The following is a 56093-nucleotide window of genomic DNA, read 5'->3' as shown; positions in this document are numbered from 1 at the left end:
GGTCCGCCTCGTTCCGGGCGTAGGGGACGCGCGGCTGGCCCCCGGCGCGCTCCAGCAGGGCGATGAGGGCCTTGAAGCCCGCGGTGCGGTTGTTGGCCTTGACCCAAGGCTTGTCGCGCTCGCGCAGCGCGAGGCCGAGCGGGGTGCGGCCGAGCAGGTCGAGCGGATTCACCTCGGCGCCCCGCGCGAGCAGCAGCTCGGTGATGGGCGCAAATCCGCGTGAGGCCGCGCTGTGAAGCGGCGTCTGTCCGCCGTTGTCGCGCGCGTCCACCGGGGCGCCCGCGTCGAGCAGCTCTTTGTAGAGCGCCGCACCGCTGAGATAGAACGCTGCCGAGCGGGAGTCCTTCACGTCGGAGGGCACCGTCGCCCCCGCCGCGCGCAGCACGGCGATGAGCTCCAGGGCGTGCGGCTCGTAGGCGGTGTCCTCGTTGAGGGGGACGGCGCGGAGGAGCGGTGTCTTGGCTTGCTCGTCGCGAGCATTCGGGTCCGCGCCCGCCTCCAGCAGTGCGCGTACCACGTCGATATCGGGGCGCGGGTCCGACTTCGCGTAGGGCGCGTTCACGGCCAGGTGCAGCGGCGTCGAGCCATACTGGCCGCGCCCGTTCACGTCGGCACCCTGGGCCAGCAGCGCGCGGACGGCTTCCACGGTCAGCTCCGCCTTCCATCGGCGTTTGTCTTCGCACAGGGCGAGCAGGGCCTGGGTCGCGTTCTCGGACATGCCACGGGATTACACCACTGCCCCACCGGGTGTCCCGCCCCTGTCACACGCCGCTCACTCGGGCGCGGGGCCGACTGCATTCCGGGTGGCGCGGCGGTATGGTGCCCGCCGCATGTCTTCCCTAGACTTGGCCACCCGGCTCGCTCACACCACGCTCGAGCTGTGCCGCATTCCCAGCCCCATCACCCACGAAGGCCCCATCGCCGACCACGTCGAACGTTGGGCCCTCCAGCACTTCAAGCGCGACGAGGTGTTCCGCGTCGGGCACACGCTGCTCCTCGGACACCTGGAGGACGCGCGTCCCACGGTGGCGCTCATCGGCCACCTGGACACCGTGCCCGCGCACCCGAGCGACCAGGGCCGCGAGCCGCGCATCGAGGGCGAGCGCATCTTCGGGCTCGGCGCCTCCGACATGAAGGGCGGCCTGGCGGTGATGATGGCGCTGGCCGAGGACCTCCGCCGCGACACGCTGCCCGTCAACCTCGCCTTCCTCTTCTACGAGCGCGAGGAGGGCGCCTACGCGGAGAGCGGCCTCATTCCGCTGTTCGCCCAGCGTCCGGACCTGGCGCGGGTGAAGTTCGGCATCGCCATGGAGCCCACCGACAGCGTGGTGCAGGTGGGCTGTGTCGGCTCCATGCAGGTGACGGTGCGCTTCACCGGGCGCAGCGCGCACTCGGCGCGGCCGTGGCAGGGGGAGAACGCCATCCACAAGGCGGGGCCGTTCCTCACGGAATTGCTCGGCCGCCAGCGCGTGGAGGTGGATGTCGCCGGCTTCCCCTTCTACGAGGTCATCAACGCCACGCTGGCCAAGGGCGGCCGCGCGCGCAACGTCATCCCCGAGGCGTTCGAGCTGAACCTCAACTACCGCTTCGCGCCGGGCAAGAGCATCGAGCAGGCGAAGGAGGACGTGCGGGCGCTCGTCGCGGGCCGCGCGGAGGTGGAGTTCACCGACGCCTCGCCCAGCGGCCCGGTGGCGGCCGGCAATCCGCTGTTCAAGAAGCTGCTGGCGCTCACGGGCCTGCCCGCCGCGTCCAAGCAGGCGTGGACGGACGTGGCCCGCTTCGGCGAGTGGGGCGTGGACGCGGTGAACTACGGGCCCGGTGAGACGGCCCAGGCCCACCAGGCCAACGAGAGCGCGCCCATTCCGCCGCTGGCCGTGGCGTACGAGAAGCTCGCCGCCTTCCTCCAGGGGGCGGGCTGACGCCGTGAGGCACCGGGCCTGGCGCTCCGGCCCGGTGTGACGGCACCCCCGGGGGTGGGCCTACAATCCCTCCCCATCATGGCATCGAGCCCTTCCGTGTCCCGGCCCTCGTGGCTCTCGCGATTCGTGCCCGGGGGCGTCCCACGACGCTGGCTCGGGCCCGCGCTGGTGCTGGCCGGCTACACGGTGCTGGTGCTCGTATACACCGCGCAGCTGTCCGTCTACCGCGCGTCGCTGGGCGAGCCCTCCGGCTTCGGCGAGACGTTCGTCGTGGGCGCCGTCGAGTGGTACAGCTGGGCCCTCCTCACCCCGTTCATCCTCGCCGTCGCGCGGCGGGTGCGCGCCACCGGACGGCCCTGGCCCGTGCAGCTCGCGCTCCACCTGCCACCGGGCCTCCTCTTCGCCGTGGCGCACATGGCCCTGCACGCGGGGCTGCGCCACCTGCTGCTGACGCCCGTGGGCGGCTGGCCCGCCTCGTGGTCGTACTTCACGTACATGCTGTCGAAGACGACCGACTTCGACCTGCTCATCTACCTCTCCGTGGTGGGGCTGGACGCGGCCGTGCGCTACTCGCGGCAGGTGCGCGAGGAGGCCGTGCGCGCCTCGCAGCTGGAGGCCCAGCTCGCGCAGGCGCAGCTCCACCTGCTGCGCAGCCAGCTCCGCCCGCACTTCCTCTTCAACACCCTCCACGCCATCTCCGCCCTCATGCACCGCGACGTGGAGGCCGCGGACCGCATGGTGGGCCAGCTCAGTGAGCTGCTGCGCGCCAGCCTGGAGCGCGACGGCCGCCACGAGGTGCCCCTCTCGGAGGAGCTGGACCTGCTCGCGCCGTACCTCGACATCGAGCGCACCCGCTTCTCCGACCGGCTCCACGTGGAGGTGGACGTGGCCCCCGAGGCTCGCGACGCGCTGGTGCCGCCGCTCCTGCTCCAGCCGCTGGTCGAGAACGCCATCCGCCACGGCATCGCCCCTCGCCGGGGGCCCGGGCGGGTGTGGGTCCGGGCCTCTCGCTCCGGAGCGCGGCTGTCCGTGGAGGTCCGGGATGACGGCGTCGGGCCACCGTCCTCCGGACTGGAGGGGCTGCGCGAGGGCATCGGGCTGGGAAGCACGCGGGCCCGGCTGGAGCGGCTCCATGGGGCCGCGCACTCGATGACGCTGGAGGCCAATGCGCCGCGCGGGTTCTCCGTGTCCCTCTCGCTGCCCTACCGGAGCGCCCGGCCATGACGGTCCGCACCCTCATCGTCGATGACGAGCCCCTGGCCCGCGAGCGGCTGCGCACCCTGCTGGCTCCGGAGACGGACCTGCACCCGCTGGCCGAGTGCGGCGACGGGCAGGAGGCGCTCTCCGTCATCGCCCGCGAGCGTCCGGCGCTGGTGTTCCTCGACGTGGAGATGCCGGAGCGGGATGGCTTTGGCGTGCTCGCGGAAGCGGCGGGGACGCCTCCGCCCGTGGTCGTCTTCGTCACGGCGTGGCCGCAGCACGCGGTGCGCGCGTTCGAAGCCGCCGCCGTGGACTACCTCCTCAAGCCCTTCACGGTGGAGCGCTTCCGGCGCACCCTGGCCCGCGTCCGCGAGCGCCTGGCTTCGCCCCCGGTGGACTTGAAGCAGCAGCTCCAGCACCTGCTCCAGGAGCTGCGGCCCGTGGCTCCGGGCGCCGAGCGCCTGGTGGTGAAGTCCGGCGCGCAGACGTTGCTCGTGCCGGTGGAGGACATCGACTGGGTGGAGTCCGCCGGCAACTACGTCACCCTGCACGTGGGCCGTGAGGAACACCTGCTGCGCGAGACGATGGCGGAGCTGGAGGCCCGGCTCGCCTCGCGCAGGTTCGCGCGCGTCCACCGCTCGGTGCTCGTCAACGTGGACCGCATCCACTCGCTGTCACCCACGCTGTCCGGGGACCACCGGCTGCTGCTGCGCGACGGGCGGGAGCTGACGCTGAGCCGGACGTACCGTGCGCGGCTGGAGCAGGTGCTCGGTCATCCTCTTTAGGGAGGCTCGGCGCGCCGCGTCCCGTCACCCGGGGCATGCGGCTCGTCCCTTCCTGCCGCGCCTCGTCCCAGGAGCGCCCTTTCCGCCGGGCGCCTCCGTAGCTTTCCGGGCGATGGAGGCCAGAGCGCCTCCCGGGAGGAAGACATGCGGCGCATCATCTTCGTGGGACTGCTGGGACTCGTCACTGGCTGCGCGGCCGGGCGGGCGGGGCAGGGGGGCGCGGGGCGCACGGTGCAGGGGGCCTCGTTCGCCGCGTCCGCCGTCTCCGTCATGCAGGCGTATGACCTGGAGAGCCGCTTCCACGAGGCCACGGACCTGGGACGCTTCGCCATTGAACGGGCCCGGCTGCTGAAGGACGCCGCCGGTGAGGCCCGCCTCCAGGCGGAGCTGGGCCGGGTCCTCTCGCGCCAGCTCCGCCATGAGCCGGGGATGAAGGAGGCCGACGTGCTCGCCGTCCTCCAGCGCGCGCGGCAGCTCGCGGAGGACTCGGGGGACCGGAGCGCGCTGGCCGCCGCGCTCGATGCCCACGGCATGTTCCTCTACTGGAACAAGGTCGTCGCGGGACGAGGCGAGTGGGAGCCCATTGTCGCCCTCTTCGAGCGGGCCCATGTCCTGGCCTCGGAGGCAGGGGATGCCCGGGGTGCCACCGAGGCCCTCTTCCACCTGGGCCTCACCCGGCAGTTCCAGGGGGATGCGGCCGGAGCGCGCGGCTTCTTCGAGCGCTCGCTCGCGCTCGCACGGGAGTCCGGAGACGCGCTCATGCAGTCGTATGACCTGCGTCACCTGGCCGACCTCTTCGAGAAGGACGGGGACCTGGACACGGCGCTCGCGTGGCACCGGGAGTGCCTGCGCCTGCGCGAGCAGGTGGGCTTCCGCACCGGTCAGGTGTTCGCGCTGATTGCCGTGGCCCAGGTGCTCACCCTGCGCGAGCCCCGGAGTGACGAGGCGCTCGCCGCCGTGCAGCGGGCGCTGCGCATGGCGGAGGAGGTGAAGGACCCGGCGAGCCTGCGCGAGTCCCACGCCGCCCTGGGCCGCGTCCACCTGCGCCGCCAGGATGCCGCGTCCGCGCTCCCGCACCTGGAGCAGGCCATGGCCAACGCCGAGGCCCACCAGGACTGGCTCACGCTGGCCGATGTGCAGCTCGACGTGGCGCGGACACATGCCCTGCGGGGCGATACGGCGCGCGTCGAGGAGTGGGTCCGTCGCGCCTGGGACGTCGCGAGCTCGCGCGGGCTGAGCGTCGTGCTCGCGGACGTGGAGCAGCTCGGTCGCGAGCACGGCATCGCGCTTCGCTGAGCGGCGCCGCGCGTGTCATTCGTCCGCTGTCGTTCATCTTCATGGGTTCGCTGCACTGCGCGTGAAGGAATGGGCGTACCCTGCTCTGGCATCACACGCTGTCTTCTCTTCCGGAGCCGATTGAATGACGAATGAGACCCTCGTGAACTCGCAGATCACCGACGCCGTGGCGTCCACCCCCACCACCGGCACGGGAGGCACCACGTCCACGCGGCGTCGCGGCACCTCGGCGCGCCGGACCACCCGCAAGACCTCCACTCGCGCCGCCGGTGCCCGGAAGGGCGCGCGGAAGACCTCCGCGAAGCGCGCCACCACGCGGGGCAAGACGGCCGCCCGCGGCAAGACGGCCACCCGCAAGAGCGCTGCTCGCGGCAAGACGGCCACCCGCGCGACGGGCCGTGGCGCTCGCAAGGCCACCACGCGCAAGACGGCCGCCGCCGGGAGGACGGCTCGCAAGACCACCGCTCGGAAGACCTCCGCACGAGGGGGCGCGCGCAAGAGCGCCGCTCGCCGCACCACCAGCCGCAAGAGCTCGCGCCGCTAGCGTGCCGGCGGGGTGCGTGGGCTTCGCCCCGTCCACCCGCCACGAGAGCGCGCCGCTGGCATGCAGGCGCCAGGGCTGGGGGCGGGCTTCGCCCCGTCCCGCCCCGCGCCACCCGCAGCCGCTGGCATGCAGGCGCCAGGGCCGGGTGCGGGCTTCGCCCCGCTCCTCCCCGCGCCACTCGCAGCCGCCCGCTGGAAACACGAAGGGCCACGGGTCGCGGACATTCGCCGCGCACCGTGGCCCTCGAGCACGCACGGGCGCCCCAGGGGCGCGCCCGGCGCTCTTGCGCCGACTACCGCACGAGGACGCCCGCCGAGAAGCTGTCCGTCAGCATCTCGTTGGTGGCGCTCGCCGTCACCTTGCACGCCGTGCCACCCACGCCCGCATCCGGAGTCACCCAGATGTAGTTGCTGTAGCAGTTCGCGTTCTGGGTGCACGTGTCGTAGTTCTTCGTCACGGTGCCGCAGGAGACCGTCAGGTTCGAGCTGCGGTTGCCAGTGCGCGTGCCGTAGTCGATGGGGAACTCCAGGTAGTACTCCTGGTTCGGAGCCACGTTCGGCAGGTTCGCCGTGGAGTTGAAGCGGTAGATGATGGTGAACGGCATCGAGCCGCTGTTGTAGATGCCCATGGCGTAGATTTCCGGCCGCTGGATGTACTCGCCATTCACCTGCGCGCCGCCCGTGCCGCCATCCGCGCCACCCGAGAAGACCACCACGGACAGGGATTCGTACACCGTCTGGCCGCGCGCGATCACCTCCACGCTCAGGGTGCATGCGCCCGGAGCGGAGCTCGCCCAGGACGTCGTGGCCGAGGTGCGGTTGGAGAAGAAGCTGGAGGGGCAGTCGCTCGACCAGAAGTAGGACAGCGTGTCGCCGTCCAGGTCCGTCGCCACCACGGACAGGGTGATGGCCTGGTTGACCTGCGTGCTCGTGCTGGAGGCCGTCACCGAGCGGATGTACGGCGCGATGTCCGGCTGCGGGTCCGGCGGCGTCTGGTCATAGATGCGCATGGAGACGGCCGCCGTGGTGTTCGCCACGATGTTGACCGTCGCGGTGCCGGTGGCCACCAGCGTCAGGCTGCTGCTGCCCGCGTCCGTGCCCGCGTCCGGCGTGCCGCCGTCGTTGGTGCCCACGTAGGCATAGCCATTCGCCGTCAGCGTCTGCGTGCCCGTCGGCAGCACCAGCGTCCCGGTGAAGGTGCCCGCGTCGGACGAGTACGCCAGCGCCTTGGTGACGTTGGCCGGGTGCGCAGTCACCACCATGGACTGGATTTCCCAGGCCGACAGCCCCTTCACCGACACCTGCGCCTCGCCCTCGAGACCGGGCTGCTCCTCCGGCGGGTTCCCCTCGGTGTTGCCTCCGGACGAGCAGGCCGCCAGCAGTGCGCTCATGCTGACCAGCGCGCCGACGACCCACGTGAATCTCTTCGACATGACTTCTCCTCCGCTTGGGTATTCCCTCGTGCGCGCCTCCCCAAAACAGGCGCGTACGGGGCGGGTGCTTCTCGCGGAGAAGAACGTCGCATGAACCGGCTTGTCGCAAAAGACACGGAAGTGCCGGGTCGGAGGGTGGGCTCCGACCCGGCCGGGCTTCCGGACGCCGTCGCCGGACGTCAGCGCTTGAGGCGCAGGAGGAAGAGGTCCCCCCGGGCCGCGGAGCGACGGCCGGGGCCGAAGTCGCTGTCCCGGTCCGTGTGGCCGAAGAAGATGGCATCGCCTCCCGGCAGCACCGCCACGGTGGGCATGGCCTCCAGGCCAGCCAGCTCACCCCGGGGCTTGGGCGGGTCCGACAGGAAGAGGCGGGTGGCCACCACCGCGCCGGTGGCGTCGTAGCGCAGGGCCACCGGCTGGGAGGAGCCCATGCCGTCCGAGCTGGCGGCGCCGTCCTCGATGCGGTTGTAGGTGAAGCCTCCCACCACCACCTCGCCCGAGGCGTCCACCGCGAGCGCGCCCACCTGGAGCCCGTCACCCAGGTTGCGGCCCCAGCGCTCCTGGCCACCCGCCTGCGTGGAGATGAGGAAGGGGCTGTAGCGGTAGGGGTGGCCCTGGAGCTTCTTCCCCGCCCAGTCCACGGTGCCCAGGAAGGGCCCGGTGGCCACCACCTCGCCCGCGGTGTCCAGCCCCACCGCCGTCACGGCGCCGCGTGCGTGCCGCAGCGCCTTGGCCCACGTCAGCGCGCCGTCCGAGTAGAGCGCCAGGAAGGGGCTGCCGTCGCGGGTGGACTCCACGTGCTGGTTGCCGAAGCGCACCGCGCCCACGTAGCGGCCGCCCACCGCCATCCGCCCGCGGCCGTCCACCGCGAGGGTAATTACCTCCACGGTGTCCTCCTTCCCGTCGGGCCTGCCGATGGAGAGGGAGTGCTCCGCCTTCCCGTCCGCCGAGTACGTCACCACCACGGCGCTGGAGCCGTTGAGGGCCACCAGCGCGCGGCCCTGGGCGTCCACCGCGAGGTCCGCCACGGTGAGGCCGTTGCCCGCGGGCGTGCTCGCCCAGACGAGGTTGCCATTCGCATCCATCCGGGCCACGAAGGCGCCGTCGCCCAGCTCGCGCGTCTCGAAGTCCAGCAGGCCCGTCACGTTGCCCGCCAGGAAGAAGCCGCCCGCCGGGTCCACGGCCACGTGGGCGCGCACGTCGGCGTGCAGCTCCGCGGGCGTCTCGGGCGCGCGCACCTCGTAGGTCCGCTGCCAGCGGGTCTCACCGTCCGCCGAGCGCCGCGTCAGCACCAGGGAGACGCGGTCATCCGTCCGGGTGCGGGTCTCCAGGTCATCGATGCCGTGGACGGCCACCGTGAGGATGTCGCCGCTGGCGTCCACCGCCGCGTCCAGCGCCAGGTCGTCCTGCGGCGTGCCCTCGCGCGCCACCCACAGCGTGGCGCCCGGCCCCGGCGGGGGCGGCGGTGGCTCCGTCACGGGGTCCTGGCTGGTGTCCGGAGGAGGCTCCTCCTGGGGTTGCTCGACAGGCGGCGGGAGGTCGCCACCGTCGTCCGGAGTCGGCTCGGGCGCCGCGGAGCAGTCTCCTCCGAGCGTGTCCGTGCAGTCTCCCGTGTCAGCAGGCGCGTGCGCCTCACCGCTGCTGCAAGCCGTCACCATCCCCATCCAACCCAGCACCGTCATCCCGATGACGGTCCGGGCCCAACGCCACCCCAGCCCCAGACGCATGATGAAACCCCCTCCGCCGAGGAGGAGGGTCCGCATGCCACACGGTGCGAGCAACAAGGGGCTCGACGTCTGCCCGCCTGCCCGCTTCGCCGCGCGGGGCCGCCGCATCCGAGTGGAACGAACGTTCCTTAGGATTCAACAGAACGCGAGACGGGTTGCGCATAGATGCTCTTGCGCAAGAAGCCTGCTGCGGCCAGTGTGCCTGCCTGTTCTTCAGCCCGGCTGCCTCCGCTTCCAGAGGAGTATGAGTCAGCGCAGTTGGGGGACACCCGTCGCACCCAGAGGTTGGTGGCCATTGCCGAGCGGCTCGCGCCTGCGCCCGGCACTAGCTTTCCGGAAGCCTGCCGAGGCGCGGCGGAGCTGGAGGGGTGCTACCGCTTGCTGAGCAATAAGAAGGTGGAGTGGGCGGACGTGCTGGCGCCCCATATCGCGCAGAGTCTTGCGCGCTGCCAGGCCGCGGCAGCGCAGGGCCGCCCCGTGGTCGTCGCTCACGACACCACCAACGTGCGGTTTGTGGGCAGTGAGGCGGGCGTGCGCGAGGGGGTGGGGACGCTCAACCGAGGCGAATCCGGCTTCGAGGCCCACCTGGCGCTCGCCTGCAGTCTACCGTCGCCTGAGCACGTGCTGGCGCACCCGTTGGGCGTTGTCGGACTGCACCCCCACGTGCGTCCTGTGCGCCCCAAGCGCACCACTGCGCAGCAGAAGAAGGAGAGCCAGGCACGCCCGCAGGCAGAGCGTGAGTCGCAGATGTGGCAGACGCTGGCGCACACCGTGCAGCAGCGGTGCACCCAGGCCAGCGTGCCCCAGGTGGTGCACGTCATGGACCAGGAGGCCGACAGCTTCCGTCTCTTCTACGAGCTGACCCAGCATGACTGCGCCTTCGTCATCCGCACTCGCTTCAACCGGCTGGTGGACGCACTGGGCTCTGAGACGGACCCGGCCCGCCACCTACACGCCGCACTCGAAACCGCACCGACACTGCTCACCCGAGAGGTGTCGCTCGGGGCGGTCAAGGCCCGGTGGAAGGGCCGCAATGGGGGCGCGCCCGCCAAAAAGCAGCCCGCACGGCAGGCGCGCACCGCGCACCTTGAGGTGCGTGCCCGAAGCGGGTTGGTCCTGCACGCCAGCGAGTACTCCCAACGCGATGCGGACGTGCCCTCCACCCTGACTCTCAATGCGGTGGAGGTGGTGGAGCCGCGGCCTGCCGAGGGCCAGCAACCGGTGCGCTGGGTGCTGCTGACGACGCTGCCGGTGGACACCCCGGAGGCTGTCGCGCACGTGGTGGATTGCTACCGGGCACGCTGGAGTGTGGAGGAACTCTTCAAGGCCCTCAAGACAGGCTGTGCCTTGGAGAAGCGTCAGTTGATGAGTTTGCACGCGCTGCTCAACGCCCTCGCACTCCTGCTTCCGCTGGCCTGGCGCCTGCTGGCCCTCAGAACCTTGGCGCACCAGTCCCCCACCACTCTCGCTACGGACCTCTTCAGCCCCGACGAGCTCGCGTTGCTGCGCCATCTCTCGGTGCGCGTGCACCTCGGCCCCAAACCCACCTGCGGTGAGGCACTCCTCGCCCTGGGCGGGCTGGGCGGCCACCTCAAACACAACGGACGCCCCGGGTGGCAGACGCTCGCGCGCGGCCAGGACAGGCTCACCACGGCTCTAGAGGGATGGCTGGCTGCTCGGGCCGCTCCAGAGTTCTGTTGAATCCTAAGGAACGTTCCTTCCACCGCACCCCGCCGCGCCACAGGTGGGGCGCGCGTTTTACCCACCGCGGCGCGCCCGGGCCCATGGTGCCCCCGGTGCACCTCAGTGACGGGTGGGCGGCGGCTCATCCCCGGTCGGGGCCGGAGGGGCGAGCTTCTGGGCGAGGAGGGCGAGCAATTCCTTCGTGGTGAGCCGGCCCGCCTGGTCCTTGCCTTCGAGGACGCCGGCCACCAGCGCGCGCTTGTGCTCGTGCAGCGCGAGCATCTGCTCCTCCAGGGTGCCGCGCGCCACCAGCCGGTAGACGGTGACGGGACGCTCCTGGCCGATGCGGTGGGCGCGGTCGGACGCCTGGTCCTCCACGGCCGGGTTCCACCACGGGTCCAGGTGGATGACGCTGGTGGCGGCGGTGAGGTTGAGGCCGAAGCCGCCGGCCTTGAGGGAGATGAGGAACAGCGGCGCGGTGCCCTCCTGGAAGGCCCGCACCCGCTCCGCCCGTGCGCCCTGCGGTGTCTGGCCGTCCAGGTACTCGTACCGGATGCCCTGCGCGTCCAGCACCTCGCGCACCAGCGCCAGGTGCGAGGTGAACTGGCTGAAGACGAGCGTCCGCTGCCCTTCCGCCCGCAGCTCCTCCACCAGCTCCATGAAGCGCTTCAGCTTGGAGGACTCCAGCGTGGAGGACGCGTCGTAGAGGCGCGGGTGCGAGGCGAGCAGGCGCAGCCGAGTGAGCGCGGCCAGGACTTCGATGCGGCGCTCCTGCTCGCGCAGCTTCGCCTTGCGCGTCTCCAGGTCCGAGAGCGCCGCGAGCCGGGCATCCTCGTAGAGCTGCCACTCGGCGGAGGAGAAGACCACGGGCACGCGCACGTCGGTGCGCGGGGGCAGCTGCGCCTCCACCTGGGCCTTGGTGCGCCGCAGGAGGAAGGGTTGCAGGACGCGGGCCAGCGCGGGCGCGGCGGTGGGGTCGATGCCCTTTTCAATCGGCGCCGCGAAGCGCTCGCGGAAGGCCTCCCAGCTTCCGAGCAGCTCCGGGAAGACGACGGCGAAGAGGGCCCACAGCTCGCCCAGGTGGTTCTCCAGCGGCGTGCCGGAGAGGGCGAAGCGGAAGTCCGCCTCCAGCAGCCTGGCCGCGCGGAAGCGGTGCGTCGCCGCGTTCTTCAGCGTCTGGGCCTCGTCGAAGACGACGGTGGAGAAGCGCAGGGCGGACAGCCGCTCGATGTCGCGCGTGAGCAGGCCGTAGCTGAGCACGAGGACGTCCTTCGGCCCCAGGCGCTCCAGCGTGCCGCCCCGGTCCTCCGCGTCCGCGTAGAGGTGCATCCGCAGGGAGGGGGCGAAGCGCTTCGCCTCATCCATCCAGTTGAAGGCCACGGAGGTGGGGGCCAGCACCAGCGCGGGGCCGAGCTTGCTCCTGTCGAGCAGCACGGCCAGGGCCTGCACCGTCTTGCCCAGGCCCATGTCGTCCGCGAGCACGCCGCCCGCGTTCCACGAGGCCAGCCGCGTGAGCCAGCGGAAGCCGTCGAGCTGGTAGTCGCGCAGCTCCGTCTTCAGCGTCGCGGGCACGCGGGGGCGCAGCTCCTTCGCGGCGAAGATGCGCTCCACGAGCTGCTGCCACGCGGCGTCCGACTCCACCTTCGCGCCCGCGGCGCCGAGCGCGCTCAGGGCCTCCGCGGCGGACGGGCCCACCTCCAGGCCGTGGCGCGAGAGGTACGCGTGGTCCGACAGCCGCTCCAGGTGTTGGCGCAGGGCGTCTTCAATCTCCACGTAGGACTGCGCGGTGACGTGGACGAAGCGCTCCTTGCGGCGGGCCGCGTCCAGCAGCCGGGCCAGCTCCACGCGCTCTCCGTCCACGGACAGCGCGCCGAGCACACCGAACCAGTGGCGCTTGCGCTCGACGGTGACCCTGAGGGCGGCGGGCCCGCGTCCGGCGAGCAGCCGCAGGGGCGCGCCGGTCCACTCCAGCTCGGGCTTCGGCTCCAGCGCGGCGCAGACCTTGAGCAGCGTCAGCGCGCCGTGGGCGCTGGTGTAGAGGAAGGTATAGGGGAAGACCTCGTCCGGACTGGCGGTGTCGAGCGGGAGCCGGGCCAGGAGCGCCTCGGCGGCCTCGCGCTCCTGGACGAAGTCGCGCACCGCGTGGAAGGGCGTGGTGCCGCGCCGCACGTGGACGTCGCGGGAGCCCTCACCGGGGATGAAGGCTCCGCTGTCAGGCAGCGGACGCGTGCGGAGCTCCAGGCGCACGCCGCCACCGTGCTGGGCCTCCAGCCGCAGCACCATGAGGTTGCGCGTGGGGAGGGCCTCGCCCATGACGCTGCGGGGCATGGCCACCGGCAGGCGCTGGGAGAACCTCGACAGGCGCTCCAGGAGCGCGCCGTGGCTCTCCGGAGGGAAGGCGTTGCCGTGGCGCTGGAGCACGGAGAGGACGGCGCGGGCCTCCGCGCTGACGTCGAGCACGGTGAGCCGGCGCGAGCCCTCGTCCCACAAGAAGAGGGCTTCCTCGGGCTTCGACTTGCGCACGCGCTCCAGCAGGGTGGGGGGAAGGGTGGCGCCGTCCACACCGGCGGCGACGATGACGGTGCCGTCGCGGTCCTCGGCGACGAGCCCCACCCGGGCGCGCTCGATTCGCACCAGCTCCGGGGTGTCCTCCAGGAAGATGCGCGGGTGGTTGGCGAGCTCGAAGAGCAGCTCTCGTGAAGCGGGGGCCGCGGTCTCCGGCAGCAGCGCGGCGAGGCGCGCGTCGGTGGGGGACAGCAGCGAGCCGTACTCCTGGAGGAGCCGTCGCCGGGTGAGCCGCGAGCCGGTGCTGAGCTGCCCCTTCTTGTTGCGGCGGTGGATGTAGGGGGCGAGCTCCACGCCGTAGCTGGGGATGACCTCCAGTCGCCAGGAGAGCTCCGAGCCCGCCGCCGCGCCCGGGCTCTCCTCGACGGCGCGCTCCAGGGCGCGCAGCGTGCGCTCCCACGCGGGGCGGACCAGCTCCTCGAGCAGGTCGCCGAGCTCGTCCGTCCAGGGCTGGCGCAGCCAGAGCAGGGCGGTGTCGATGGCGGCGAGCATGTGGACGCACGCGGTGGCGCCGCAGGAGCAGTCCGCCTTCACCTCCGTGGGCGAGAAGGTGAGGCGTGCCTCGGGGAGGATGAAGCCGGCCACGGCGCCGAGCGGCAACTCCGAGCAGCGCGTCTCCTTGAGCTTGAAGCCGGGGAGGACGGCGTCGTGCTGGAGGGCTTCCGGGGACAGCCAGCGCCGCGGCCGGGCGGCGACGGTGCCGGGGATTCGGGCCCGCAGCTCCATGAGGAGGCGGTGGACGGGGTGGGCGCGGGCTTCCTCGGGAGGACGCAGGCGCTCGGGGAGGGAGGCGCGGGCGTCCTCGGCGGCGGCGCGCTCGTCCTCCAGGAAGCGGCAGGCGAGGCGGGGGAGCAGGTCCCGCATCTTCGGGGACGGCTGGACGTCGGAGGTCCACCGCGCCACGGACTCCGCGCTGGCCAGCTCCACCAGCCTGCGCCCGGCGATGGCCATGCGGAACTGCGGCACCAGCGGGGCCTCCACGCGGGGGCCGAGCATGACGAGGCTCAGGCGGGTGACGTGCTCGATGCCGTGCGTGCGCAGCCACGTGAGCAGCGCGCCATCCGTGTCGAAGGGAGGGCCTCCCGGCTCCGGGGAGGAGGGGAGTGGGGACGGCGCGGGCTCGGCGGGCATGGCGAGACTTCTTCTTCAAGAAGCGAGGGGGAAAGGCAAGCCGATACCGGGGACCGTGAGCAGGCGGGCAGGCGTCCGGCGCGCCGAGGCGGTCAACCCCGTGCGGCGGATGCAACGGTGCTGAAGTTCCGCTCTGCCTGCGCCAGATGCTCCAGGAGCAGGGCGTTGACCTCCGTGACGCGTGTAATCGTCATGGCGTGGGCGGTGCCGCTCAGCTCGATGTAGCGCGCACCGGGAATCCCCTGGGCCAGCTCGCGGCCGGAGGCGGGTGTGGCGATGCGGTCATGCTCCGCGCTCGCGACGAGCGTGGGGAGGCCGGCCAGCTCGGAGAGGAATGGCCGTGCATCCGCGCGGGCCATGGTCTGCACCTGCTGCATCAGGATGGGCGGGGACGCCGAGAGGTCTCGGTCGAAGAGCGTGCCCAGCTTCTTCGCCATGGCATCAGCGTCCACGGCCACCAGTTCCTCGTGGGTGAGCACCATCTCCATGAAGGCGCGCTGGCGCATGCGCCGGGTGCCGATGCGGGTGCGCAGGCCAACGCGCACGAGCCACGGCGTCAGCCTGGAGGGCGCCTTGCCATTGGCGAACGTGCACAGGAGCGCGAGGCTTCGCACCCGTGCCTTCGCACGCCGGGCCACGTACTGCGCGATGAGCCCACCCATCGAGTGCCCGACGAGGTGCGCGCTCTGCCAGCCCTGGGCGTCCATCAGCGCGAGGACGTCCTCGGCCATGAGCTCGAGGGAGAGCGGCTCGGCGGAAGGAACGCTCCTTCCATAGGCGCGGTTGTCGAAGCACAGGCACTGGAAGCGCGGCGTCAGTGCGTCCAGCTGCGGCCTCCAGCCATTCGCGCCGACGCCCGAGCCCTGGATGAGCACGACGGGAGTCCCCTGTCCCTCCACGAACCAGCTCAGGTTGCAGCCCCGGTGCATCGTCGCGCGTCGTTCCACGAGCCCCTCCTTGGGGAGATGGGAGTGACGCTGCCATGGCCCGTTCGAGCAAGGCGAGTCGGCCGTCACAGGCGCGTCATGGAAGCCAGTGTTTGCGCTTCTCGGTGACGTGGCGGGGAGGGGCGCTACATCGTGGTGTCAGACCCGTGGGGTAGGAAGTAGTGGACACGCGGTAGAGGGTGGGGTTCCACTCCAGGGAGGCAGGGTCGATGATGGAAGGGTGGGGAGTGGGTGGCCTGGGGAGTTCCGAGATGAGCAAGGAGACCAAGCGCCCGGCGACGTATGCCGACCTGGAGGCGCTGCCCGATACGGTCGTCGGGCAGATCATCGACGGCGAGCTCATCGTCATGCCGCGGCCCGCGAGCCCGCATGGCATTGCGCACTCCGTGCTGCTCATGGCCCTGGGAGGTGCATTTCAGTTTGGGAGGGGTGGGCCCGGGGGTTGGTGGCTCATGACCGAACCGGAGCTGCACTTCAGCCAGGATGTCCTGGTGCCGGACATCGCGGGTTGGCGTCGCGAGCGCATGCCCCAGGTGCCCCGTGTCCCGTATTTCACCCAGGCGCCGGACTGGGTCTGCGAGGTGCTCTCTCCTTCCACCGCGGGCCTGGACCGCAAGCGGAAGCGGGAAATCTACGCACGCGAGGGAGTCTCGCATGTGTGGCTGGTGGACCCGGGCACGCGGACGCTGGAGGTGTTCCAGTTGCAAGACGGACAGTGGGTGGAGCGGGGCACCTGGGCGGATGATGCTCGCGTGCGCGCCGAGCCGTTCGAAGTGCTGGAGTTGGAGCTCGGGGCCTTGTGGGAGATGCAAGCGCCCTGACCTTCGTGACTCACTTCCTCACGCCCGCGCCACGGGTGCACGGGGCGCCGCCTTCGCGGAGAGCGCCAGCAGCACGCCCACCAGCAGCGCCGCTCCCGCCAGGACCAGGCGCTGAGTCACTGTCTCCCCGAGCAGCAGCACACCGCCCACCGCCGCCAGCACCGGCACGCAGAGCTGTACGATGGCGGCCCGGGTCGCCGTCAGGTGCGGCAGCGCCGCGTACCACAGGCTGTAGCCCACGCCCGACGCCAGCGCTCCCGAGCCCACCGCCAGCGCGACACCCTGCCCCGTCGCATGCGGCGTCCCCTGCACCAGCAGTCCCACACCCGACAGCGCCGCCGTCAGGGGTACGGAGCGCAGGAAGTTGTCCGCCGTCGCGGCCAGCGGATTGCGGTTGCCGCGCCCCCGCAGCGAGTACACGCCCCACGCCACCCCCGCGCCCGCCATCAGCGCCGCGCCCACCGGGTCCGGCGCGGACACGCCGGGCGCCGTCAGCCCCACCAGCCCGCCCAGCGCCAGCACCAGCCCCGCCACCTCGCGCCCCTTCGGACGCTCACCGCGCGCCAGCCCCGTGCCCAGCATCGTCGCCTGCACGCAGCCGAACAGCAGCAGCGCCCCCACACCCGCCGGGATGCGCACGTACGCCAGCGAGAAGCCCGCCGCGTACACGAAGAGCGCCAGCGCCGAGGGCCATGAGCCGCCCGTGTGCTTCCCGCCCCGCGCCCGCAGCAGCACCGCCAGCACCACCGCGCCGGACACCAGCCGCACCCCGGTGAAGGACGCCGCGTCGATGAGCCGGCCGCCTCCCGCCAGCGCCGCGCGGCACAGCAGCGAGTTGGCCGCGAAGCCCACCAGCGCCAGCACCGTGAGCAGTCCCGTCCGCATCACCGCCAGAATCCCACGGACAGGCCCACGTTGGTGTACCGGCGCGCCAGGTCGAAGGACGCGGTGAGCGCCCAGTCCTCCCAGTAGCGCAGGACGAACACCTCGAAGCCGCCCGTGAAGTGCGGCCGGGCCGGCCGGCCGTCGAAGGGCGAGGGCTCCGCATAGACGCCCGCGCGCAGGCGAATCATCCCCGGCACCGTGTCGTGCTCCACGCCGATGCGGGGCGCGAACTCGGAGGCGTGGCCCACCGGCTGCGCCTCCCCCGTGGAGGCGAACGAGCGCAACGGCACCGCGTTGTCCACGCCGGAGAAGAGGTCCACCTGCGCGCTGAGCAGCCACCGCCCCGCGGGCGCACCCTTCGGCTCCTCCGCCGGCACCGGCAGCGCGTCTCCCTCCACCACCAGTTGCCGCCGCGCCGCCGGAGACAGGCGGTTGTAGCGCTCGGCGCCCTCGCCGAAGCGCCAGCTCGCCCCCAGGGACAGCACCGCCGGCGACACCACCGCGCCGAAGAGCGTGCGGCCCGCCAGCACCGGCGCCTGCCCGTCTTCATCTCTCAGGTCCGCCACCACCTCCGGCCGCACCGTCACGCCCAGCCGCCACGCGCGCCCGTGCGGCCGGTACAGCATGTCCACCTCCACGCCCGTGTCGCCGTACCGGATTTCGTCACCGCCCGAGGAGAGCCGGAAGGTCGCCTGCGCCGCGAAGAGCCCCAGCGCGAGGATGAAGTCGTCCTGTCCGAAGGACACCGCCCCCGCCAGCACCGACTGCGTCAGGGAGACGCGGATGCGCTCGCTGTCCCCGTTGCATGCGGCCGTGGCGCAGTAGGACACCGAGCTGTTGCGCAGCGCGAAGCCGATGCCGAAGCGCTTGTATTGCAGCAGCAGCCCGCCCAGCAGCTGCCGGCTGTCCTCCGACTCGTCCGGCCGGCCGTCGTTGTCCAAATCCCGCTTGCGCCCGCCCGTGAAGGGCAGGTCCAGCCAGGTCAGCGTGACGCCCAGGTCCCAGTCCTTCTCCAGCGAGGCGCTCCGGTGCGCCAGGGCCGCCAGGTTGCTGGGGAAGCCCGCGGCGCCCTCGGCAATGCCCACGTACGCGCCGCCCAGCGCCACCACGCGCGCCGAGCCCAGCAGCGAGCCGGGGTTGAAGTACAGCCGCTCCGGGCGCGGCGCCTGGGGCTCTTCGTCCTGCGCCCACGCCGCCGGGGCGCCGCACAGCACCGCCGCGCAGAGCAGGGCCACCGCGCATCTCGAGCCCGCGCTCAAGGCAGTCCACCCCGCGCGCGCCCGGGGGCGGCCGGGCCGAGTGAGTCCGGGCCCACCGCTGCCCCCGCGCACCGCGCGCTCAGTGAGCCCGGGCCCACCGCTGCCCCCGCGCACCGCGCGCTCAGTGAGCCCGGGCCCACCGCTGCCCCCGCGCACCGCGCGCTCATGGTGGCACACGGCTCACGCGCCGCTTCGCGCGGCACGCGGCCTCCGTGCTCGCTGCCCGGGACGCGCCAGGCCCTCCGCACCCCGGCGCTCACTTCGCCCGCACCACCTCCGCGAAGAGACGGTCGGCCTCGGCGGCCAGGCCGGTGTCGCGGAAGGTGAGGCCCCCGGCGTCATGGGTGACGAGCGCCAGCGTCACCTTCCTCCAGCGGATGTCGATGTCCGGGTGGTGGTTCTCCTTCTCCGCCGCCTGCGCCACCTTCTCCACGAAGGCGATGCCGGCGAGGAAGGAGGGCGCCTCGTACGTGCGGCGAATCATCCCGCCCTCGTGCTTCCACTCGGGATGCTGGGCGAGGAAGGACTGGAGCGCCTCGGGAGCGAGCAGCGTGCGGTCATAGGCCATGACCGCTTTCTACCCGCTCCCGCGCCCGAGGGAAGCCGCCAGTGCCGCGCCGTCAGCGGGTGGACGCCCGCGGGTACACCACCAGTCCCGTCCCATCCAAAGTCTTCACCCAGATGAAGCGCTCATGGATGTGGGGCTGCTCGGCCCCCGTCGGCGAGGGCGCCAGCTCCAGCTCCACCCGCCCGGTCTCCGCGTTCCAGCGTGGCGCCACGTAGGCACCGAAGGTGCCCGCCGCTCCGAGGTACGGCAGCGAGGGGCCCGGGCGCATCAGGGGCGGGAAGCTGGTGAGCTGTCCTTCCAGCGACAGCGCGCCGGTCTCCACCAGCCGGTCGCCCGCGACGGCGAGGCGGCGGAGCGTCTCCTGCGCCACCGACGTCGAGGTGTCGAAGGTCCGGATCCACAGCACGCCGTCCTCGGAGCCCACGGGCTCGCCCGACAGGAGCTGACAGGACTCGCCCGACACGGAGACGTAGCCCCCCGCGCCGCCGGGCTGGAACGGGCAGGCCTGGGTCCGCAACTCGAAGGTGTTCCTGTCCTGGATGATGCCCACCACGAAGAGCCGAGTGCCCGCGCGCACCAGCATCCCGCCCGCGGAGTCGCCGCCGAAGGAGCGCCTCTCTCCCGAGCGCACCCACCCCGCCGTGGGCCCGGTGGCGATGCCCCCGGTCTCGGTGAAGGTGTAGCGGTGCAGCTGCGAGTCGCTCAGCACCGTCAGCTCGTCCGGCGTGGCGAGCCGCGCGTGAGGTCCCGGATACGGGGAGTTCGGCGGGCTCGCGCCGGGAGGGTAGGGCGCGGTGCCGGCGGGCTCGAGCGCGCCGGTGCCCGTGTCGACGTAGCGGCGCACCGTGTCCACGTCCACCGTCCACACCACGTCTCCCGCCACCGCCGTCGCGACGGGCAGGGTGCCGAACGATTGGGGCTCCGCGTCCGACTCCCGCCAGGCCTGGTTGCCGCACACCCAGGTGCCCCGCGTGGTGCGGTCCAGGTGCTGGCACGACGCGGAGAAGGGGACGCGCGCCAGCTCGGGCTCGCCGCGGCGGTCCCGCACGATGAAGACGCCGAGCTGCTGGAGGCTGCCCACCGGCGCGAAGGAGACGATGACGTGGTGGCGCCCCTCCACCGCGGCCGTGAAGCGGACGGTGGCCTCGTTGCCGTCCCCGCTCAGCACCGCCGTGGCGGGCACGGGCCGGTTCTCCGGGTCCTTCACCTCCACGGTGACGGACTCCGGCCGCGGCGGCGTCGGGTCCACGACGCAGGGGCGGACCACATTGGCGGCCACGTCGAAGGCCACCGGCTTGCCTACACCGAAGACGTGGGACATCGGCCGCTGCGTCCCCGGCCTGTCTCCGAAGCAGGGCTCGGGCTGGCCCGGGCAGCCGGTGCCGCCGCCCAGCGCGAGCAGGGCGGCCAACAGGCCCATCCAGCGAGGGGCCTTCATCACGCCCGCTCCACCGCTCGCTTCCACTTGGCCAGGTGCCGCTCGCGGGCGTCGCCCCGCATCTTCGGCTTGAATGTCTTGTCCGCCTTCCACGCGCGGCGGATGGCGTCCGGGCTGTCCCAGACGCCCGCGCCCAGGCCTCCGAGGAACGCGGCGCCCAGGCTCGTCGTCTCCAGGTTGCGCGGCCGGACCACCGGCACGCCGAGGATGTCCGCCTGGTACTGCATGAGGAGGTTGTTGGCCGCCGCGCCGCCGTCCACCTTGAAGACGGGGATGTCCCGCCCGCTGTCGCGGCGCATGGCGTCCGCGAGGTCATGAAGCTGCAGGGCGATGCCCTCCAGCAGCGCGCGCGCGAAGTGGGCCACGGTGGTGGAGCGGTCGATGCCGGCGAAGAGGCCACGCGCCTCGGGACGCCAGTGCGGCGCGCCCAGTCCCGCCAGCGCCGGGACGAACACCACGTCCCCGGAGTCCTTCACGCTGGCGGCGAGCGCCTCGATGTCCGGCGCGCGCTTGATGACCTTGAGCCCGTCGCGCATCCACTGCACCGCGGCGCCGGCGATGAAGCTGCTGCCCTCCAGCGCGTACGTGGTGGTGCCGGTGCCGCCCAGCCGCCACGCCACCGTGGTGAGCAGGCCGGAGTTGGAGCGCACCGGCGTGGTGCCGGTGTTCATCAACAGGAAGGCGCCGGTGCCGTACGTGCACTTGGACTCGCCGGGCTCGAAGCACGCCTGTCCGAAGAGGGCGGCCTGCTGGTCTCCGGCCATGCCCGCCACGGGCACGCCGTCCGGCAGGCTGCGCATGCCACGCGTGGTGCCGTACACCTCCGCGGAGCCGCGAATCTGCGGCAGGCACGCGGCCGGCACCGACAGCAGCGAGCGCATGTCGTCATTCCACTGCAGCGTGGTCAGGTCCATCAGCAGCGTGCGGCTGGCGTTGGACACGTCGGTGACGTGCGCGGAGCCGCCGGTGAGCTTGTAGACGAGCCACGTGTCGATGGTGCCGAAGCACACGTCGCCCTTCTCCGCGCGGGCGCGCGCGCCCTTCAGGTGCTCGAAGAACCAGGTGAGCTTCGTGCCGGAGAAGTACGGGTCCACGACGAGCCCCGTCACCTCGCGCACGCGCGGCTCCACGCCCTTTTCCTTGAGCCGCCGGCACATCTCCGACGTGCGCCGGTCCTGCCAGACGATGGCCTTCGCCAGCGGCTTGCCGGTGCCGCGCATCCACAGGCCCGTCGTCTCGCGCTGGTTGGTGATGCCCACCGCGGAGATGTCCCGGCCGTTGAGGCCCGCGTCCTTCAGGGCCCGGGCGATGCACCACTCGCTGGTGGCCCAGATTTCGTCCAGGTCGTGCTCCACCCAGGACGGCTTGGGGAAGTGCTGGGTGAACTCCTTGTAGGAGCGGCCCACCACCTGGAGCTTCGAGTCGAGGATGGAGACGTGGGTTCCGGTGGTGCCCTGGTCCAGGGCCAGCACGTATTTCGCCTTCGGCATGGGGTGAGTCCTCCCAACGGCAGACGGCCAGATGGGAGGAACCTACTCCAGCCTGGGGGCCGGACAGGCGAGGTTCCTGTCGGGCCGGGGGACTAGTAGCCGTACGGGCGACGGGTGCCGAAGAAGCGGCGCATGCCATACGCCGCGAGGCCGCCCATGGCCATGCGCCCCATCGTGCTGCCCAGGAATCCGCCCGAAGCGGTCCGGCTCCGTCCGTAGCCATAGCCGAGGGGCCGGCGGCCATAACTGGTGCGCCCGCGATTCCAACCACCCGAGCCATAGCCGCGGCTGCCTGCGCTGAGACTACCGAGAATGCTTCCCAGAAGAGACATGGTGAGACCTCCTGTCGTGCGTCGTTTGGGTTCGAAGGCCCCGCGAGGGCGGGAGTGCCCCCGCGAGAGCGGAGTGCCTTCAAGTTGACGCTGCTTCCCGTTGGGGGCACCCCTTCCCGGACGGCGCACCCTCCGGGGCCAGCAGGCGGCCCCGGAGGCAGGCAGGCAGCCTCACTTCCCGGTGTAGATGCCGATGGCCCCCCGGTGGACGATGTTGCCCGCCGAGTCGCGGTAGGCGCTGAAGGCCACCAGCACCTTGCGCTCGTCCCCGCTGCCCACCATGCGGATGTCCCAGATGGGCAGGCCGGCGAGGTTGCCCATCACGCTGTTGTGGCTGACGAAGCTGCCCTCGGCGTGCATCCGCATCAGGCCGCGGCCCCAGCGGTGGCCAATCCACAGGCTGCCATCGCGGGTGTCCCGCTCGATGGAGGAGATGAAGCGGTCCTGCGCGCCGTCCAGGTGGTACGCCGTCACCTGGCCCGCGTCGTTCATCTTCGCCAGGCCCCACGCGAAGCTGGAGAACCACACCGTGCCGTCCGGCATGAGCACCAGGTCGCTGACGAGGTCGTCCTTGCGCTGCTCGCTGGTGGGAATCTGCGGCTCGGCCACCGCGTCCGGCCAGAGGTCGATGCGGTTGGCCCGGTACTTCTTCTCCTCCGTCTGCTTGCGCGCCATCTCGAAGTTCCACGGCGCGCCGGTGCCGACGTGGCCCACCGCGTTGGTCATTATCTTGAAGCGCGAGCTGCGGATGTGCGTGCCCATCCAGATGTCGCCATCGGGCCGCACCGCCACGCCCCACACGTCACCCGCGAGCCGGCTGTCCTCGCTGGTGCTGTCGTCGCTCATGGCGATGGCCGGGTGGACGTGCTCCATGACGCCGAACTTGCAGCGCTGGCGCGTCTCGCGGCCCGTCTCGTTCCCTGCCGAGTCCTTGTAGATGTAGACCCACTCGTTGGCGGCGCGAACCGCCGGGTCCTGGCACTCGGTGCCGCCCTCGTAGTCCGGCTCACCCCAGGCCAGGCCGTGGTTGGAGGCGAACCAGAGCGCGTTGCGCTGCTTGTCCCAGACGATGCGGTTCACCGTGCAGAGCTTCTCGCGGTGGCCGTAGCCGGGCACCGAGTGCGCCATCGAGTGGATGTCGTAGTGCACCACGCGCAGGCTGCCGTCGTCCTGGAGCAGCACGCGGTCCGCGTCGCCGCTCTTGAAGATGGCGGGGTCCTCGAGCTCGCCGGGGGCCTTGTAGAACTCGCTCTCGCAGTTGGGCCGGCCCTCGTAGCCCACCCAGACGGTGCCCGCCGGGCCGCCCGTCACGGCAATGACCTTGAGGGAGCGCTTCTCCGGCGCGGGGTCCTTGCCCTTCCACGGCGCCCACGGCTTCAGGCCGTCCGCCATGGTGTAGCAGCGGAAGGAGGACGCGCCCGGACGCAGCAGGCACAGGCCGTCCTCGCCGCCGGCCACCCAGAGGTTGCCGCCCTCGTCCTCGGTGACGCCGAGCACCTCGCGCGGAGCGCCCTCGGCGGCGCCGAAGAAGCGCCAGTCCTTCGAATTCGGCGGCACGTTGTCGCCGCCGCCCGGGTTGCCCGTGCCGCCATCCGGCGTGCCCGAGTCGGGAGTCCCGGAGTCAGGCGTCCCGGAGTCGGGAGTCCCGGAGTCGGGCGTGCCGGAGTCGGGAGTCCCGGAGTCCGGGGTGCCCGAGTCGGGAGTCCCGGAGTCGGGCGTGCCGGCATCGGTCTCCTCCCCGGGAGGCGGATTCTCTCCATCTCCGGGGCTCTCGTCGGGATTCCCCGAGGGGTCCTCGACGGCGGGACGGGTCTCCGGTGTTCCGCCTCCGCCGCATGCCGTCCATAACGCCGCTCCCAGCAACCCCGCCCACCACCTGCTTCGTCCCAGCCAGCGCATACCCCGGTCTGCCTCCAACGTCCGACGGCGGACGTTCCACTCGTAGCCACTGAGCCCAGAGGCAAGCGGGGTGCCAGGAGTTGACGCGGGGTGAAGCGCGCCACACGCCGCCACGAGGGAAGCGTATGGGGTGGCGTGGGGCACCGCTTTTCCCAGGCGAGGAAGTCCCACGCCTGACCCGTTGGTGCTGGAGGTGCGTCCGGTGGACGCGCGCCCGGGCCTACCGCCTGCGGTAGTAGCTGTTCTCGCAGCCGTTGGCCCGGGTGGCGAACACCGCCCTGCCGGCGGCGCCGGAGCTCCACTTCGACTGGAACGCCTGGCAGCGGGCCTCCGGGTACTGGTAGCAGCTCAGCGGGAAGACGCAGTCCATGATGTCCGGATGTGGCTCTCCATGGCCGTGGTGAAGCCGGACGCCGCCGCTGGGTTCCGCCCCGCCGCGCCCATGATGTCCCCGCCCGGCTGCGCCACGTTGACGGCGATGCGCCCTCCGCTGGTCTGGCCGAGGTAGCACCCCGAGTTGCCCGTGCAGCCCTGGCCGATGTTGTACTTCGTCACCGACACCGGGATGCACGTGCGCCCGCCGTAGTACGCCAGGCCCGGGTCGCTCAGCCCTCCCAGCCAGAGGCACTGCGGGCCGCTCCCGCTCGCCTCGTGGGCCTGGCACGTCGCCGAGTCATACGTCCAGCAGGCGGCGTTCGGGTCCGCCGCCATCTGGGTGATGAGCTGGTTCACCGTCAGCGCCGAGCTGCACCACGACGCGCAGCCGGGCGCGGGCTACTTCACCGGGCTGCTCGCGGCGGCCTCGGCCTCCGGTGTCCCGCGGGCCCGCGTCTCCGCGCGCCTGGGGCCCTGCGTGTCCGCGTACCCCGTCAGCTCCACGTAGCCACGGCCCGTGAGCGGCCTGCCCTCGCGCGAGCCCTCCAGGCTCACCGCGCCTTCCCAGTACAGCACGCTGACGGGCAGCTCCTGGTCCGCCAGCTTCGGCGTCACCGTGACATCCAGCCCCAACTTCTCCACACGCAGGCGCCAGCGTGACGGGTACTCGCCGCCGCTGCGCGGGCTCTTCCACGTGTCCAGGACCTCGAGTCGCATGTCCTCGCGCGACACGCGGGCCGGCTCGCTCGAGGCCGCGCCCGGCGGAGGCACCCACGTGCCCGAGCTGAACCGGTCCGAGGAGCCGTCCTTGCGGCGCAGTTGGTAGTACATCAGCTCGCTGCCGTCGGAGAGCTGCAGCGAGAACCAGTCCCAGCCCACCTGGTCCGCGCCGAGCGCGCTGGTGCTCCACTCGCGGTCCATCCAGCTCTCGCCCTTCACCTCGTACGTCCGCCCGTCCACGCGCACGGTGCCTCGCGAGGGCATCCGCGTCATCGAGTAGTAGTAGGACGCGTTGCCCCGCTCCGGCCCCTTCTGGCTCAGGCCCCTGTCTCCCTGGAGCACCGGCGGCTTGCCCGGCTCCAGCAGCAGCTCCAGCGCGACTTCATCCGTCTGCGCGTGCAGCCGCACGGGCCAGGTGGCCTCGCCCACGCTGGCGGCCTCCCAGTCCTCCAGCCACACCTTGAAGGGCTTTGCGCTCGCTCCGGCCAATTCCAGCGCGGAGCGACTGAAGCGCTCCGAGACATGGAACCCGCCGCCCCCCACGTCCGACACGGTGAAGTGCCCCAGGTACACCTGCCGCGCGCCCCACGCGGACGCGCGCTGTGGCGCCTGTGGGGCGAGCGCGCTGCGGAACAGGGTGAACTGGTAGCCGAAGGCGCGCCCGTCCTCCGTCTCCAGATTGCCCGTCCAGTACCACCACTCCGTGCGGAACTCCGGGTGCGGGCCGTGGTCCTCGGGGAACTGGAACGCACGGGGCTCCACCGCGCGCGCGTAGCCCGCCGCGCTCGTGTCCGCGCCGCCGAGTGCTCCGCTCACCGTGAGCGTCCCACTGCCTGGCAGCGGGGGCGGCGCCGACTCGCGCGTGACGACGGCCACGGCCGCTGCCAGTCCCACCAGCACCACCGCCGTCCCGATGACGAGCCCTCGGCCGCCGCTCATGCCTCACTCCTCCCGCAGCGCGAGCGCGGGGTTGGCGCGCGCCATCTTCCACGCCGGGTACAGCCCGGCCAGCGCCGACGCCACCAGCGCCAGCAGCACCGCCTGCAACAACGTCTCCGGCGTCACCGCCAGCTGCAGCGTCCACCCGAAGGAGCGCTGGTTGATGACGTGCACCAGCACATACGCCAGCGCCACGCCGAGCGGCACGGAGAACAGCCCCGCCAGCAGCCCCAGCAGGCCCGTCTGCAGGGACACCAGCCCCCAGAGCTGTCCCGGCGTCAGCCCGGTGGCGCGCAGCACCGCCAGCTCCCGGGCCCGCTCCAGCTGCAGCGACATCAGCGCGCTCAAGACGCCCACGAAGGCCACGCCGATGGCCAGCAGCCGGAGCACCTGCGTAATCGTGAAGGTGCGGTCGAACACCTCCAGCGACGCCTGCCGCAGCGAGCGGTTGGCACGCACCAGCAGCGCCTGCGTGTCCCCGGTCCGCTCGCGCACCGAGGCCACCAGCGCATCCACGTCCTGCCCGGGCGCGGCGTACAGCGCGACGCCGCTCACGCCCCGGTCGTCGTACCAGCGCTCGTACGTGGAGCGCGGCATCAGCATCGTCCCCACGTCCGAGCCGTAGTCGAAGTACACGCCGACGACGCGGAAGTCGTGCGGCCCCTTGTCCGTCGCCAGCTGCACCGTGCCGCCCACGTCCACGCGGCGGTGGAAGCTGAAGGGCTCGGACACGAGGATGGCGTCCGGTGACGCCTCCAGCTCGCGCCACACCGAGGCCGCGTCGCCCTGCTTGAAGCGGTAGGGCCGCGCCTGCGTCCGCGAGAAGTCGATGGCCACCAGGTCCGTGGGCACGCCGTCCGCGCGCGTCGTCGTCACGCGGATGGTGCTGCTCGCGGCGGCGCCCGGCGTGGAGCGCAGGCGCTCGTCCAGGCCCGGCACCAGCGTGGCGGTTCCGCGCCGTGCGACGAGCGACGGCGGGGAGATGAACACGTCCGCCTGCAGCGACGTGTCCAGCCACGACACCACCGTGCCGCGGAAGCTGGACACCATGAGGCCCACGCCCACCGTGGTGGCCACCGCCACCATCAGTGCCGCCAGCGCCACCGCCGTGCGGCTGAGGCTGGTGCGCACGCTGCGCGCCGCCATGCGTCCCATCAACCCGAAGGCCAGGCCCAGCGGCGCCGCGGCGGCCACCGACAGCCGCTCCGTCACCCACGGCACCAGCAGCGCCGCGCCCAGCAGCACGGAGAAGAGGCCCCCGTACGCCGGCAGCAGCGCCTGCGTGGGCCACACCAGCAGCGCCGTGCCCGCGGCCAGCACCCCCAGGCCCAGCAGCGCCAGCTTCGGCGCGCGGCTTCGCGACACGTCCTCCACCGTGGAGCGCCGCATCGTCGTCACCGGCGGGGAGCGCGCCGCCTCCCACGCGGGCACCAGCGCCGCCAGCACCGTGGCGCCCAGGCCCAGCACCAGCCCCTTGGCCAGCGTGAAGGGCTCCAGCGCCAGCCCGCGCACGCTCACCACGAAGTACAAATCGTTGAACGTCTGCGTGACGAGCCCCACCAGCCCGCGCGCCAGCAGCACGCCGAGCAGCAGGCCCGCCACCGTGCCCACGGCGCCGAGCACCGCCGCCTCGCCCAGCACCAGCGCGAAGAGCTCGCCGCGCGTAATCCCGACCGCGCGCAGCCGCCCCAGCAGCCCGCGCCGCTGCACCACGGAGAACGTCATCGTGTTGTAGATGAGGAACATCCCCACCACGAGCGCCAGCAGCGACAGCGCGGTGAGGTTGGTGCGGAAGGCCCGCGTCATCTGCTCCACCGTGCCTGCCCGCGCGGAGGCGCGCACCAGCTCCGTGCCCGGGGGCAGCGTCGCCTCCAGCCGCGTCGCCTCCGCGTCGTCGCGCATCCGCAGGTCCACGCGCGTCAGCCGCCCCACCTGCCCGAGCACCTCCTGCGCGGTGGACACGTCCGTGAGCACCAGCGCCTCCAGCGCCCGCGCGGTGTCCGGGTCCGACGGCTCCAGCAGCGCCGACACGCGCAGCCGCTTGTCCAGGCCCTCCACGCGCACCAGCAACTCGCCCCCGGCGGGGATGCCCAGTGCCCGCGCGGCCCGGGCGCTCAGCAGCACCGAGCCCGGCTCGGTGAGCAGCGCACCCACGTCGCCCACGGCCTCGCCCTTCGCGTAGTCGCGGAAGGGGCCTTCGGCGAACGGGTCCACGCCCAGCACGGTGAGCGTGCGCCTGTCGCCCACCGCCGCCTGCACGTGGCCCTCCACCACCGGCGCGGACACCGGCGCGTCGCGGCGCAGGCGCATGTCCCGGTACACGCGCTCGTCCACGCCCGTGGAGCCGCCGCCCACGAGCTGGTGCGTGGCCCGGCCGGCCACCGCGTCCGTGGAGCGCTCGAAGGCGCGCAGCGCGCTGTCGCTCGCCAGGTCGATGGACACCACCACCGCCACGCCCAACGCAATGCCGAGCAGCGACAGCGCCGTCAGCCACGGGTGGCCGCCCAGGTGGCGCAGGCTGGAGCGGACCAGCAGCCCCTTCATCGCGCGTCCCTTCGCGCGTGCTCGCGCTCCACCAGCCGTCCGCCCTCCATCTGCAGCACGCGGTCCGCGCGAGCCACCAGCCCCGGCTCGTGCGTCACCATGAGCGCGCACGCGTTGCCCTGCCGCGTGAGGCCCTCCAGCAAGTCCAGCACCTGCCGCGCCGTCGTCTCGTCCAGGTTGCCGGTGGGCTCGTCCGCGAGCAGCAGCGGCGGCGAGTGCGCCAGTGCGCGCGCCACCGCCACGCGCTGCTGCTCGCCGCCGGACAGCCGGTCCGGGAAGCTGCCCGCGCGCGCCGCCAGCCCCACGCGCTCCAGCAGCGCCCGCGCCTTCGCGCTGGACTCCGCGGCGGCGTGCCCGTTGAGCTCCAGGGGCAGCCGCACGTTCTCCTCCACCGTCAGCGTGGGCAGCAGGTTGAAGGCCTGGAAGATGAAGCCGATGCGCTCGCGCCGCAGCAGCGTGCGCTCGCGCTCGCTCAGCCGGCCCAGGTCCCTGCCGTCCACGCGCACCTCGCCCTGGCTGGGCACATCAATGCCGCTGATGAGGTTGAGCAGCGTGGATTTGCCCGAGCCGCTGCGGCCCAGCAGCACCACGAACTCGCCCCGGTACAGGGAGAGGCGGACGCCGGAGAGCACCTCTCGCACGGTGTCGCCTTCGGCATAGGCCTTCGTTACATCGCGCAGCTCGACGAGGGGCGGGGTGTCGGACGGAGGCATGGACGCGTCTCAAATACACGCATGCCCCCCGTGCCGCCGTGTTTTGTGCCTGCCCGTTCTGGAGCTCAGGCGCCCACGTGCCGGGCGTCCCATGTCTCCGAGTAGCGCCACTGCTCCAGGAAGCCCGCCACCTCGGACGCCAGCAGCGGGCCCGCCGTGTCCCGGGGAATGATGTGGAAGCCGTCGCGCAGGGAGAGGAAGCGCACCGCCGGGCTCGCCGTGAGCCTCCGGGCGAGCCACCGCCCGCCCTCCGGGTCCACCACGTGGTCCTGCTCCGCCACCGCCACCAGCGTGGGGCAGCGCACGTGCGCCACGTCCCGCACCGCCAGGTTCTGCAGGGTGCACAAGTCCCGCAGCCGCGCCACCGGGAAGGCCGGGAGGACGGGCGCTTCCGCCAGCGCCTCCGGGTCCGAGAGGTCCGTGCCCGTCTTCTCCACCCAGGGGCGGGCCCACTCCAGCACCGGCGTGCGAGCCAGCTGCCGGATGAGGAACATGCGCGGCCCCCGGAAGCGCACCGCCGGGGCCACCAGCGCCAGGGCCTTCACGGCGTCCGGGTGCCGGGCCGCCAGCCCCAGCGCCAGCAGCGCGCCCATGGACAGGCCCGCGACGAAGATGTTCCGGTGGCCGTGCAGCGCGAGCAGCGCGCTGTCCGCCGCGGCCTGCCAGTCCCGCCAGTTGACGTGCAGCAGCGCCTGGGGCGTGGTGCCGTGTCCCGGCAGCCGGGGCGCCACCACGCGCAGGCCGCGCGCGGCCAGGGCCTCTCCCAGCGGGCGCATGTCCCACGGGCTGCCGGTGAAGCCGTGCAGCAGCAGGCACACGTCCTCGCCCCGGCCCAAATCGAAGGGCGCCGTCTTCCGCGGGTCCATGGGCTCGGAGGTTGGCTCTGGCATCGCGCTCACCCCGTGACGCTGGCCACGAGCGGGCGCAGGCGCTATGCCCTCTGCCTCATGGCGGACACTCCGAAGCCCCCGGACATGCAGTTGCAGATACAGATAGACGAGGACGTGGCCAATGGTCAGTACGTGAACATGGCGCTGGTGAACCACTCCGACACCGAGTTCACCCTGGACTTCATCTACGTCCAGCCCCAGGTCCCCAAGGCGCGGGTCCGCTCCCGCATCATCACCAACCCCAAGCACATGAAGCGCCTGGTGGCGGCCATGCAGGACAACATCGCTCGCTATGAGGCGAAGTACGGCGCCATCGTCCTGCGCGAGGACGACGGCGGCATGCACTGACGCACCGCGGACGTCCTACGAGTGCCGCGCGGTCGGCTGCTGGGGCGCGGGCGAGCCTTCCGGCGGCTGCTGCGAGGGCAGCGGCGGGGCCTCGGGCACGTCCTGCGGGGGCAGCTCATGCACCCCTTCCTGCTCCTCCAGCTGCTCGGAAGGGTGCTGGCGCTCGGCCAGGTACGCGTCGACGCGCTTCTCCAGGTAGCTGGCCATCTGCGGGGACACCCGGGCCAGCAGGGCCCACTCGATGTCGCCGGCGCGGTAGAGGTGGGGCTTCGTCGGGGACATGGGCTCGCCCATGACATACGAGCCGGCCTGTCCCGAGGTGCCGCCGGCGTTGCTCTTGCTGCCACCCCCCTCGGACCCGGCCTCCTTGCCCTCCCGGGTGCCCGCGAAGCTGCCCGGGTGCGAGGGCGCCAGGCCGTTGGTGGTGTAGGCCATGCGGTAGGCGCGCACCATGGTGCGGCCGTTCTCCAGCCGGACCGCCTGCACCAGCACGCGCGACCAGCTCGCGCCCACCTCGATGTTGCCCTGAATCTTCCACGAGGTGTGCACGTAGAGCGGGTCCGACGTGGGGAGCAGCCGATACCCCCGCTCGGTGAGCAGCTCCCGCACCGTCTGCAGCAGGGCCTCCGGCGGGAGCTTGTAGACGGCGTGGCTGCCGGTGCCCTCCAGCAACTCCTTGCGAGGGTCTCGGGTCGTGGCGCAGCCCGAGGCTCCCAGCACGAGCCCGACGGCCACCAGCAGTGCGAGACGCCGCTTCATGAGACACCCACCTGGTCCCCGGCCCGGGTTCGGACGTCCTCCGGCGGCCTGGGGAAGCATGGGGCCGGAGGGCAGGAGTACAACGCTCGGCGGATATCACACATATCGTGGCCGGGTCCGCCCCCGCCACCCCCTGGCCACACGGCCCGGGCCGGCGCAGACTCGGGGGCACCGTGCTCCGACTCCTCGTGCCGCTCCTCGCGCTGCTGTGCGCCTCTTCCGCGTCCGCCCAATGCCTGGGTGACGGCGTGCAGCTCTTCCCCACGCCGGGCGCCATCGTCCCCACCAACACGCGCTTCCTCCTGGAGGGCGTGGGCACCGCGCGCCCGCAAGTGACGGCGCTGGTGGGCAAGAAGCTGCGACTGGTGTCCGACAAGCACGTGGTGGAGGTGAAGGCGCAGCGCGGCTGGGAGAGCAGCCTGGGCCGGGCCACCGTCATCCTCAAGGTGGGCGGGAAGCTGGAGCCGGACACGCGCTACACGCTGCGTGTGGACGAGGTGATTCCCAACGTCATGGTGCTCAACGGCCCCAGCACGGTGCTGCCCGAGTGGCGCACGGGCAAGGGCCCCGACGGCTTCTCCCCGAAGTGGCTGAAGCGGCCCGCCGTCTCCGAGGGCATCCTCCGCCGCTCGCCGCAGGGCACCGCCCGCTTCGTGCGGCTCAACCTGTCGCTGCGCGAGGACAGCCCCGCCTACCTCGTGGTGAAGCTGGAGCCCCGGCGCCCGGGACCTGGCGTCCAGCAGTACGTGGTGCCGGTGCACAACAACACCGCCTTCATCGGCCACGAGGCGTGCAGCGGCACCTTCGCCATGGAGGACGGGCGCAGCTACCGCGCCCGCATCGAAGCCTTCGACGCCGCGGGCCAGATGGCCCCACCCGTACCGCCCGTGGACTTCGAGGCTCCCGCGGAATGAGGCGGGGAGGGAAGGTGACTCCCGCCACCGTGCGGGTGCGAAGATGTGGGCTCCACCCCCTTCACACCCCGAGGTCCCTTGCTCATGTCGCAGCGTCCCTTCCGCTTCCTTGCCGCGCTGTCCACCGCGTTCCTGCTCGCCGCCTGCGGCGGGGATGACGGCGACGGGGACTCCGGCGAGCCCACCCGCGCCACGCTGAAGGCCGCGGCCGACCAGAACTGGGGCGCGCCGCGCTTCTCGCCGGACGGCGCGCGCATCGCCTTCGTGCGCGCGCTCGAGCAGGGCGACACGTACGAGGTGGCGGTGATGAAGGCGGATGGCACCGACGTCCGCATGCTGGCCAGCGACGGCACCTACCTGACGGGCATCGCGTGGAGCCCGGACGGCACCCGCATCTACTACTCCGGCGACGAGGGCATCTTCAGCATCCCCGCCGCGGGTGGCACGGCGGTGCGCGAGTACGACGCCTTCGCCGCGTCGGCGCTGGACGTGTCGCCGGACGGCAAGAAGCTCGTCTATGGCGTCAACGGCAGCGGGCTGTCCATCCTCGACCTGACCACGCACATGTCGCAGCCGCTGAACGAGGACGGCTCGGCGCCGGCCTTCTCGCCGGATGGCAAGCGCCTGGCGTACGTCGACAGCCCGAATTTCGACGTGCATGAGGTTCGCGTCCTCACGCTCGCCACGGGGGAGAGCACCCTGGTGACGGCCGACGCCAGCTACCTGTCCACGGCGGACTGGCTGCCCGACGGCCGGCTCGCCGCCCTCGCCGAGGACGGCATCTCCCTCTTCGACCTGTCGGGCGCGACGCCGCAGGGCCGCCGGGTGCGCGACGAGTTCGCGGCGAAGGAGCTGGATGTCTCCCCGGACGGCAAGAAGATGGTGTACGCCATCAATGGGCGTGCCGACCTCTTCGTGCTGACGGGCTTCTGAGCGCGGCGGGCCTTGCCGGAGGGCGCATGACGACGGTGGACGTGGAGAGCCTCAAGCAGCGGATGGCCGCCTTCACGCTGACGCTTCAGGACGAAATCTGCGGCGCGCTGGAGCGGCTGGACGGCACGGCGCGCTTTCGCGAGGACCCGTGGACCCGTCCCGGCGGCGGCGGCGGGCGCAGCCGCGTGCTGGAGGACGGCGCCGTGCTGGAGAAGGCCGGCGTCAACACGTCCGTCGTGTACGGAGAGCTGGAGGAGCAGTTCGCCCAGAAGCTCCAGGGAGAGGGCCGCACCTTCTGGGCCGGTGGCATCTCCCTGGTGCTGCACCCGCGCAACCCGCACGTGCCCACCGTGCACGCCAACTACCGCTTCATCCACCAGGGCGGGAAGGCGTGGTTCGGCGGCGGCGCGGACCTGACGCCGTACTACCTCTATGAAGAGGACGCGGCGCACTTCCACCGCACGCACAAGGCCGCGTGCGACAGGCACGACGCGGCGTACTACCCGCGCTTCAAGGCCGCGTGTGACAGGTACTTCCACCTGCGCCACCGCGAGGAGTCGCGCGGCGTGGGCGGCATCTTCTTCGAGAACATGGGCGGGGATTTGGAGAAGGAGCTCGCCTTCGTGCAGGACTGCGGCCGGGCCTTCCTCTCCGCGTATCTGCCCATCGCGGAGCGGCGCAAGGACACGCCCGTCACCGAGGCCCAGCGCTTCTGGCAGGAGGTGCGGCGCGGGCGCTACGTGGAGTTCAACCTCGTCTATGACCGGGGCACCGTCTTCGGCCTGGAGACGCGCGGACGCACCGAGTCCATCCTCATGTCGCTGCCGCCGCAGGTGCGCTGGCGCTATGACCACCACCCGGAGCCCGGTTCCTGGGAGGCGCGGCTGGTGGAGGTGCTCCGCCACCCGCGCGACTGGGCGGGGCAGGGGGGCTGAAGGCGCATGCGCTCACGCAAGAAGCTGATGGGGTTCGTCGTCGGGGCGCTGGGGCTGGGCCTCGCCATCTGGGGCGGGCTGTACTACCGGGGCCTGCGCTCGCTGGGCGAGGGCCTCTCCAATGACGGCCGGGGCGGCGGCCTCTTCAAGGCCGACACGCCCACCGACACGGAGGCGCGCGTCAACGTGCTCGCGCTGTGTGACGCGGTGCAGAGCTACCGGGACGAGCACGGCACGTACGTCGTCGCGGGCCCCACGCCGAAGGCGGTGCCGCGCGGCGGCACGCCGGTGCCCTTCCCCCGGGAGGAGGCCTTCCAGCACATCGGCTTCGAGCCGGGCGAGGAGGTGCGCTTCCAATATGAGGTGGTGGTGCAGGAGAGCCCCGTGGGCGAGCCCGAGGTGTCCTGCCTCGCGCGTGGCGACTTCGACGGGGACGGGCAGAACTCCGTCTACCGCGTCCGTCTGGATTCGAACGGAATGACGACGCCCATCGAAGTCGAGAACGAGGGCGAGTAGCCCGCTGCCGCAACCCCGGATTCGCTCCGCGCGAGAATCCGGGAGATGGGGCACATTGGTGACATCCGAGGTCCGCGCGGCCGGTCGGGGGAGACCCGCATCGGGCCGCGTCCTCAGGGCCCGCCGCGCGAGGGCCCCCGGACGCCCCCGGCCGGCACCCCCTTCCTCGCGGATGGCATGGAGCCCGCCGTGCCCCGCGCGGAGGGGACGCGCGTCGTCCGTCTTCCACTCCCACTCGCCGACGCGCAGCGCGGCGGCAATGCGGAGGGGCCGGAGGGTCTTCCCGTGGACCTTCCCGAGATGTCCGGTAACGGCACGGCGCTTCCGCTGGAGTTAGGCTCCGAGGTGCCGGGGACGGACACCGAACCTTCCCTGGAACCGCCACTCCCTCCGGCTGGTGAGGCATCCCCCATGTCCTCCTTGCGAATCCCCTCCGCCCTCGCGCGCCTCCTTCCGACGTCCCTGGGAGGCGGTGAGGCCGCCCAGCGCGCGCCCCCGCCGAAGGAGGCCGCGCCCCGCCAGCGCCAGGGCGACATCTTCCGCAACCCGCCGCCCCCGCCCGCGGGCCGCCCCCCGCTGGCAGGTGATGAGCGCCCCCCGGTGAAGTCCGTGGAGGAGTTGGTGCCGCCCGGCCTGGAGGACACGGCCGGCCAGGAGGAGCTGGGGCACCGCTTCGGCTCGGACGCCGCGCTGCTCGCCGCGCACCTCAAGCCCTCGCAGCTGTCCGGCTCCGAGCGCGCCACGCGCCTGTGGGCCTTCTTCGCCGCCTACGCGGAGACGGCCGCGGCCAAGCCCCCTCAAGAGGAGGCGAAGGCCGCCTTCAAGGAGGCGCTCGAGAGCCAGGGCTTCGCCGAGCTGCGCGACGCGAACACCCAGGAGAACGGCGTGGACCGGGGCCTGTGGGTGCTCAACGCCCGCTCCCCGGACGAGGCCCGCGAGCGCGCCGCCAGCGTCCACCTGGAGCCGCCTCCGGACGTCCGCCACTCGGAGGCCGCCTCCCGGCAGGACAGCCCGGCGGCCGACCAGGCAGGCGCCCTCCCGTCCGGCGCCCGCACCTCCGAGGCTCTCCGGGGCATGCACGTCCCCATCGCCCTGGAGGCGCGCGAGGCGAACGTGGAGGCGGAGGACCCCGAGGACGTCCGCAAGCGGAAGACGAACCGCCGGCTGGGGAAGCGGATGCTGTGGAACGTGCTCCACCGCTTCCGCTCGGACCCGGAGGACGGCGCCGTGGCCGACGCCAACTGGGACCGGGCGACCTTCGGAGCCATGCTCGCCCTGGCCGCCATCGCCCTCATGGTGGCCGCGCTCGTGAGCCTCTAGGGCCGACCGGCCACCGGAGAGCCCCCCGCCTGCCCGCGCGAAACGCTATGGCGGGCGCCGGCTTGTGGTACGGTGCCGCACCCATTGGCAACCGACGACCTTACACTCGTCAAGCGCGTCCGGAGCGGCGACCAACGCGCATTCAAGCTCCTCGTCGAGCGTTACCAGCGCAAGGTGTACGCCGTTGCCCTGGGCATGCTGAAGGACAAGGAAGAAGCGATGGACGTCTCCCAGGAGGCGTTCGTCAAGGTCTACAAGTACCTGGACCACTTCAAGGGCGACTCGTCCTTCTACACCTGGCTCTACCGCATCACCGTCAACATCTGCATTGACGTGATTCGCAAGCGCGGCGGAGGCGGCGAGGCCGTCGAGTTCGACGAGACGCAGGACATGGACCTGTCCGAGGCCCGCATCGGCGCGCTCGGCAGCCGGCTGGGCACCAACCCCCAGAAGAGCGCCCTGCGCCGGGAGCTGGCGGAGAAAATCCAGGAGGCCCTGGCCACCGTGCCGGAGAAGCACCGCGCCATCCTCCTGCTCCGGGAGATCGAGGGCATGTCCTACGAGGACCTGTCCCGCACCCTGGATATCCCCAAGGGCACGGTGATGAGCCGCCTGTTCCATGCCCGGGCCAAGGTTCAGAAAATCCTGAGTGAATACCTGGAGTTGGACGAGGCGAAGAGCGGAGTGGGGAACGAGTGAGCGGGCCTCGAATATCTGAGGGAGCCCTGCGTCCCAATTTTCGCACTCCCCTCCAGGAAGCAGGGTGAAGGATATGGCCGGAAATCCCGCGTGTGAGCGTTTCGTCCCAATGCTCTCCCCGTACGTCGACGGGGAACTGACGCCCGCCGAGCGCGTCAACGTGGAGCGTCATCTGTCCGCGTGTCGCGACTGCACCGGGCGCGCTGCGGACCTGCGGGCCGAGTCGGGACTGCTCCGGGTGGGCCTGGACATGGCCGTGGACGACGTCGACTTCAAGGACTTCGCCCAGAAGGTCATGGCCCGGGTGACGCCGGAGAAGCCGCCCCTCATCGAGCGGATGAAGCTGGCGCTGTCGGAGATGTTCCTCTACCAGCGCACGGCGATGATTTCGTCGCTCGCCACGGCCGCCGTGCTGGTGCTGGTGGGGCTGCCGCTCTTGATGAGCGACAGGGCCCCGGTGGGCTACGCGGCCGAGCGCATGACGGTGAAGTCCATCCAGCCCTACCAGAACGCGCGCGTCGCGCCGGTGGTGATGGAGACGGACAACGGCGGTACCATCATCTGGCTGGTGGATGAGGAGTCGGGTGACACCTCTTCCGGCAAGGACGACGAGGAGCTGGAGGAGGAGATTGGCGGCGACATGTCTCCGGACGGTGACGGGCTCAAGCAGCGGCCCGCGCGCCCGGGGACGGACGCCCCACGGCCGTCGGGAGGTCCCCTGTGAGAATGCACGCTGTGTCGAGTCGCCTGGTGCTGGCCCTGCTGGGTGTCGGGTTGCTCTTGCCCGTGGCCGCCCGCGCCCAGGACGAGAAGGTCCAGGTCCAGGTGGAGGTGGTGCTCGCCTCGAAGAAGGGCTCCGAGGTGGAGCCCCCCGAGCTGGCGAAGATGAAGGAGCAGTTCCAGAAGCAGAACTTCAACTTCACGTCCTTCAAGCGCCTGTCGCTGGAGGTGGTGGACGTGACGGCGAAGCAGCCCACGGAGCTGAAGCTGCCCAGCGGCACCAACGCGTCCCTGCAGCTGTTGGGCATGAAGGACGGCATCGCCACCGTGCGCGTGGCCATCCCCCGCCAGCCCACGCTGGACGTGGAGCTGGGGCGGCAGGGCGCCGTCTACCAGAAGGCCGGCAAGTACGTGGGCGGCGAGCTCATCCTCGTCCTGTCCCCGCCGGCGAAGTAGTCGCTGCCCCCACGCGCCGCGTCCCTTCGAAGGTGACGCGGCGCCCGTGTGAGCGGGGCCCTCAAGCGGCGCGGTGGACGGAGACGTCCCGCACCCGGGGGCCCGGCGCCTCGTCCTCGTCCATGTCCGTCAGGTCCACGTCGAGCTCCTCGACGTCGTCCTCCGCCGCCAGCACCACCGGCGGGGGCAGGGGCACCTGGCGCGCGGCCACCGGCTCCTCGGCGCGCTCGCGCTCCAGGTGGACGCGCAGCCCGTCGAACATCAAGTCGAAGGCGCCGTAGATGCGCTCCACCATGGCCAGCGCGTCTGCGCGGATGGCGGGCGTCAGCTCCATGGCCTCCAGCTCCGCCGCCAGCTCCTCCTCGAACATGGCGTGCTGCGCCTCCGCCTGCATGTGGTGGTCGGAGAAGTACTTCAGCCGGTCGTCCGCGCCCTGCACCGCGGAGATGGTGGCGGTGCGGCCGAAGAAGACGTGGCTGGTGGACTCCAGCGCCCACAAGAGGACGATGCGCAGCCGGTCATCCACCGGGCGGTACACCTCGCTGATGATGGCGTAGGCCGCGTCGCGCGTCTTCACGTGGGCCTTGCCGTACATGGTGCCGATGCTCAGCGAGCCACCGGTGAGCGCGGCGATGTCCTCCTCGAACCACTGGTCATGGCCGCCCTCCTCCGCGTGGTGCCGCGTGGCGAGCGCCTTGAGGTGCGCGTCCTGGATGAAGTGCGCGTTGAGCCGCAGCACGTCCTGGAACGTCATCACCCAGAAGGTCAGGCGGGGGGCGAAGGCCATCACCTGTTCAATCGGGCGGTCCATCTTCAAGTCGGAGAAGAATGGGTGCGAGGCGAACCGCGCCTCGCAGACGGCGATGTGTTGCAGCACGGCCTTCATGGGGATGCCTCACGGTGTTGGGTCCCCGCCCCGGCCAGGCGGAGATGTCGGGAGCACTCACCCGCCGCGGGGAGCACGGCGGGCGTCAGGGCGTGCGGCGTGCGTTACCAGTTGACGGTGTACGTGCAGGAACCGTCTCCCCTGCGCCGGCAGCTCTTGGGGTCATGTTCAATACGTACCCAGAGCGAATCCTTGGGGCGGAACCTGTCACCGATGGATTCGATGAGGCCCAGGTCCAAATCACATGGATAGGGATTGTCACACACCATGCGCGCGTTGCGCTTGTCGACGGGCTCGAAGCGGTAGCCGCCGATGGCGCCCTTGCCGCGGTGGTTCATCCGGTACGCCACGTCGATGGCGCGCAGCCCCTTCTCCAGCGTGTCGATGTCGGGAGGGAAGTGCGCGCTGTCCGGAATCTTCCGGCCAATCGTTCTCACGGTGCTCGGTCCAATCTTCTCGAAGACGAGCTGGAAGGACTTCAGCAGGGCCGGCATCGGGTACCACGCGTCCGCCTTCAGCGGAGTGATGCCGTTCTCCGCCAGGATTCTCAGCGCGCGCGACTGCGCGAGCTCCATTCCATTAACGATGGCCAGGATGGATTGCCCGATGACCTCGACACCCTGGTAGGCCATGGGTTGGAGCGTGACTGCGGTGACGGGGGGAGTCTTCAAATCCATACGGTGTACGCCCTCGCATTGAGTGCGAGACATTGAACCGGTTTTTTCCAATCTTTTCAAATTGCCTGGGATGTCTGTAATTTTCCTGCGGAGGGACTAAGGGGTATCCCGCAGGTGTGCCTTTGACTCGCGCGCGCTGTGCAGACGCGCTCGCGCGAGTCGCGCTGGAGGTATGGGCGGGCAGGCGGTGAAGCGTGTCTGGGTATGTCGGTGAGCTGCGCTTTGATGTGTTGGGAGTTCAGTGACAGTCACTCGCGTGCAGCGGGGCTGTGTCGTGGCGGGACGGATGTCGGTGGTGCGCGCAGCTGTCACCGTGTTGCGTGTGGCGTTCCCGTGACGCGCGCGTTCCACGCGGCGGCGCAGGCGGCCCATGCAGGCGGTGTCGGGACTTCGTGCGGTGTGCGCCTGCGGTGAGGCGCCCCGGCCCGCGGCGCGCGTGCGTGTTCCGCGCGTGGGAGCAGGTGCGCGGGGCTGGGAGGCCAGGGCCCTGGGGGAGAGGGGGCGCACGCCTGCGTGTTCCGCGCGTGGGAGCGGGTGTGCGGGGCTGGGACGCCCGGGCCCGGGGCAGGTGGTGGACGTTTCGTCGGGCTTTCCGGGCAGGCACTGAAAAAAGGTCAGTCTTTCCGTCCCGGACAGGGGCCAGGCAAGCGGGCGTCCCTCGTAATCCCAAGGGTTTAGTGCTCGGCATGGGCGTTGCTCTGAGGGAGGGGCGTGCAGGGCGGCGGCGGCGGGCTGATCGCAGGACAGGCAAGACCCTCAACCTTGGAGATGAAATCATGGCGAAGACGACTCAGCGTGGGCAGGTCATCCGTCGTAAGGCTCGGCAGGTGAAGGTGACGACGGCGCGTGCGGTGAAGGGCGCTGGCCGGAGCGCGCGTCAGGTGCAGGTGACGCTGGGGGACCTCATCGCTGCCGCGTTCGACACGGTGGGCGGCGAGGTGAAGAAGGTGGCCCAGGTGATGTCCTCCACGGACATGACGCTCGCCACCGGCAAGCACATCGTCATCGTCGGCTGACACGCGGGTTACGTGATGTGCGCCACCCCGTGGCGCCAGGGCGTTGGTGGCGACGGCAAGGGGTTGCACGGGTGAAACGCGTCATCATTCCTGGACGGAATTGCTGGACGGTAGAGGAGGCGAGCGACGCGGGAGTCCTGGTGGACGCGCGCGCCTATTACCGGGAGCTGTACCGGGCCGCTCAGAAGGCCCGAAGCTACATCGCGATTACGGGCTGGCAGTTCGACAGCGACGTGTCGCTCCTGCGAGGAGATGACCTCGGAGAAGCGCGCGGCGAGGTGCGGCTGCTGCCGATGCTGGACGAGCTGTGTCGCGCCAACCCGGAGCTGCACGTCTACGTGCTGGCCTGGGACTTCAGCCTGCTGCTCGCGATGGAACGCGAGTGGATGCAGCACCTCATCTTCAACTGGACGACGAACGAGCGCGTGCGCTTCCGCTTCGATGCGTCCAGCCCGCTGTACGGCGCGCACCACCAGAAGCTGGTGGTCATCGACGGCGCGGTGGCCTTCACCGGCGGCATGGATGTCTGTGATTGCCGCTGGGACGACAGGGACCACCCCGTGCGCTCGCCGCTGCGCTGTGACAGCGGCAGGGACCCGCACGGTCCCTACCACGACGTGCAGTCCGTGCTCACCGGGCCGGTGGTGGACAAGCTCGCGGAGCTGTTCGAGGCGCGCTGGGCGCACTCGGGCGGCGGCGAGCTGAAGCTGCCGAAGGTGGCGCGCGACGACGTGGGCTTCACCCCGAGCATTCCGGCGCCGCCAGGGCCGGTGGCCATCAGCCGCACCTTCGGAAAGACGCTGCTGCCTCCGCAGGACGCCGTGCAGGAGGTGCGCGCGCTGTTCCTGGACGCCATCGCCTCGGCCGAGCGCTTCATCTACATCGAGAACCAGTACTTCTCCTCGCGCGCCATCTACCAGGCCCTGGTGAAGCGCATGCGCGAGCCGGGACGCGGCCGCCTCCAGGTCATGCTGGTGCTGCCGCAGCAGCCCGAGGCGCTGCGCGAGCAGTTGGCCATGGGCATCGCCCAGGTGCGCCTCCTGCGCGCGCTGGAGCGCGTGGCGCGGGAGATGGGCCATGACTTCGGCGTGTACTGCTCCGCCGGGCGCGACGAGCAGAGCGGCGCGGACGTCTACACGTACATCCACTCGAAGGTGATGGTGGTGGATGACCGGTTCCTCACGCTGGGCTCGGCCAACACCACCAACCGCAGCCTCGGCCTGGACTCGGAGCTGAACCTGAGCTGGGAGGCGGAGGAGGACGGCGACGCGGTGTCGCGGGCCATCCGCCGCATCCGCGTGTCGCTGATGGCGGAGCACGCGGGCCTGGAGGGCGTGGAGTCCGTGCGCGTGCTGGCGCGCGCCGACGGCAACCTCGTGGACTGGCTGGACGGCATGGCGTCCGCGGGCCTGTACCGGCTGCGCCCGCACCCGATGCAGACGGTGTTCGACCAGAGCCCGCTGCTCAAGTCGCTGGAGCCGGAGGAGCTCATCATCGACCCGGAGGACTCCGTGCTGGACGAGTCCCTCTTCGAGGCGCTGCACCGCGCCGAGGACGGCCTCTTCTCCTCCGGCATCCGCCTGCTGTCGCGCTGGCTCGTGGGCGCGGGCACCGAGCGGCCCCACCGCGCCATCTGCCCCGCCAACACGGAAGACGAGCGCTCCAGCGGCTGAGCCGCTCGTCGACCATCACTGGAGGAGCGAGGTGGATGCGAGCGCCCGTCCGCCCGGCCGCCCTGGAACGGGCCGGGGAGAGCGGGCCCGTCCGCCGGGTTGTCCATGCTCCGCGGGTCGCCACCTTGTCGGGAGAACAACTCTCGCCAAGGAGATTCCCACATGAAGCTTCCACTGATGGCCGCGCTGGCTGCTCTCACCGTCTGGGGCTGTTCGAGTCAGTCCGCCAATACCCGCGCGGATGACAGCGCGACAGGCGGCGCCGGGGCGGCTGGCGCCTCGAGCGAGCAGGTGAAGGAGCAGCAGGAGTCCATGGAGAGCCCCGGCGAGGCGGCCGACGTGGTGGACAACGAGCGCCGGGACCGCAAGGACGCGCCCACCGTCTATGACGAAGAGGCCACCGGCGGCAGCGGCACCGACACCTCGGTGACGACCGACGACGGCGAGAAGTGGGACGTGGTGGACGAGCCGGGTGCGCACCGCGAGTCGCGCCCCGACACCAGCGAGGACGCCACCCGGTCCTCGGAGGACGCGGCCACGGGCGGCTCCGGCACCGAGCCCCAGAACGGCTCCGAGAGTGACACCGACAGTGGTGGCGACGTCCGCTAGCAGGTAGCTCCCGGCACGTGTCACCCGCCAGGTCTCCGGACCCGCGCGGGTGCGCGTGTGCCGACGCACCGCAGTGTCACCCACACGTTGCGTGGGCTGCTTGCTTCGTCCGACGGCGCGGCCGGGTAGAGTTGGGGGACGATGACTGGCGCCCCCTTCTTCGTCCTCCTCGCCCTCGTTTCCACCCAGCAGCCCGAAGCCAACTCCACCATCGAAGAGGTCTCCAACGAGGAGGCCCCTTCCTCCGGAGGTGGGGACTCGTCCGTCACCGCGGCCCGGCTGGACGAGGCCGCTCCGCCAGGCGCGCGCACCGGCGGCGAGGGCTTCGGCTTCAGCGCCCAGCTGGAGGTGGGCGCACTGAGCTTCCCCTCGGGCACGCCCGGGGGTGGGCAGGACCTGTTCGCGCGGGTGTACCCGGCGCTGGGGCTGACGAAGGGGGAGACCTTCGTGCTGCGGCTGGGCGCCAACCTGCGCCTGCGGGTGGTGGATGAGGAGCCGAAGCAGGCGGAGCTGGACTACGGCGGGTACCTGCGCCGCGAGGACTGGGACGAGCTGAGCGACGCCGGGCAGGTGGTGCGCATGCTGCGCATCGGCCAGGAGGGCCGGCCGTTCTTCCTGCGCGTGGAGTCCTTCGTCGAAGAGACGCTGGGCCGCGGCTACCTCGTCAATCGCTACAGCAACATGATGTCGCCGGACTACCACCCGGCGGGCGGCACGGTGACGTTCGTGAAGGGAGCGGTGCGCGCGGAGGTGCTGGCCAGCGACGTGCTCGCGGCGCGCATCTTCGCGGGAGAGGCGCTGCTGGACGTGGGCCGCATGGCCAGCGATGACGCGAAGCGGTTCGACCGCTACCTGCTGCGCCTGTCCGCCGCGCACGACGCGGGGCGCGCGGGCGGGACGACGCCGACGATGACGCTGGCGTCGTTGGGCGGCGACGTGGCGCTCTACAAGGGAGAGCGCCTGCGCACGTGGGCGCTGCTCGGTGGCGGTGCGCGCTTCTCGGAAGGGCACACGCCCGACTTCGGCGGGCTGCTGGGCATCGCGATGGAGGGACAGACGTCCAGCGGCACGCAGCTCAGCGTCACGCTGCAGGGCCGCAAGCAGGGCGGCACCTTCCGCTTCGGCATGTTCGGCCCCGACTACGAGCTGGGGCGCTTCTCCGGCGTGGGCCTGCACGAGGTGCCCCTGGCGGAGGAGGTGCTGACCTCGGGCTTCGCCGGCTACCTGGAGCTGAGTGTGGCGAAGGGCGGCCCGGACGAGCTGATGCTGCTCGGCAGCCTGGCGGCGCAGTACTTCGGCTTCGGCCGCACGGACGCGGACGTGTCCGTGGGCTTCGAGCTGCCGGGCGCCCGCACGCGCGCCCTGGCTCGCGCGGTGCTGACGGCGCTGGGGGACCGGCCCCGTTACTCGTTGGGCCTGGAGGTGCGCCAGCGTGTCCTCAACCACTTCTATGCCTGGGGCTCCGGCGGGACGGTGCACTTCCCGCAGCCGGACGGAACGCTGGTGCGCGGCGTCACCGCGGGCCTCGGCGTGGGCGTGGACTTCCAGCGCTGAGCCGCCAGGCTTTCCGGGCGGAGGCGAACGGTGAGGGCTCGCTCGGCGGGGCTCCTGGGCGCGGGACTCCTGGCCATGGCGGGCCCCGCGTGGGGTGCGGACGCGGAGGACCCGCGCGCGGACTACCTGCGCACGCTGGAGCGCTTCGAGCAGGGCCGAGGTTTCTCGCTGGAGCGCGTCTTCGACGCCGGGCTCGCCGCGGCCCAGGCCCTCCGGGAGGGGCCGCCGGCGCCGCTGCCGGGCTTCCTCGTCAATGACGAGGATGTGTTCGACCTCCGACCGGACCCGCGCTTCTTCCTCGACCTGGCGAAGCGGCGGGGCACCGAGGTGGACCGGGAGTTCTTCTCGCTGCTGGGCCGCACCTACGCCTACGACGGCATGTCGCGGCTGTACCACGCGCCCGGCGGCTGCGACGCCTTCGACCACCCGGAACTGGAGCCCCTCTACCGGAACTGGACGCGCTTCTGGGCCACGCACCCGCGCGCGTATACGGAGCAGGTGGGCCTCGAGGTGGCGGCGCTGGAGGCCCTGGTGGCCCGGAGCACCTGCGCCTGCGGCGACCGCGAGTCCGTGGAGGCCGGGCTGGAGCGCTTCCTGAAATCATTCCCGCGCTCGCCCGTAGCCCCGGAGGTCCGCGCCCGCCTGGAGCAGGTGCGCGCGGGGACCGGCGACGTGCGCTTCCACTGCCAGCAGGGCTGAAGCCGCTGCTTTGCGGGCGGGCGCGTGCGTCCCCGCCTCTCACGACACCCTCACCGAAGTCGACTTGACTACGACTGTAGTCACGCGTACCTTGCTTCGTGACTACAGTTGTCGTCACGGGATGGTTCATGAAGAAGCCGGTGGGAGAGCAGGAGCTGACGGTGCTGCGGTACCTGGCGGAGCACGGCCCGGCCACCGTGGGTGAGGTGGCCGAGCGCTTCGGCGAGCCGCAGGGGCTGGCGCGTTCCACCATCCTCACGGTGATGGAGCGGCTGCGGCTGAAGGGGTACCTGACGCGGCGCAAGGTGGAGGGCGTGTTCCAGTACGCCTCGCCGGTGCCGGAGACGGAGCTGCTGCGGGACGTGGTGGGGGACTTCGTGCAGCGGCAGCTGTCCGGCTCGCTGTCGCCGTTCGCCGCATACCTGTCCGAGGCCGATGACGTCACCGACGAGGAGCTGGCGCAGCTCCAGGACGTGGTGGCGCGGCTGCGCTCGAAGAAGCGGAAGGAGTAGCCACATGGATACGGGCTGGCTGTCTCACGTCGGGGAGTGGGCGTCCGCGTGGCCCGCGGGGCTGTGGCGGGCCTCGTGGCAGGGCGCGCTGTGTGCCGCGCTGGTGTGGGCGCTGACGCGCTCCTGGCAGAAGATGCCGGCCTCGCTGCGCGCCGGGCTGTGGTGGCTGGTGGCGCTGAAGTTCGTGGTGTCGCTGGGCTGGCTGCGGCCCGTGCCGCTGCCGGTGCTGCCCGCGTCGCTCGCCGCGCTGGTGCCGGGCGTGGAGGCGACGACGTTCATGGTGGGCGCGGAGGGCGCGCTGCCTGTGGTGGCGAAGGGCGTGGATGCGGCGGGTGTGAAGGTCGGGCGTGATGAGGTGGCGGGGGCGGTGGAGCGCGCTGCGAGCCAGACCGCGCTGTCCCGCGAGGCCGCGCGCATGAGCGGTGCTGCCTCCGAAGGTGTCGTGAACCACGTAGCCCCGTCTCACGAGGCCGCGCACATGCAGGGCGCCGCCCCGGAAGGTGTCGTGAGCCACGGGGCCCCGTTCCACCGGGCCGCGCGCATGCAGGGCGCTGCCTCCGAGACTGGTGCGGGCCCCGTTGCGCCGTCGCATGAGGCCATGCGCACGGAAGCCCCTGTCCACGAGCGAGCCACGAGCGCGTCGTCGCGTCCGGCGGGGCTGCCCGTCGTCAGCATCGTGACGGACGAGCGCACGGAGTTCCCGGGCAACACCGCCTCCGTTTCCACCGAGCCGTCCTTCCTCACCAGCGTGCAGTCCGTGCCCTGGAGCCGGGTGCTGGCGTGGGGGCTTCTGGCGGCGTGGGTGGCGGGCGTGGCGTGGCAGCTGCGGAGCCACGCGAGGAGCTGGGCCAGCATGCGGCGCCTGCGCCGGAGCGCGCGCCCGCTGGTGCACCCGGTGCTGGAGTCGGAGGTGCGCGAGCTCTCCGCCGCCGCGAAGCTGTGGCGGGTGCCGAGGCTGCTGGTGTCGGAGTCGGTGGCGAGCCCGCTGGCCACGGGACTGCTGGACCCGGTGGTGGTGCTGCCGGCGAAGGCGGTGCGGCGGCTGCCGGTGGAGGCACTGCGCATGGCGCTGGCGCACGAGCTGGCGCACCTGCGGCGGGGAGACCTGTGGCTCGGCTGGGTGCCGGCGCTCGCGGAGGCGCTCCTCTTCTTTCATCCCCTCGCGCGCCGTGCCGCGCGGGAGTACGCGCTGGCGCGGGAGGAGGCGTGTGACGCCGAGGCCCTCCGGCTCACCGGCGCGGAGCCCGCCGACTACGGCGAGCTGCTGATTGCCTTCGGTGTCGCCCGAGGCGCCGGTACCGCCGCCGCCATGGGCGCGTCGGCCCACATTCACGCATTGCACAGGAGGTTGAGCATGTTGGAGCACGTCGATGCCGTCCCCGCCCGTTCCCGACGCCTGTTGAAGGTGGCGCTCTCCGCCCTCGGCCTCGCGGCCCTGGTGCCCTTCCAGGTCGTCGCGCAGGAGCCCGCCGCCAAGGCCGGGACGCCTTCGGGCGCGGCGCGGGAGAAGCCCGCCGCGTCGGAGTCCAACGCCGCGTCGAACGGTGCGAAGGCCGCCGTGCCTCCCGCGCCGCCCGCGGCGCCTCGCGTGGCCAGCACGCCGCCCGCGCCCCCAGCGCCCGCGGCGCCTCGCGTGGCTGGCACGCCGCCCGTGCCCCCGGCGCCCCCGGCGCCTCGCATGGCTGGCACGCCGCCCGTGCCTCCGGCGCCTCGCGTGGCCGCGGTGGCCCCCGCGCCTCCCCCTCCGCCCGCGCCTCCCCGGGGCCACGATGATGATGACGACCACAGCTACGTGCTGTTGGCGGACAACATGGCGATGATGAACGGCAGCTCCGTGGACCTGAACCTCGCCGGCATGTTCAAGCAGCCGGGCAAGGAGCTGCTCTACGTGCGCCGCAAGGGCGAGGCGTTCATCATCCGCGACCCGGCCACCCTGAAGGCCGTGCGCTCGGCGCTCGAGCCCTCGCGCGAGCTGGGCAAGGCCCAGGGAGACCTGGGCGGGAAGCAGGGCGAGCTGGGCGGGAAGCAGGGAGAGCTCGGACAGAAGCAGGGTGAGCTGGGGATGAAGCAGGGCGCGCTGGGCATCAAGCAGGCCGAGCTGGCACACAAGCAGGCCGGGCTCAACCTGGAGGAGATGCGCCTGGACTCCCTCCCCGAGGCCGAGCGCGAGCGCCGCCGGGCCGACCTGCGCAAGCAGGACCAGGCGCTGGAGCAGGAGATGAAGGCCCTGGAGAAGCAGCAGGAGGCCCTCAACGAGCAGCAGGAAGCGCTGGGCCGCGAGCAGGAGAAGCTCGGCGAGCAGCAGGAGGCGCTGGGCCGCGAGCAGGAGAAGCTCGGCGAGCAGCAGGAGGCCCTGTCGCACGAGGCCGAGAAGAAGGTGCGCGGCCTCATCGACGAGGCGCTCCGCAAGGGGCTCGGGCAGCCGCTGCCCACCTGACGACGGTTCCCGGCGCGGGCCCGTGACGTCGGAGGCATGGCTCCTCTAACTTGAGGAGTCCCTCGCCCCCGGAGGTCCCGACATGAGCCTCGCCGCCGTCCCCCAGGCCACTTCCAGCAGTACCCTCGACTCGGTGGTGCAGCGTGTGAAGGAGGGCTCGCGCGCCTGGGTGAAGCTGGGCCTGCGCGAGAAAATCGCGCTGCTGGAGACGCTGCGCCGCGCCTTCGCCACCGTTGCCGAGCCGAGCGTGCGCGCCGCCTGCGAGGCGAAGGGCATCGACCCGGACAGCCCCCTGGCCGGCGAGGAGTGGCTGGGCGGCCCGCTGGTGGTGCTGCGCAACATGCGCCTGCTGGTGGATGCGCTGAAGGACATCGAGAAGCACGGCGCGCCGTACATCCCCGCCTCCCACCTGCGCACGCTGGAGGATGGGAGGCTGGCGGCGCGCATCTACCCGAAGGACGCGCTGGACGGAATGCTCCTTCCGCGCAACGTGGGCGAGGTCTACTTCCTCCCCGGTGTCACCGCGTCCAACCTCCGCGAGCACCAGGCATCCTTCTACCGCAAGCCCCACGGCGGGAAGGTCTGCGCGGTGCTGGGCGGCGGCAACGTCAATTCGATTCCGCCCGCGGACTGCCTCTACAAGCTCTTCGTCGAGGGCACCGCGTGCGTGCTCAAGATGAACCCCGTCAATGCCTACCTCGGGCCCTTCCTCGAGCAGGCCTTCGCCCCGCTGGCGAAGCACAACGTCTTCGCCGTGGTGTACGGCGGCACGGAGGAGGGCTCCGCGCTGGTGAACCACCCGGCGGTGGACGAGGTGCACGTCACCGGCAGCGACAGGACGCACGACGCGCTGGTGTGGGGCCCGCCCGGCCCCGAGGCGGAAGCGCGCCGCGCCCGCAACGCGCCGCTGATGACCAAGCCCTTCTCCAGCGAGCTGGGCAACATCTCCCCCGTGGTGGTGGTGCCCGGGCCGTACTCGGACGGCGAGCTGCGCTACCAGGCGGACAACATCGCCGGCATGGTGGCCAACAACGCGTCCTTCAACTGCAACTCCGCCAAGCTGCTGGTGCAGCCGAAGGAGTGGGCGCGCCGCTCGCAGGTCATGGACGGGGTGCAGGCCGGCCTGGGCAGGGCCGCCGTGCGCCGCGCGTACTACCCGGGCGCCGAGCAGCGCTGGAAGCAATTCACGGACGGCCGCGCGCGCCTGCGCCTGGTGGGCCAGGCGAATTCGGGCGAGCTGCCCTACGCGCTGATTCCGGACGTGGACCCGGCCGAGGCCGAGGACCGCGTCTTCCGCCAGGAGCCCTGGTGCACGGTGCTGTCGGAGACGGGCCTGCCCGGCTCGGATGACCCGGTGGCCTTCCTGGACAGGGTGGTGCCCTTCCTCAACGAGAAGGTGTGGGGCACCCTCAATGCCACGCTCATCGTCCACCCGAAGTCGCTCAAGGACCCGGCCGTCCACGCCGCCGTGGAGCGCGCCATCCGCGAGCTGCGCTACGGCACCGTGGCCGTGAATACGTGGCCCGCCGCGGGCTACGCGCTCGTCTCGTTGCCGTGGGGCGGCCACCCGTCCTCGTCCGCGCAGGACATCCAGAGCGGCCTGGGCTGGGTGCACAACACGTTCATGCTGGAGGACATCGAGAAGGCCGTCATCCGCGCGCCGCTGACGAACCTGCCGGCGCCGCCGTGGGTGCCGGGCCACCGCGGCATGCGCGACCTGGCGCGCAAGCTGGTGGAGTTCGAGCTGGGGCCGTCCTGGCTGAAGGTGCCGGGCATCGCCACGGCGGCACTGCGGCGGTAGGCCGGGGCGCGGATGCCCCAGGGGGCCAGGCGGCCGGCCGGGCCACGGACTGCGTGGACGCGGCGCCCCATGGTAAACCCCGGCGCATGGCATCAACGCACGCACGGGAAGGCGGGCAGTTCCTTCAGATGGGGCGCCCCGAGGAGGCGGTGAAGAGCTTCCAGAAGGGGCTCTCCCTCGACCCGGATGACGTGGACTGTCTGGTGGGGCTCGTCCGCACGCACCTGAGCACGGGCGCCGCGGCCGAGGCCGAGACGGCGACGCTGCGGCTCCTGAAGGTGAAGCCGGACCACGCGGAGGCGCAGGCCCACCTGGCCATGCTGCGCGCGCAGGCCGGCGACGCCGAGGCGCTGGAGTCCCTCAAGGCGCTGGCGGCGGCTCCCACCGCCGGCTACTTCGAGCGCTTCAACCTGGGCGGGCTCCTGCTGGACCGCGGCGACCTGGCCGGGGCGCGCGCGGCCTATGAGTCCGCGTTGGACGTCGCGCCGGGCAGCGCCCACGTGCACTTCGAGCTGGGCCGCATCCACCTGCAGCAGGGCAGCGCGGACGGCGCGGCGGCGCACTTCCAGAAGGCCTCGGAGCTGGCCCCGGCCGAGCCCATGCCGCTCTTGATGCTGTCGCGCGCGCACTCCGTACGGGGCGCGCTGGGGCTGGCCATCCAGGCGGGCGCCCGGGCGCTGGAGAGCGCCCAGGGAGGCATGCGGCGCTCGGTGCTGGAGGACCTCTTCCGGCTGTACCTGACGGCGGGCAACCCGGAGGCCGCGAAGCGCTCGGTGATGGAGCTGCGGCAGATGGTGCCGGCCAACCACAACTACGTCTATCTGCACGGGCTGGCGGTGATGAGCGCCGGGTCCTTCCGCGAGGCACAGGGCCTCTTCGAGGAGGTGCTGCGCATGGCCCCCCGGAGCTGGCAGTCGCTGCAGGCGCTGGCGCAGGTGCACCTCGCGTTGCTGGAGCGGGGGCTTGCCCGGAAGCGGCTGGAAGAGGCGGTGGCGCTGGTGCCCACGGAGCCCGGTCCCGCCAATGACCTGGCGCTGCTGCTCCTGCAGGACGAGGCGCACGAGCGCGTCCGGCCGGTGCTGGAGCCCGTGCTGGCCGCGCACCCGCAGGACGCGGTGACGCACCTCAACCTGGCGGTGTCCTGGTTCCCCACGGACAAGGCGGCATGCGTCCGCCATGCGAGGCAGGCACTCGCCCAGGGGGAGGGCGCCGTGCGCGAGCAGGCGGAGCGGCTGCTGAAGCAACTCGGCGGCTGAGCCCGGGCGGTGTTCCGCGCCCTGCGGACGGCCCGGCCCCCGAGCCGAGGGCCGCCAGTGTCGGGGCGGGACCCGCCCGCGAGGCGTGTTACCCCATGAAGGGGGAGCCTCGCCGCGGAAGTCCGTGACGGACGTGCGTGTCCTCCCGCTTGGGGCCCGGGGGGGCCCTCCGCCATGGAAGTCCCGGCGGTCCTCCAGGAATTGGTGGTGGTGCTCGGCGTCGCCGTGGCGGTGGTGCTCGCGCTGAGCCATGTGCGGCTGCCCACCATCGCCGGGCTCATCGCGGCTGGGGCGCTCATCGGCCCGGGAGGGCTGGGGCTGGTGCGCGACGCGGCCCGCATCACCGTGCTCGCGGAGATTGGCGTGGTGCTGCTCCTGTTCAGCATCGGCCTGGAGTTCTCCCTGGCGAGGCTGCGCCGGCTGTGGCGGGTGCTGCTTTGGGGCGGCAGCCTCCAGGTGGGGCTCACCACGCTGGGCGTGCTGGCCGGCGCGCTGGCGCTGGGTATCACGGCGGCCCGGGGCATCTTCTTCGGCTTCCTGGTGGCGCTGTCCAGCACGGCCATCGTCCTGCGCGCGCTGGCGGAGCGGCACGAGGTGGACGCGCCGCACGGGCGGCTCATCATCGGCGCGCTCATCTTCCAGGACTTGTGCGTGGTGCCGATGATGCTCGCCATTCCGCTGCTGGCCGGACAGCGGGGCGGGGCGGGGGCGCTCCTGGCGGTGCTCGCCAAGGCGGTGCTGCTGGTGGTGGCGACGGCGGTGCTGGGGCGCACGGTGGTGCCCCGCTTCCTCAAGGACGTGGCGGCCACGCGGCGGCGCGAGGTGTTCATCCTCGCCGTGCTGGGGCTGTGCGTGGGCATCGCCTGGGTGTCCTCGCTGGCCGGACTGTCGCTGGCGCTGGGCGCCTTCCTCGCGGGCCTCGCCCTGGCGGAAGGGGACTACGGGCACCAGGCGCTGGCGGACGTGCTGCCGCTGCGCGAGACGCTCTCCAGCTTCTTCTTCATCTCCGTGGGCATGCTGCTGGACGTGCGGGTGCTGATGGAGCGCCCGCTGCTGGTGGCGGCGCTGGTGCTGGGCGTGCTGGTGCTCAAGGCGCTGGTGGGCGCGGTGAGCGCCATGGTGATGCGCTTCCCGCCGTGGGTGGCGGTGCTGGCGGGGCTGGGGCTGGCGCAGATTGGCGAGTTCTCCTTCGTGCTCGCGCATGAGGGCGCCGCGGCGGGCCTCTTGAGCGCGGACGAGCAGCGGCTGTTCATCACCATGAGCGTGCTGACGATGGTGGTGACGCCGGTGGCGCTGCACTTCGGGCCGAGGCTGGCGGCGGGGGCGGCGCACCTCAAGCGCCTGGAGTCGCTCATCGGCGGGCACGGGCCGCACCACCTGGAGGAGGGGCACAGCAAGGCGATGAGCGACCACTACATCATCGGCGGGCTGGGCACGGCGGGGAAGCTGGTGACGCGGGCCCTGCGGGAGAGCCAGGTGCCGCACGTGTGCATCGACCTGGACCCGGAGGTGGTCTCCGAGGCGCGGCGGCGGGGCGAGTCGCTGTACTACGGCGACATCACCAGCGCGGAGATTCTGGAGCGGGCGGGCCTCCACCGGGCAAGGGCGCTGGTGTTGCTATTGGACGACCCGGTGGGCGCGGCGCGAGCGGTGTCCACGGCGCGGCGGCTGCACTCGAGCGTGCCCATCCTGGTGCGCGTGCAGCACCTGGGCGACATCGCGGATTTGCGCGAGCGCGGGGCCAGCGAGGTGCTCGCGGGAGAGCTGGAGACGGCGCTGGAGGCGGTGTCGCGCGTGCTGAAGTCCGCGGACCTCTCGGAGGAGGCCGTGGCGCGGCTCCTGGACACGCTTCGCAAGGACCACCCCCACGGGCCGCCGCCTCCCGCGCTGCCGCCTGCCACGCGCAAGAGCGGGCCGGAGCGGCCGGAGTACCGGCACTGAGGCGCGCGCCGCGCTACCACGTGCGGCCGCGGCACCGGGGGCACGGCGCTACCGCCCGAACAGCCCCCGCTTCTTCTGCGGCTTCCCGCCCTGCGCGCGGGACAGGCGCTCACCGAGGATGCGGCTCATCTCCAGCGCCACGGCCGGGTTCGCCATCACCACGCTGCGGAAGTCCTCGCGGCCCACCGCCGCCAGCTCGCACGCGGCGGCCGTCACCGCCGTGGCCGTGCGCGGCTCGCCCGTCAACAGCGCCAGCTCGCCGAAGAAGCCGCCCGGCTTCACCGTGGCCACCACCTGCGCCGCCGAGTCCTTCAGCTGCACCTCGCCGGACAGCACGACGAAGAACGTCTCCCCCGGGTCTCCCTGGCGGAACAGCTCCGTGCCCACGGGGTGGTGCAGGTGCTCCGCGCCGCGAGCCACCGCCTCCAGCTCCTCGTCCCTCAGCGGCGCGAGGAAGTCCACCTTGCGCAGCGTGGCCGCCAGCAGTGAACCCGCCACGGCGCCCACGGGCGGCTCGGCGCTGAGGAAGTCCACCGCCCCCGCGAGCTGCGAGCGCCGCGACACCATGATGACGGTGTGCCCCGCGCGCAGCACCGTGCTCCCCTCCGGCAGCGTCGCGCGGCCCTGCGGGTCCACCACGCCGATGAAGACGCACTCGCGCGGGAAGCCCGGCGTGGCGCGCACCTGCGCCACCGTCTGCCCCGCCACCCGCGCGCGCAGCGGGAGGGCCAGCTCGAACAGCAGCGTGTCCCCGTCGCCCAGGGGCAGCGTGCCCGCCACCTGCGGGAAGTCGATGGCCGTGGTCATCTTCGCCACCACCACCTCCGCCTCCGCCACCAGCTCCTTCACGCCCGCCAGCCGGTAGGCCTCGCGGTAGCTCGTGTCCAGCATGCGCACCATGAGGCGCGCCCCGGACGTGCTGCGCACCAGCATGGCGAAGGCCAGGTTCTCCGAGTCGCGCGCCAGCACCCCCGCCGCCACGTCCGCCGAGCCGATGCCCGCCGCCTCCAGCACCCGCGGGTTGGTGGCGTCCCCGCACACCGTCACCGCGCCCACCTCCTCGAAGATGCGGTGGCAGACGGTGGCATCCCGCTCGATGACGGTGACGTTGTGCTGCTCGGCCACCAGCCGCGCCGCCAGCACGCTGCCCACCCGGCCTCCACCCGCGATGACGATTTTCACGACGCCTTCCTCCCGTGGCCCGCGTCCCCTGTGTCGCCGTGCAGCATCTTCTCCAGCGAGAGCGTCCGCTCATCCAGCTGCGCCAGCATGTGCTCCGCGGTGGCCTCGGGGATGAGGCCGTTGCGCCGCGCGCCCTGCAGCGCGGTGCGCTCCGCGTCGATGAGCCGCCGCCGCATGGAGATGAGGTCCCTGGCGCCCTGGGCGAGGTGCTGCTCGTTGAGGCGCCGCAGCTCGCGCTCGGCGCGGGCGATGTTGACCTGGTACTCGCTGCGCAGGTGGTCATACGCGGCGCGAGGCACCAGCCCCTGCTCGTGCAGCACCTCCAGCTCCTGGTGCGCCGCGCGGCTGGCGATGAGGCGTCCGCGCTGCTCCGCCATGGACAGGGCCACCTCGTCCTGGTGGAAGAGGCCCAGCCACTTGAGCACCTGGGTGAGCATCAGCCCCTGGCCCACCAGCGACACCAGCGTGACGCCGAAGGCGATGGCCACCAGCTGCTCGCGCGCGGGCGTGGTCGCCGGCAGGCCCAGCGCGAGGCCGATGGACAGCGCGCCCTTGATGTTGCCGAGGATGAACACGTGCTGCCAGCGGAAGGGGAGCGCCTCGGCGGGCCGCAGCCAGCGCAGCAGCAGGAAGGGGACGTAGGTGCCCACCGCGCGCCCGGCGAAGACGCTGGCCACCGCCAGCAGCGTCTCGGGCAGGTAGCCGCTCAGCGTCTCCGGGTTCGTGGTGAGCCCCACCGCCAGGAAGAGGAAGGTGTTCACCCCGAAGGTGGCGTACTCCCAGAAGGTGTGGATGGCCACCTGGCTCTGCGGGGACACCTCGCGCCGCAGGGTGACGCCCACCGCGAGGCCCGCGACGACGGCGGAGATGGCGCCGGACAGGTGGAGCTGCTCGGCCACCACGAAGGAGGAGAGCGCCACCGCCGTCGTCACCATGATTTCGGCCAGCGGGTCCTCGATGCGGCGGATGACGAAGCCGCCCAGCAGCCCCAGCGCCAGCCCCACGACGCCTCCACCCGCCGAGGCCAGCAGCACCCGCGCGCTCATGGTGGCGAAGGACGGCGCCGCCGCCCCCGCCACCACGCTGGCGATGGCCGCGTAGGCCACCAGCGCGGTGCCGTCGTTGAAGAGGCTCTCGCCCTGCATGATGCCGGACAGGCGCGGCGGCACCGGGGCGCGGCGGAACGCGTAGAGGATGGAGACGGTGTCGGTGACGGACAGGAGCGCGCCCAACAGCAGCGCCGGCCACACCGGCAGGCCCACGGTGAAGTGCAGCGCGGTGCCCGTGGCGCCGATGGCCAGCACCATGCCCAGCGTGGACAGGAGCAGGATGGGCAGCGCGTTGGCGCGGATGCCGGACAGGTCCGCGGTGATGCCGCCCTCGAACAGGAGCGCGGGCAGGCAGACGAGGAACACCACCTCCGGATTGAGCGGAGGGACGCCGGGCAGCAGGTGGCCCACGGAGATGACGAGCCCTCCCACCACCAGCGCGACGTTGTACGGCAGGCGCGCGCGCTTGGCCGCGACGGCCAGGACAATCGCCGCCACCATCAACCCGATGACCAGGGGCATCTCGACGTGCACGGCCCGAGTCTTCCAGAACCGCCGTTCCGGCGCACGGGGGATGTCGGAACCCCCCACCGTGCCGTCCTGTCAGAAACCTTCAGCGCTTCAGGCGCAGGATGAGGTCCTTGCGGGGGCCGCAGTCGCCGCGGCCGTCGCAGTTGCTGGTGGTGACGTACAGGTGCCCGTCCGGCCCCATGCTGACTTCACGCAGCCGGCCGTACGTGTCGCGCAGGTACACCTCGTGGCGGGCCACGCGGGCGGGGTTGTCCTGGGCGAACTCCACGCGGTGCAGATGGTTTGAGCCCAACGTACCGATGAGCAGCGAGCCCTTCCACTCGGCAATCGCGGTGCCGGTGTAGAGCGCGGCGCCGCCCGGAGGCAGGGCGTCCTCGAAGGTGAGCGACGGCGTCACCTGTCCCTGGCGCGTCTCGCACGCGTAGATGCCGGGCCAGCCCAGGTTGTCCCCGCGCCGGGCGAAGCTCACCTCGTCATGGCCCCGGCGCATCGTCTCGCCGCTGGGGCCGTGGTCGGTGACGTAGAGCGTGGCGGCGTCCTTCCAGGCCCAGCCCTGGAGGTTGCGGATGCC

Annotated in this window: 51 protein-coding genes (2 of these 51 cut by a window edge); 27 read left to right on the top strand and 24 right to left on the bottom strand. The window is 72.0% G+C overall.

The window, feature by feature from the left end; all coding sequences use genetic code 11:
• Positions 1–718, bottom strand: partial view of an ankyrin repeat domain-containing protein gene (locus ACX9TP_RS43920; protein WP_482976671.1) — the 5' portion only. 713 nt of this gene lie to the left of the window's left edge; only the first 718 of its 1431 coding nucleotides appear in the window; its start codon is at positions 716–718; the stop codon falls past the left edge of the window.
• A gap of 112 nt (positions 719–830) precedes the next feature.
• On the opposite strand from ACX9TP_RS43920, the gene dapE reads away from it, so the two are divergent.
• The 5 genes from dapE to ACX9TP_RS43895 all read left to right on the top strand — a co-directional run bounded on the left by dapE (position 831) and on the right by ACX9TP_RS43895 (position 5744).
• Positions 831–1919 carry a succinyl-diaminopimelate desuccinylase gene (dapE, locus tag ACX9TP_RS43915; RefSeq protein ID WP_482976670.1) on the top strand — a complete coding sequence of 363 codons (1089 nt, stop codon included), beginning with the start codon at positions 831–833 and terminating at the stop codon, positions 1917–1919.
• 78 nt (positions 1920–1997) lie between these two features.
• On the top strand, positions 1998–3143 hold the full coding sequence (locus tag ACX9TP_RS43910; RefSeq protein ID WP_482976669.1) for a sensor histidine kinase: 1146 nt from the start codon (positions 1998–2000) through the stop codon (positions 3141–3143).
• Entirely contained in the window at positions 3140–3904 is a 765-nt protein-coding gene (locus ACX9TP_RS43905; protein WP_482976668.1) for a LytR/AlgR family response regulator transcription factor, read from the top strand. The genes ACX9TP_RS43910 and ACX9TP_RS43905 overlap by 4 nt, the downstream gene beginning before the upstream one ends.
• A gap of 144 nt (positions 3905–4048) precedes the next feature.
• Positions 4049–5200 carry a tetratricopeptide repeat protein gene (locus ACX9TP_RS43900; RefSeq protein WP_482976667.1) on the top strand — a complete coding sequence of 384 codons (1152 nt, stop codon included), beginning with the start codon at positions 4049–4051 and terminating at the stop codon, positions 5198–5200.
• Positions 5201–5324: 124 nt separating this feature from the next.
• Positions 5325–5744: a hypothetical protein gene (locus ACX9TP_RS43895; RefSeq protein ID WP_482976666.1), complete on the top strand. Its 420-nt coding sequence runs from the start codon at positions 5325–5327 to the stop codon at positions 5742–5744.
• A 292-nt stretch (positions 5745–6036) separates the two neighbouring features.
• Here the strand turns inward: ACX9TP_RS43895 and ACX9TP_RS43890 are convergent, their stop codons facing one another.
• Both ACX9TP_RS43890 and ACX9TP_RS43885 read right to left on the bottom strand, forming a co-directional pair.
• Complete coding sequence (locus ACX9TP_RS43890) at positions 6037–7176, bottom strand: hypothetical protein (protein ID WP_482976665.1); 1140 nt, start codon at positions 7174–7176, stop codon at positions 6037–6039.
• Between the two features lie 179 nt (positions 7177–7355).
• The gene (locus ACX9TP_RS43885) at positions 7356–8060 is read right to left on the bottom strand and encodes a hypothetical protein (protein WP_482976664.1); all 705 of its coding nucleotides are present in this window, start codon (positions 8058–8060) and stop codon (positions 7356–7358) included.
• A gap of 1 nt (position 8061) precedes the next feature.
• On the opposite strand from ACX9TP_RS43885, the gene ACX9TP_RS43880 reads away from it, so the two are divergent.
• A complete protein-coding gene (locus ACX9TP_RS43880) occupies positions 8062–8418 on the top strand; it encodes a hypothetical protein (protein WP_482976663.1) in 357 nt (118 codons plus the stop codon).
• 770 nt (positions 8419–9188) lie between these two features.
• On the top strand, positions 9189–10601 hold the full coding sequence (locus tag ACX9TP_RS43875; RefSeq protein WP_482976662.1) for an IS4 family transposase: 1413 nt from the start codon (positions 9189–9191) through the stop codon (positions 10599–10601).
• A 102-nt stretch (positions 10602–10703) separates the two neighbouring features.
• Here ACX9TP_RS43875 and ACX9TP_RS43870 read toward each other — a convergent pair whose 3' ends face one another.
• Positions 10704–14279: a DEAD/DEAH box helicase gene (locus ACX9TP_RS43870; protein WP_482976661.1), complete on the bottom strand. Its 3576-nt coding sequence runs from the start codon at positions 14277–14279 to the stop codon at positions 10704–10706.
• Positions 14280–14371: 92 nt separating this feature from the next.
• A complete protein-coding gene (locus ACX9TP_RS43865; protein WP_482976660.1) occupies positions 14372–15226 on the bottom strand; it encodes an alpha/beta fold hydrolase in 855 nt (284 codons plus the stop codon).
• 251 nt (positions 15227–15477) lie between these two features.
• Between ACX9TP_RS43865 and ACX9TP_RS43860 the strand changes: the two genes are divergently transcribed.
• Complete coding sequence (locus tag ACX9TP_RS43860) at positions 15478–16047, top strand: Uma2 family endonuclease (RefSeq protein WP_482976659.1); 570 nt, start codon at positions 15478–15480, stop codon at positions 16045–16047.
• 18 nt (positions 16048–16065) lie between these two features.
• Here the strand turns inward: ACX9TP_RS43860 and ACX9TP_RS43855 are convergent, their stop codons facing one another.
• The 13 genes from ACX9TP_RS43855 to ACX9TP_RS43795 all read right to left on the bottom strand — a co-directional run bounded on the left by ACX9TP_RS43855 (position 16066) and on the right by ACX9TP_RS43795 (position 30075).
• Complete coding sequence (locus ACX9TP_RS43855) at positions 16066–16932, bottom strand: DMT family transporter (RefSeq protein WP_482976658.1); 867 nt, start codon at positions 16930–16932, stop codon at positions 16066–16068.
• Complete coding sequence (locus ACX9TP_RS43850) at positions 16932–18167, bottom strand: hypothetical protein (RefSeq protein WP_482976657.1); 1236 nt, start codon at positions 18165–18167, stop codon at positions 16932–16934. The genes ACX9TP_RS43855 and ACX9TP_RS43850 overlap by 1 nt, the downstream gene beginning before the upstream one ends.
• 280 nt (positions 18168–18447) lie before the next feature.
• A complete protein-coding gene (locus ACX9TP_RS43845; protein ID WP_482976656.1) occupies positions 18448–18759 on the bottom strand; it encodes a 4a-hydroxytetrahydrobiopterin dehydratase in 312 nt (103 codons plus the stop codon).
• A gap of 52 nt (positions 18760–18811) precedes the next feature.
• Positions 18812–20197 (bottom strand): hypothetical protein, encoded by a 1386-nt coding sequence (locus ACX9TP_RS43840; protein WP_482976655.1) that lies wholly within the window; start codon positions 20195–20197, stop codon positions 18812–18814.
• Positions 20197–21687, bottom strand: coding sequence for a glycerol kinase GlpK (gene glpK, locus ACX9TP_RS43835; protein ID WP_482976654.1), 1491 nt, complete (start codon positions 21685–21687; stop codon positions 20197–20199). The genes ACX9TP_RS43840 and glpK overlap by 1 nt, the downstream gene beginning before the upstream one ends.
• Before the next feature lie 92 nt (positions 21688–21779).
• A complete protein-coding gene (locus ACX9TP_RS43830) occupies positions 21780–22019 on the bottom strand; it encodes a hypothetical protein (protein WP_482976653.1) in 240 nt (79 codons plus the stop codon).
• 171 nt (positions 22020–22190) lie between these two features.
• On the bottom strand, positions 22191–23576 hold the full coding sequence (locus tag ACX9TP_RS43825) for a hypothetical protein (protein ID WP_482976652.1): 1386 nt from the start codon (positions 23574–23576) through the stop codon (positions 22191–22193).
• Between the two features lie 562 nt (positions 23577–24138).
• Positions 24139–24288, bottom strand: a complete 150-nt coding sequence (locus tag ACX9TP_RS43820) for a hypothetical protein (protein WP_482976651.1) — start codon at positions 24286–24288, stop codon at positions 24139–24141.
• Positions 24267–24650, bottom strand: a complete 384-nt coding sequence (locus ACX9TP_RS43815) for a hypothetical protein (RefSeq protein WP_482976650.1) — start codon at positions 24648–24650, stop codon at positions 24267–24269. Before ACX9TP_RS43815 ends, ACX9TP_RS43820 begins: the two co-directional genes overlap by 22 nt.
• A 42-nt stretch (positions 24651–24692) precedes the next feature.
• A complete protein-coding gene (locus ACX9TP_RS43810; RefSeq protein WP_482976649.1) occupies positions 24693–25952 on the bottom strand; it encodes a lipocalin-like domain-containing protein in 1260 nt (419 codons plus the stop codon).
• 3 nt (positions 25953–25955) lie between these two features.
• Complete coding sequence (locus ACX9TP_RS43805; protein WP_482976648.1) at positions 25956–28496, bottom strand: FtsX-like permease family protein; 2541 nt, start codon at positions 28494–28496, stop codon at positions 25956–25958.
• Positions 28493–29209 (bottom strand): ABC transporter ATP-binding protein, encoded by a 717-nt coding sequence (locus ACX9TP_RS43800; protein WP_482976647.1) that lies wholly within the window; start codon positions 29207–29209, stop codon positions 28493–28495. Before ACX9TP_RS43800 ends, ACX9TP_RS43805 begins: the two co-directional genes overlap by 4 nt.
• Before the next feature lie 65 nt (positions 29210–29274).
• Positions 29275–30075: an alpha/beta hydrolase gene (locus ACX9TP_RS43795; protein WP_482982322.1), complete on the bottom strand. Its 801-nt coding sequence runs from the start codon at positions 30073–30075 to the stop codon at positions 29275–29277.
• An 81-nt stretch (positions 30076–30156) separates the two neighbouring features.
• Between ACX9TP_RS43795 and ACX9TP_RS43790 the strand changes: the two genes are divergently transcribed.
• On the top strand, positions 30157–30447 hold the full coding sequence (locus ACX9TP_RS43790) for a DUF3467 domain-containing protein (protein ID WP_482982321.1): 291 nt from the start codon (positions 30157–30159) through the stop codon (positions 30445–30447).
• 15 nt (positions 30448–30462) lie between these two features.
• Here ACX9TP_RS43790 and ACX9TP_RS43785 read toward each other — a convergent pair whose 3' ends face one another.
• Positions 30463–31206, bottom strand: a complete 744-nt coding sequence (locus ACX9TP_RS43785; protein ID WP_482976646.1) for a hypothetical protein — start codon at positions 31204–31206, stop codon at positions 30463–30465.
• Between the two features lie 173 nt (positions 31207–31379).
• On the opposite strand from ACX9TP_RS43785, the gene ACX9TP_RS43780 reads away from it, so the two are divergent.
• The 8 genes from ACX9TP_RS43780 to ACX9TP_RS43745 all read left to right on the top strand — a co-directional run bounded on the left by ACX9TP_RS43780 (position 31380) and on the right by ACX9TP_RS43745 (position 37699).
• Positions 31380–32120, top strand: a complete 741-nt coding sequence (locus tag ACX9TP_RS43780; RefSeq protein WP_482976645.1) for a hypothetical protein — start codon at positions 31380–31382, stop codon at positions 32118–32120.
• Between the two features lie 84 nt (positions 32121–32204).
• Positions 32205–33053 (top strand): TolB family protein, encoded by an 849-nt coding sequence (locus tag ACX9TP_RS43775; RefSeq protein WP_482976644.1) that lies wholly within the window; start codon positions 32205–32207, stop codon positions 33051–33053.
• 26 nt (positions 33054–33079) lie between these two features.
• Positions 33080–33988 carry an oxygen-dependent coproporphyrinogen oxidase gene (gene hemF / locus ACX9TP_RS43770; RefSeq protein WP_482976643.1) on the top strand — a complete coding sequence of 303 codons (909 nt, stop codon included), beginning with the start codon at positions 33080–33082 and terminating at the stop codon, positions 33986–33988.
• A gap of 6 nt (positions 33989–33994) precedes the next feature.
• Positions 33995–34504, top strand: a complete 510-nt coding sequence (locus ACX9TP_RS43765; protein WP_482976642.1) for a hypothetical protein — start codon at positions 33995–33997, stop codon at positions 34502–34504.
• 411 nt (positions 34505–34915) lie between these two features.
• Complete coding sequence (locus tag ACX9TP_RS43760) at positions 34916–35824, top strand: Immediate early protein ICP0 (protein WP_482976641.1); 909 nt, start codon at positions 34916–34918, stop codon at positions 35822–35824.
• Between the two features lie 84 nt (positions 35825–35908).
• Positions 35909–36523, top strand: a complete 615-nt coding sequence (locus ACX9TP_RS43755; protein WP_482976640.1) for an RNA polymerase sigma factor — start codon at positions 35909–35911, stop codon at positions 36521–36523.
• Positions 36524–36596: 73 nt separating this feature from the next.
• Positions 36597–37247 (top strand): anti-sigma factor family protein, encoded by a 651-nt coding sequence (locus ACX9TP_RS43750; RefSeq protein ID WP_482976639.1) that lies wholly within the window; start codon positions 36597–36599, stop codon positions 37245–37247.
• Positions 37244–37699 carry a hypothetical protein gene (locus ACX9TP_RS43745; RefSeq protein ID WP_482976638.1) on the top strand — a complete coding sequence of 152 codons (456 nt, stop codon included), beginning with the start codon at positions 37244–37246 and terminating at the stop codon, positions 37697–37699. Before ACX9TP_RS43750 ends, ACX9TP_RS43745 begins: the two co-directional genes overlap by 4 nt.
• A 61-nt stretch (positions 37700–37760) precedes the next feature.
• On the opposite strand, the gene ACX9TP_RS43740 is transcribed toward ACX9TP_RS43745, so the two are convergent.
• Together ACX9TP_RS43740 and ACX9TP_RS43735 are read right to left on the bottom strand one after the other, a co-directional pair.
• Positions 37761–38585, bottom strand: coding sequence for a hypothetical protein (locus ACX9TP_RS43740; RefSeq protein WP_482976637.1), 825 nt, complete (start codon positions 38583–38585; stop codon positions 37761–37763).
• A gap of 104 nt (positions 38586–38689) precedes the next feature.
• Positions 38690–39262 (bottom strand): hypothetical protein, encoded by a 573-nt coding sequence (locus ACX9TP_RS43735; RefSeq protein ID WP_482976636.1) that lies wholly within the window; start codon positions 39260–39262, stop codon positions 38690–38692.
• 776 nt (positions 39263–40038) lie between these two features.
• Between ACX9TP_RS43735 and ACX9TP_RS43730 the strand changes: the two genes are divergently transcribed.
• The 10 genes from ACX9TP_RS43730 to ACX9TP_RS43685 all read left to right on the top strand — a co-directional run bounded on the left by ACX9TP_RS43730 (position 40039) and on the right by ACX9TP_RS43685 (position 52760).
• Positions 40039–40278: a chaperonin gene (locus ACX9TP_RS43730; protein ID WP_482976635.1), complete on the top strand. Its 240-nt coding sequence runs from the start codon at positions 40039–40041 to the stop codon at positions 40276–40278.
• Between the two features lie 71 nt (positions 40279–40349).
• Positions 40350–41951: a phospholipase D-like domain-containing protein gene (locus ACX9TP_RS43725; RefSeq protein ID WP_482976634.1), complete on the top strand. Its 1602-nt coding sequence runs from the start codon at positions 40350–40352 to the stop codon at positions 41949–41951.
• A gap of 162 nt (positions 41952–42113) precedes the next feature.
• Complete coding sequence (locus ACX9TP_RS43720) at positions 42114–42560, top strand: hypothetical protein (protein ID WP_482976633.1); 447 nt, start codon at positions 42114–42116, stop codon at positions 42558–42560.
• 141 nt (positions 42561–42701) lie between these two features.
• Positions 42702–44114 carry a hypothetical protein gene (locus ACX9TP_RS43715; RefSeq protein ID WP_482976632.1) on the top strand — a complete coding sequence of 471 codons (1413 nt, stop codon included), beginning with the start codon at positions 42702–42704 and terminating at the stop codon, positions 44112–44114.
• Between the two features lie 30 nt (positions 44115–44144).
• Positions 44145–44813 (top strand): hypothetical protein, encoded by a 669-nt coding sequence (locus ACX9TP_RS43710; protein WP_482976631.1) that lies wholly within the window; start codon positions 44145–44147, stop codon positions 44811–44813.
• A gap of 128 nt (positions 44814–44941) precedes the next feature.
• Positions 44942–45325, top strand: coding sequence for a BlaI/MecI/CopY family transcriptional regulator (locus ACX9TP_RS43705; RefSeq protein WP_482976630.1), 384 nt, complete (start codon positions 44942–44944; stop codon positions 45323–45325).
• Between the two features lie 4 nt (positions 45326–45329).
• Entirely contained in the window at positions 45330–47762 is a 2433-nt protein-coding gene (locus ACX9TP_RS43700; RefSeq protein ID WP_482976629.1) for a M56 family metallopeptidase, read from the top strand.
• A gap of 82 nt (positions 47763–47844) precedes the next feature.
• Positions 47845–49563, top strand: coding sequence for an aldehyde dehydrogenase family protein (locus tag ACX9TP_RS43695; protein WP_482976628.1), 1719 nt, complete (start codon positions 47845–47847; stop codon positions 49561–49563).
• A gap of 128 nt (positions 49564–49691) precedes the next feature.
• Complete coding sequence (locus ACX9TP_RS43690) at positions 49692–50819, top strand: tetratricopeptide repeat protein (RefSeq protein ID WP_482976627.1); 1128 nt, start codon at positions 49692–49694, stop codon at positions 50817–50819.
• A 174-nt stretch (positions 50820–50993) separates the two neighbouring features.
• Positions 50994–52760, top strand: coding sequence for a cation:proton antiporter (locus tag ACX9TP_RS43685; protein ID WP_482976626.1), 1767 nt, complete (start codon positions 50994–50996; stop codon positions 52758–52760).
• A gap of 48 nt (positions 52761–52808) precedes the next feature.
• On the opposite strand, the gene ACX9TP_RS43680 is transcribed toward ACX9TP_RS43685, so the two are convergent.
• The 3 genes from ACX9TP_RS43680 to ACX9TP_RS43670 form a co-directional block, all read right to left on the bottom strand.
• The gene (locus ACX9TP_RS43680; RefSeq protein ID WP_482976625.1) at positions 52809–53942 is read right to left on the bottom strand and encodes an NAD-binding protein; all 1134 of its coding nucleotides are present in this window, start codon (positions 53940–53942) and stop codon (positions 52809–52811) included.
• Positions 53939–55525, bottom strand: a complete 1587-nt coding sequence (locus ACX9TP_RS43675) for a cation:proton antiporter (RefSeq protein ID WP_482976624.1) — start codon at positions 55523–55525, stop codon at positions 53939–53941. Before ACX9TP_RS43675 ends, ACX9TP_RS43680 begins: the two co-directional genes overlap by 4 nt.
• Positions 55526–55604: 79 nt before the next feature.
• Positions 55605–56093 carry the 3' end of a PQQ-dependent sugar dehydrogenase gene (locus ACX9TP_RS43670; RefSeq protein ID WP_482976623.1) on the bottom strand. 678 nt of this gene lie beyond the right edge of the window, so 489 of the gene's 1167 nt are visible here — the last part of the coding sequence; its start codon lies beyond the right edge, outside the window; it ends in the stop codon at positions 55605–55607.

This window comes from Pyxidicoccus sp. M15 (assembly GCF_056858435.1).
The sequence above is the reverse complement of the archived record's forward strand: the minus strand, read 5'-3'. Positions and strand labels throughout refer to the sequence as shown.

Coding starts and splice junctions, on each gene's coding strand:
- ACX9TP_RS43720 (WP_482976633.1), top strand. CDS start 42,114: ATGAAGCTTCCACTGATGGCCGCGCTGGCTGCTCTCACCGTCTGGGGC.
- ACX9TP_RS43870 (WP_482976661.1), bottom strand. CDS start 14,279: ATGCCCGCCGAGCCCGCGCCGTCCCCACTCCCCTCCTCCCCGGAGCCG.
- ACX9TP_RS43705 (WP_482976630.1), top strand. CDS start 44,942: ATGAAGAAGCCGGTGGGAGAGCAGGAGCTGACGGTGCTGCGGTACCTG.
- ACX9TP_RS43795 (WP_482982322.1), bottom strand. CDS start 30,075: ATGGACCCGCGGAAGACGGCGCCCTTCGATTTGGGCCGGGGCGAGGAC.
- ACX9TP_RS43715 (WP_482976632.1), top strand. CDS start 42,702: ATGACTGGCGCCCCCTTCTTCGTCCTCCTCGCCCTCGTTTCCACCCAG.
- ACX9TP_RS43730 (WP_482976635.1), top strand. CDS start 40,039: ATGGCGAAGACGACTCAGCGTGGGCAGGTCATCCGTCGTAAGGCTCGG.
- ACX9TP_RS43805 (WP_482976648.1), bottom strand. CDS start 28,496: ATGAAGGGGCTGCTGGTCCGCTCCAGCCTGCGCCACCTGGGCGGCCAC.
- ACX9TP_RS43700 (WP_482976629.1), top strand. CDS start 45,330: ATGGATACGGGCTGGCTGTCTCACGTCGGGGAGTGGGCGTCCGCGTGG.
- ACX9TP_RS43765 (WP_482976642.1), top strand. CDS start 33,995: ATGCGCTCACGCAAGAAGCTGATGGGGTTCGTCGTCGGGGCGCTGGGG.
- dapE (WP_482976670.1), top strand. CDS start 831: ATGTCTTCCCTAGACTTGGCCACCCGGCTCGCTCACACCACGCTCGAG.
- ACX9TP_RS43830 (WP_482976653.1), bottom strand. CDS start 22,019: ATGTCTCTTCTGGGAAGCATTCTCGGTAGTCTCAGCGCAGGCAGCCGC.
- ACX9TP_RS43860 (WP_482976659.1), top strand. CDS start 15,478: ATGAGCAAGGAGACCAAGCGCCCGGCGACGTATGCCGACCTGGAGGCG.
- ACX9TP_RS43820 (WP_482976651.1), bottom strand. CDS start 24,288: ATGGACTGCGTCTTCCCGCTGAGCTGCTACCAGTACCCGGAGGCCCGC.
- ACX9TP_RS43845 (WP_482976656.1), bottom strand. CDS start 18,759: ATGGCCTATGACCGCACGCTGCTCGCTCCCGAGGCGCTCCAGTCCTTC.
- hemF (WP_482976643.1), top strand. CDS start 33,080: ATGACGACGGTGGACGTGGAGAGCCTCAAGCAGCGGATGGCCGCCTTC.
- ACX9TP_RS43890 (WP_482976665.1), bottom strand. CDS start 7,176: ATGTCGAAGAGATTCACGTGGGTCGTCGGCGCGCTGGTCAGCATGAGC.
- ACX9TP_RS43775 (WP_482976644.1), top strand. CDS start 32,205: ATGTCGCAGCGTCCCTTCCGCTTCCTTGCCGCGCTGTCCACCGCGTTC.
- ACX9TP_RS43685 (WP_482976626.1), top strand. CDS start 50,994: ATGGAAGTCCCGGCGGTCCTCCAGGAATTGGTGGTGGTGCTCGGCGTC.
- ACX9TP_RS43785 (WP_482976646.1), bottom strand. CDS start 31,206: ATGAAGCGGCGTCTCGCACTGCTGGTGGCCGTCGGGCTCGTGCTGGGA.
- ACX9TP_RS43790 (WP_482982321.1), top strand. CDS start 30,157: ATGGCGGACACTCCGAAGCCCCCGGACATGCAGTTGCAGATACAGATA.
- ACX9TP_RS43900 (WP_482976667.1), top strand. CDS start 4,049: ATGCGGCGCATCATCTTCGTGGGACTGCTGGGACTCGTCACTGGCTGC.
- ACX9TP_RS43695 (WP_482976628.1), top strand. CDS start 47,845: ATGAGCCTCGCCGCCGTCCCCCAGGCCACTTCCAGCAGTACCCTCGAC.
- ACX9TP_RS43750 (WP_482976639.1), top strand. CDS start 36,597: ATGGCCGGAAATCCCGCGTGTGAGCGTTTCGTCCCAATGCTCTCCCCG.
- ACX9TP_RS43735 (WP_482976636.1), bottom strand. CDS start 39,262: ATGGATTTGAAGACTCCCCCCGTCACCGCAGTCACGCTCCAACCCATG.
- ACX9TP_RS43810 (WP_482976649.1), bottom strand. CDS start 25,952: ATGAGCGGCGGCCGAGGGCTCGTCATCGGGACGGCGGTGGTGCTGGTG.
- ACX9TP_RS43910 (WP_482976669.1), top strand. CDS start 1,998: ATGGCATCGAGCCCTTCCGTGTCCCGGCCCTCGTGGCTCTCGCGATTC.
- ACX9TP_RS43740 (WP_482976637.1), bottom strand. CDS start 38,585: ATGAAGGCCGTGCTGCAACACATCGCCGTCTGCGAGGCGCGGTTCGCC.
- ACX9TP_RS43760 (WP_482976641.1), top strand. CDS start 34,916: ATGTCCTCCTTGCGAATCCCCTCCGCCCTCGCGCGCCTCCTTCCGACG.
- ACX9TP_RS43800 (WP_482976647.1), bottom strand. CDS start 29,209: ATGCCTCCGTCCGACACCCCGCCCCTCGTCGAGCTGCGCGATGTAACG.
- glpK (WP_482976654.1), bottom strand. CDS start 21,687: ATGCCGAAGGCGAAATACGTGCTGGCCCTGGACCAGGGCACCACCGGA.
- ACX9TP_RS43905 (WP_482976668.1), top strand. CDS start 3,140: ATGACGGTCCGCACCCTCATCGTCGATGACGAGCCCCTGGCCCGCGAG.
- ACX9TP_RS43855 (WP_482976658.1), bottom strand. CDS start 16,932: ATGCGGACGGGACTGCTCACGGTGCTGGCGCTGGTGGGCTTCGCGGCC.
- ACX9TP_RS43840 (WP_482976655.1), bottom strand. CDS start 20,197: ATGAAGGCCCCTCGCTGGATGGGCCTGTTGGCCGCCCTGCTCGCGCTG.
- ACX9TP_RS43690 (WP_482976627.1), top strand. CDS start 49,692: ATGGGGCGCCCCGAGGAGGCGGTGAAGAGCTTCCAGAAGGGGCTCTCC.
- ACX9TP_RS43895 (WP_482976666.1), top strand. CDS start 5,325: ATGACGAATGAGACCCTCGTGAACTCGCAGATCACCGACGCCGTGGCG.